The organism is Methylobacterium platani, from assembly GCF_001653715.1.
GTDB classification, from domain to species: Bacteria; Pseudomonadota; Alphaproteobacteria; order Rhizobiales; family Beijerinckiaceae; genus Methylobacterium; species Methylobacterium platani.
This window is the reverse complement of record NZ_LWHQ01000009.1, coordinates 112531-159956: the sequence shown is the minus strand read 5'-3', so window position 1 is coordinate 159956 and position 47426 is coordinate 112531. Positions and strand designations below refer to the sequence as shown.

45 protein-coding genes, 1 pseudogene and 1 riboswitch (1 of these 47 running past the window's edge) are annotated in these 47426 nt (G+C 73.3%); of the genes and pseudogenes, 16 read left to right on the top strand and 30 right to left on the bottom strand.

The window, feature by feature from the left end; translation table 11 throughout:
* Both A5481_RS33260 and A5481_RS04710 read right to left on the bottom strand, forming a co-directional pair.
* Positions 1–1382 (bottom strand): CARDB domain-containing protein (locus tag A5481_RS33260; protein ID WP_197514138.1); only part of this gene is annotated, 1382 nt, incomplete at its 3' end.
* Positions 1383–1786: 404 nt separating this feature from the next.
* Entirely contained in the window at positions 1787–3295 is a 1509-nt protein-coding gene (locus A5481_RS04710) for an exopolysaccharide biosynthesis polyprenyl glycosylphosphotransferase (protein WP_048433143.1), read from the bottom strand.
* Between the two features lie 280 nt (positions 3296–3575).
* On the opposite strand from A5481_RS04710, the gene A5481_RS04705 reads away from it, so the two are divergent.
* On the top strand, positions 3576–4853 hold the full coding sequence (locus tag A5481_RS04705) for an MFS transporter (protein ID WP_082173028.1): 1278 nt from the start codon (positions 3576–3578) through the stop codon (positions 4851–4853).
* 62 nt (positions 4854–4915) lie between these two features.
* Here A5481_RS04705 and hmuQ read toward each other — a convergent pair whose 3' ends face one another.
* A complete protein-coding gene (gene hmuQ, locus A5481_RS04700; protein ID WP_048433144.1) occupies positions 4916–5236 on the bottom strand; it encodes a heme-degrading protein HmuQ in 321 nt (106 codons plus the stop codon).
* Positions 5237–5669: 433 nt separating this feature from the next.
* Here hmuQ and A5481_RS04695 point away from each other — a divergent pair, with 433 nt between their 5' ends.
* Entirely contained in the window at positions 5670–6086 is a 417-nt protein-coding gene (locus A5481_RS04695; protein WP_048433145.1) for a helix-turn-helix domain-containing protein, read from the top strand.
* Positions 6087–6207: 121 nt separating this feature from the next.
* Here A5481_RS04695 and A5481_RS04690 read toward each other — a convergent pair whose 3' ends face one another.
* Complete coding sequence (locus tag A5481_RS04690) at positions 6208–7533, bottom strand: cobyrinic acid a,c-diamide synthase CobB (RefSeq protein WP_048433146.1); 1326 nt, start codon at positions 7531–7533, stop codon at positions 6208–6210.
* A gap of 62 nt (positions 7534–7595) precedes the next feature.
* Here A5481_RS04690 and A5481_RS04685 point away from each other — a divergent pair, with 62 nt between their 5' ends.
* Positions 7596–8699 carry a cobalt-precorrin-5B (C(1))-methyltransferase gene (locus tag A5481_RS04685; RefSeq protein ID WP_048433147.1) on the top strand — a complete coding sequence of 368 codons (1104 nt, stop codon included), beginning with the start codon at positions 7596–7598 and terminating at the stop codon, positions 8697–8699.
* A gap of 61 nt (positions 8700–8760) precedes the next feature.
* On the opposite strand, the gene cobM is transcribed toward A5481_RS04685, so the two are convergent.
* Genes cobM through A5481_RS04670 form a run of 3 tightly spaced genes read right to left on the bottom strand, consistent with a single transcriptional unit; the run spans position 8761 to position 11278 of the window.
* On the bottom strand, positions 8761–9525 hold the full coding sequence (gene cobM / locus A5481_RS04680) for a precorrin-4 C(11)-methyltransferase (RefSeq protein WP_048433148.1): 765 nt from the start codon (positions 9523–9525) through the stop codon (positions 8761–8763).
* Entirely contained in the window at positions 9522–10022 is a 501-nt protein-coding gene (locus A5481_RS04675; protein WP_082173029.1) for a cobalamin biosynthesis protein, read from the bottom strand. Before A5481_RS04675 ends, cobM begins: the two co-directional genes overlap by 4 nt.
* A complete protein-coding gene (locus tag A5481_RS04670) occupies positions 10022–11278 on the bottom strand; it encodes a bifunctional cobalt-precorrin-7 (C(5))-methyltransferase/cobalt-precorrin-6B (C(15))-methyltransferase (RefSeq protein ID WP_048433195.1) in 1257 nt (418 codons plus the stop codon). Before A5481_RS04670 ends, A5481_RS04675 begins: the two co-directional genes overlap by 1 nt.
* Between A5481_RS04670 and A5481_RS04665 the strand changes: the two genes are divergently transcribed.
* Positions 11277–12032 carry a cobalt-precorrin-6A reductase gene (locus tag A5481_RS04665; RefSeq protein ID WP_082173030.1) on the top strand — a complete coding sequence of 252 codons (756 nt, stop codon included), beginning with the start codon at positions 11277–11279 and terminating at the stop codon, positions 12030–12032. The genes A5481_RS04670 and A5481_RS04665 overlap by 2 nt on opposite strands.
* On the opposite strand, the gene cobJ is transcribed toward A5481_RS04665, so the two are convergent.
* The 10 genes from cobJ to A5481_RS04615 all read right to left on the bottom strand — a co-directional run bounded on the left by cobJ (position 12005) and on the right by A5481_RS04615 (position 22025).
* Positions 12005–12760 (bottom strand): precorrin-3B C(17)-methyltransferase, encoded by a 756-nt coding sequence (gene cobJ / locus A5481_RS04660; RefSeq protein ID WP_048433149.1) that lies wholly within the window; start codon positions 12758–12760, stop codon positions 12005–12007. The two genes, A5481_RS04665 and cobJ, sit on opposite strands and share 28 nt — an antisense overlap.
* Positions 12757–13548 (bottom strand): precorrin-2 C(20)-methyltransferase, encoded by a 792-nt coding sequence (locus A5481_RS04655; RefSeq protein WP_048433197.1) that lies wholly within the window; start codon positions 13546–13548, stop codon positions 12757–12759. The genes cobJ and A5481_RS04655 overlap by 4 nt, the downstream gene beginning before the upstream one ends.
* 20 nt (positions 13549–13568) lie before the next feature.
* On the bottom strand, positions 13569–14201 hold the full coding sequence (locus A5481_RS04650) for a precorrin-8X methylmutase (RefSeq protein ID WP_048433150.1): 633 nt from the start codon (positions 14199–14201) through the stop codon (positions 13569–13571).
* Complete coding sequence (locus A5481_RS04645) at positions 14198–15562, bottom strand: hypothetical protein (protein ID WP_048433151.1); 1365 nt, start codon at positions 15560–15562, stop codon at positions 14198–14200. The genes A5481_RS04650 and A5481_RS04645 overlap by 4 nt, the downstream gene beginning before the upstream one ends.
* Positions 15559–18825 carry a cobaltochelatase subunit CobN gene (gene cobN / locus A5481_RS04640; RefSeq protein ID WP_048433152.1) on the bottom strand — a complete coding sequence of 1089 codons (3267 nt, stop codon included), beginning with the start codon at positions 18823–18825 and terminating at the stop codon, positions 15559–15561. Before cobN ends, A5481_RS04645 begins: the two co-directional genes overlap by 4 nt.
* A 6-nt stretch (positions 18826–18831) precedes the next feature.
* Positions 18832–19422, bottom strand: coding sequence for a Uma2 family endonuclease (locus A5481_RS04635; RefSeq protein WP_048433153.1), 591 nt, complete (start codon positions 19420–19422; stop codon positions 18832–18834).
* 185 nt (positions 19423–19607) lie between these two features.
* Positions 19608–20642 (bottom strand): cobalamin biosynthesis protein CobW, encoded by a 1035-nt coding sequence (gene cobW, locus A5481_RS04630; RefSeq protein WP_048433154.1) that lies wholly within the window; start codon positions 20640–20642, stop codon positions 19608–19610.
* Positions 20639–21016, bottom strand: a complete 378-nt coding sequence (locus A5481_RS04625; protein WP_048433155.1) for a DUF1636 family protein — start codon at positions 21014–21016, stop codon at positions 20639–20641. Before A5481_RS04625 ends, cobW begins: the two co-directional genes overlap by 4 nt.
* On the bottom strand, positions 21013–21762 hold the full coding sequence (locus A5481_RS04620) for a CbtA family protein (protein ID WP_048433156.1): 750 nt from the start codon (positions 21760–21762) through the stop codon (positions 21013–21015). The genes A5481_RS04625 and A5481_RS04620 overlap by 4 nt, the downstream gene beginning before the upstream one ends.
* 86 nt (positions 21763–21848) lie before the next feature.
* Positions 21849–22025, bottom strand: coding sequence for a CbtB domain-containing protein (locus tag A5481_RS04615; RefSeq protein WP_048433198.1), 177 nt, complete (start codon positions 22023–22025; stop codon positions 21849–21851).
* Positions 22026–22056: 31 nt separating this feature from the next.
* A riboswitch (cobalamin riboswitch) is annotated at positions 22057–22256 on the bottom strand.
* Between the two features lie 106 nt (positions 22257–22362).
* Between A5481_RS04615 and cobU the strand changes: the two genes are divergently transcribed.
* From cobU to A5481_RS04600, 3 genes are all read left to right on the top strand, one after another.
* On the top strand, positions 22363–22878 hold the full coding sequence (cobU, locus tag A5481_RS04610; RefSeq protein WP_048433199.1) for a bifunctional adenosylcobinamide kinase/adenosylcobinamide-phosphate guanylyltransferase: 516 nt from the start codon (positions 22363–22365) through the stop codon (positions 22876–22878).
* Positions 22875–23480 (top strand): cob(I)yrinic acid a,c-diamide adenosyltransferase, encoded by a 606-nt coding sequence (gene cobO / locus A5481_RS04605; RefSeq protein ID WP_048433157.1) that lies wholly within the window; start codon positions 22875–22877, stop codon positions 23478–23480. Before cobU ends, cobO begins: the two co-directional genes overlap by 4 nt.
* Positions 23481–23668: 188 nt before the next feature.
* Positions 23669–24439: a prephenate dehydrogenase/arogenate dehydrogenase family protein gene (locus A5481_RS04600; RefSeq protein ID WP_245238739.1), complete on the top strand. Its 771-nt coding sequence runs from the start codon at positions 23669–23671 to the stop codon at positions 24437–24439.
* 88 nt (positions 24440–24527) lie between these two features.
* Here A5481_RS04600 and tatC read toward each other — a convergent pair whose 3' ends face one another.
* The 8 genes and pseudogenes from tatC to argS all read right to left on the bottom strand — a co-directional run bounded on the left by tatC (position 24528) and on the right by argS (position 32618).
* Positions 24528–25331 carry a twin-arginine translocase subunit TatC gene (gene tatC, locus A5481_RS04595; protein WP_048433158.1) on the bottom strand — a complete coding sequence of 268 codons (804 nt, stop codon included), beginning with the start codon at positions 25329–25331 and terminating at the stop codon, positions 24528–24530.
* Positions 25328–25900 carry a Sec-independent protein translocase protein TatB gene (gene tatB / locus A5481_RS32130; RefSeq protein ID WP_082173032.1) on the bottom strand — a complete coding sequence of 191 codons (573 nt, stop codon included), beginning with the start codon at positions 25898–25900 and terminating at the stop codon, positions 25328–25330. The genes tatC and tatB overlap by 4 nt, the downstream gene beginning before the upstream one ends.
* Before the next feature lie 285 nt (positions 25901–26185).
* A pseudogene (locus A5481_RS35115) lies at positions 26186–26446 on the bottom strand (twin-arginine translocase TatA/TatE family subunit); the annotation flags it as partial.
* A gap of 197 nt (positions 26447–26643) precedes the next feature.
* A complete protein-coding gene (gene scpB, locus A5481_RS04580) occupies positions 26644–27288 on the bottom strand; it encodes an SMC-Scp complex subunit ScpB (RefSeq protein ID WP_048433160.1) in 645 nt (214 codons plus the stop codon).
* 4 nt (positions 27289–27292) lie between these two features.
* Positions 27293–28066, bottom strand: coding sequence for a segregation and condensation protein A (locus A5481_RS04575; protein WP_048433161.1), 774 nt, complete (start codon positions 28064–28066; stop codon positions 27293–27295).
* 1 nt (position 28067) lies between these two features.
* Complete coding sequence (nagZ, locus tag A5481_RS04570; RefSeq protein ID WP_048433162.1) at positions 28068–29078, bottom strand: beta-N-acetylhexosaminidase; 1011 nt, start codon at positions 29076–29078, stop codon at positions 28068–28070.
* A gap of 213 nt (positions 29079–29291) precedes the next feature.
* Entirely contained in the window at positions 29292–30680 is a 1389-nt protein-coding gene (locus A5481_RS04565; protein WP_048433163.1) for an SPOR domain-containing protein, read from the bottom strand.
* Positions 30681–30860: 180 nt separating this feature from the next.
* Positions 30861–32618, bottom strand: coding sequence for an arginine--tRNA ligase (gene argS / locus A5481_RS04560; RefSeq protein WP_048433164.1), 1758 nt, complete (start codon positions 32616–32618; stop codon positions 30861–30863).
* Between the two features lie 217 nt (positions 32619–32835).
* On the opposite strand from argS, the gene serS reads away from it, so the two are divergent.
* From serS to A5481_RS04540, 4 genes are all read left to right on the top strand, one after another.
* Positions 32836–34152 carry a serine--tRNA ligase gene (gene serS, locus A5481_RS04555; protein ID WP_048433165.1) on the top strand — a complete coding sequence of 439 codons (1317 nt, stop codon included), beginning with the start codon at positions 32836–32838 and terminating at the stop codon, positions 34150–34152.
* Positions 34152–34913, top strand: a complete 762-nt coding sequence (gene surE, locus A5481_RS04550; protein ID WP_048433166.1) for a 5'/3'-nucleotidase SurE — start codon at positions 34152–34154, stop codon at positions 34911–34913. The genes serS and surE overlap by 1 nt, the downstream gene beginning before the upstream one ends.
* Complete coding sequence (locus A5481_RS04545; protein WP_082173033.1) at positions 34910–35611, top strand: protein-L-isoaspartate O-methyltransferase family protein; 702 nt, start codon at positions 34910–34912, stop codon at positions 35609–35611. Before surE ends, A5481_RS04545 begins: the two co-directional genes overlap by 4 nt.
* A 159-nt stretch (positions 35612–35770) precedes the next feature.
* Entirely contained in the window at positions 35771–37357 is a 1587-nt protein-coding gene (locus A5481_RS04540) for a peptidoglycan DD-metalloendopeptidase family protein (RefSeq protein WP_245238740.1), read from the top strand.
* Between the two features lie 227 nt (positions 37358–37584).
* On the opposite strand, the gene A5481_RS04535 is transcribed toward A5481_RS04540, so the two are convergent.
* Positions 37585–38466 (bottom strand): ATP-binding protein, encoded by an 882-nt coding sequence (locus A5481_RS04535; protein WP_048433168.1) that lies wholly within the window; start codon positions 38464–38466, stop codon positions 37585–37587.
* Positions 38467–38678: 212 nt separating this feature from the next.
* On the opposite strand from A5481_RS04535, the gene yajC reads away from it, so the two are divergent.
* The 5 genes from yajC to A5481_RS04510 all read left to right on the top strand — a co-directional run bounded on the left by yajC (position 38679) and on the right by A5481_RS04510 (position 43015).
* A complete protein-coding gene (yajC, locus tag A5481_RS04530) occupies positions 38679–39008 on the top strand; it encodes a preprotein translocase subunit YajC (protein WP_048433169.1) in 330 nt (109 codons plus the stop codon).
* Between the two features lie 86 nt (positions 39009–39094).
* Entirely contained in the window at positions 39095–40702 is a 1608-nt protein-coding gene (gene secD, locus A5481_RS04525; RefSeq protein ID WP_048433170.1) for a protein translocase subunit SecD, read from the top strand.
* Between the two features lie 87 nt (positions 40703–40789).
* Positions 40790–41737, top strand: coding sequence for a protein translocase subunit SecF (secF, locus tag A5481_RS04520; protein ID WP_048433171.1), 948 nt, complete (start codon positions 40790–40792; stop codon positions 41735–41737).
* Entirely contained in the window at positions 41737–42141 is a 405-nt protein-coding gene (locus A5481_RS04515) for an Mth938-like domain-containing protein (protein ID WP_048433172.1), read from the top strand. The genes secF and A5481_RS04515 overlap by 1 nt, the downstream gene beginning before the upstream one ends.
* A 7-nt stretch (positions 42142–42148) precedes the next feature.
* Entirely contained in the window at positions 42149–43015 is an 867-nt protein-coding gene (locus A5481_RS04510; protein WP_048433173.1) for a phytoene/squalene synthase family protein, read from the top strand.
* A 200-nt stretch (positions 43016–43215) separates the two neighbouring features.
* Here A5481_RS04510 and trmFO read toward each other — a convergent pair whose 3' ends face one another.
* The 4 genes from trmFO to A5481_RS04495 all read right to left on the bottom strand — a co-directional run.
* Positions 43216–44661 carry a methylenetetrahydrofolate--tRNA-(uracil(54)-C(5))-methyltransferase (FADH(2)-oxidizing) TrmFO gene (trmFO, locus tag A5481_RS04505; RefSeq protein ID WP_048433174.1) on the bottom strand — a complete coding sequence of 482 codons (1446 nt, stop codon included), beginning with the start codon at positions 44659–44661 and terminating at the stop codon, positions 43216–43218.
* Between the two features lie 204 nt (positions 44662–44865).
* Entirely contained in the window at positions 44866–45015 is a 150-nt protein-coding gene (locus A5481_RS32125; protein WP_082173034.1) for a DUF1127 domain-containing protein, read from the bottom strand.
* A gap of 557 nt (positions 45016–45572) precedes the next feature.
* Positions 45573–46544, bottom strand: coding sequence for a S1C family serine protease (locus A5481_RS04500; RefSeq protein ID WP_048433175.1), 972 nt, complete (start codon positions 46542–46544; stop codon positions 45573–45575).
* A 236-nt stretch (positions 46545–46780) separates the two neighbouring features.
* Positions 46781–47426: the 3' portion of a transporter family protein gene (locus A5481_RS04495; protein ID WP_048433176.1), read on the bottom strand. It continues 359 nt past the right edge of the window; the window shows 646 of its 1005 coding nt (coding positions 360–1005); its start codon lies beyond the right edge, outside the window; the stop codon is at positions 46781–46783.

Below are 47426 nucleotides of genomic sequence, written 5' to 3'. Positions count from 1 at the left end.
TCGCTGGCCCAGCCGCCGGCCTCCGCCCCGGCGCCGAAGTTCTGCAGCTTGAGCTGGGCCTGACCGAAGCCGCCGCTGCCGTCGGCCAGGGCGACGTAGACGCCGGCCTCGCCGAAGCCGACGATGTCGGCACGACCGTCGCGGTTCACGTCCGCCAGTTCGCGCGGGTACCTGTCGTCGCTGGCCCAGCCGCCACCGGCGGCGCCGGCGCCGAAGTTCTGCAGCTTGAGCTGAGCAGGCGAGAAGGACAGGCCGGACGTCCCGGTGTTCGGGGAGGTGCCGGTGTCAGGTGACGTCCCGGTGGTGGGGGAGGTGCCGGTGGTGGGGGAGGTGCCTGAGCCGCCGCCCGTTCCAGGAATGCTCGGAGTCGTGGAACCCGTCCCCGTCGGCTGCCCGGACGTCGATGCCGCGACCACGGTGATCGGGATGCTGTTGGAGGCGTTGTTGTTCTCGTTGGTCTCTGCGACCCTCCGGGAGTCGTCGATGAAAGATCCGACGTAGTATTTGCCCGGCTTCACGTACAGGGGAATCGAGGTCGTTCCGGAAAGGTCCCGGGTGGTGCCGCCCTTGTGATCGAACACGGTGCCGGACGCCTGCAGGAGAATATCCGACGTGTCGATCACCGGATCGGTCGACAGGTAGTATCCCCAGTTGTAGGTGACCGTGCTGGTGCCCGAGTTGCTGCCCTTGGCGTCAATATAGAAATTTCCTCCGACAGGAACCTCGCCGAAGCTGGCTGCGGATCCGAAGGCCGACACCTTGATCGACAGATCGGCCGTCCCCGACGTCGTGTTGCCCGACGAGGTGCCGCCGCCGCCGTTACCGATGACGACGTCCGGCACCGGGGTACCGTTGCCTCCCCCCGTTGTGCCGCCTCCGGTGCTGCCTGTACTCCCGTTCGTGCTGGTGTCGTTCCTCATGGCGATCGAGTACCCTCCGGTGAATCGGTCGAATTCATCGGACGAGATCTTGAACACCAGGACAGGATCAGTCTTTTTCTGATAAGTCCAAGACGTCGACGAGAGGGGTTCCGTGCCGTTGCCTTTGAGAGTGCGCGTTCCTCCGAACAGGAGGGTACCGGGATTGGCCAATTCGGAATACGAGAACACATCATATTGGAAGAACAGCTCGCCAGGGCCGCTCAGGCTGTAAGTAAAATTAAGCTTGCCTGTATTGCCGATCGAGCCTCGGCCGGAATCGTGACTGCCGCCGAGAATATCGACGGCGAAATAATCAACGGTATCAGTTCCGGAATATTGTATATGTCCGGTAATATATCCACCGTCGGCGCTGATGACCGGAATATTAGACTTCGACGTATCGCTAGTCACGTCCGTGTAATTTGAAAAAACGCTTGAAGATATACCCATGATCGTCCCCATTGCAATCCGACGGTCGACTGCGCACGACTGTGCCTACACTGCGCCGGAAACCGAGCAGCAAATTATATGGATTTAACATCGGAGTCCATATCTTACTTGAGTTCGCAAATTCTAACGTTATTGCTTTGTAATCCGAAGATTTGTCGATTCCCACGCACCGCCTCGAGCTGGCGAAATATCGTAGAAATAATCAAGCCCATTGTTAAGTCTGCCGAAGATGGCGTAGACCCTCGCGGATCATCGTCGCACAGACCGCGACGTGCCGATCATCGGCATTCACTCCGCGGCGATCCACGACCCACAGGCACTCGCTTTACGATGCCGCCCCCGGGTCGGCCGCATCGCGCATCCCCGACGCGGCCGCCGATGCGGGACACCGGGCAGCCCCCTTCGGAGGCCGCCCGTCAATACGCATTCCTGAACGCGCTCCTGGCCACCACCGTCATCACCAGGATGCGCAGGTCGAACCACAGCGACCAGTTGTCGATGTAGAACAGGTCGTGCTCGACCCGGCGCTGCATGTCGGCATCGGTCAGGGTCTCGCCCCGCAAGCCGTTCACCTGCGCCCAGCCGGTGATGCCCGGCCGCACGTTGAGGCGGCGGGCGTAGAGGGCGATGCGGCGCTCGAAGCTGCGGTCGTGGGCGACGGCGTGCGGGCGCGGGCCGACGAGGGACATGTCGCCCAGGATCACGTTGAGGAGCTGGGGCAGCTCGTCGAGGTTGGTGCGGCGCAGGATCCGGCCGATGCGGGTGATGCGGTCGTCGTCCCGCGTCGCCTGGCGGAAGGCGGCGCCGGCCTCGGTGCGCATGCTGCGGAACTTGAACACCCAGAACGCCTCCTGGTTGAAGCCGTAGCGCTTCTGGCGAAACAGGCTCGGGCCGCGGCTGTCGAGGCGGATCAGGGCGGCGATCAGGACGAGCAGCGGCGACAGCGCCACCAGCGCGAGCGAGGCCATCACCACGTCGAAGGTGCGCTTGGCGGCGATCTCGAGCGGGCTCAGCGGCGCGCGGCCGACATTGATCCCGGTGAGCAGGCCGACCCGGCCGACCCGCACGTCGCTGAACCGGTCCATCACCCGGCCGGGACGCAGGTGCAGGGCGACCGGCACCCGCAGGAAGGCGTCGACGCAGGCCTCCAGGTCCTCGACCTCGGCCCAGGGCACCAGCACGAACACGTCGTCGGGGCGCAGGAAGCGCACCACCGACACGCTGAGGTCCAGGTCCTCGGCGAGCTGGGCCCGGCGCGCCTCCGGTTCGCCGCCGGGCAGGGGGCTCTGAGGGGCGTCGCGCAGGGTGCTGACGCCGATCACCCGCAGGCCGAGCGCCGCGGTGTCGTGGGTGGCGTAGAAGCTCGCCACGTCGTCCTCGTAGCCGATCAGGTGGATGCGGCGGGCCGAGTCGGAGCGCGGCGTGATCAGCCGGCGCACCAGCGTCACCGTGAGGAGGCGGGTGGCGACGAGGACCGGCAGGCCGGTGAGGAAGGTCGCCAGCGCCGCGGCGCGGGAATGCTCGCCGGTGGTCTTGCTGAGGAAGCCGAGGACCAGCACCACCGCCCAGGCGGCGAGCCACAGGCTCGTCATCCGGCGCAGGTGGGGGGCACGGGCGAGGTAGTTCTCGATGCTGTACTCGCCGCGCGCGACGTTCGGCAGCACCACGAACAGGCCGAGGAACAGCCCGACCGCCAGGGAGGGCCCGAGCTCCGGCTGCCGCTCGTAGGAGACGAGATGATAGGCCATCTCGCAGGCGAGCCCGGTCAGCGCCACGGCGGCCAGCTCGGCGAAGGCCGCCCCGCCGGCGATGGTCACCCGCAGGGCTGCGCGGCCGCGGCGCGGCAGCAGCGCGTTCCAGACCGCGCGCGCCTCGGCCGCGGCGAGGTTGGCGCCGTCGTCCCCCGAGAACCGTTCGTGTCGCATGGCGAGATGACCCGTGACCGCATCTGTGCCGAGGTGGAACGGACCGGACGGGGAACGTGCCGTTTCCGCACGGGCCCCGGGCCGCCACCGGCTGGTTGCCGGTCACGCAGCAAGCCCGGGACCGGCGGCATCCCAGCCTTGCGGCGGGCGAGGGGACGGAACCGGACGGCGGGTGTATGGGACATGTGGATATGAAAGACTCGTCGAACCCCTGGCAGCAGACAGGCGGCGCGGCGGGAGGCGGGCCGGCGAGACGGCCGCCAGGGGGAGCGCCAGAGCGATGGATGCGCGTGCGAGCGAGGGCGGGGTGGCCGTCGAAGCGTCGACCGGGGCGCCGGTGATCCGGCCGTCCCGGACCGGACCGGCGGCGGGCGTGCCGGCGGCGGGTCCGGCGGCGCTGGTGCTCGGCGGCCTGAGCCTGTCGCACCTTCTCAACGACATGATGCAGTCGCTGCTGCCGGCGATCTACCCGCTCCTGAAGCAGGCCTACGCCCTCGATTTTGGCCAGATCGGGTTCCTCACCCTGGCCTTCCAGCTCACCGCCTCGCTGCTCCAGCCGGTGGTCGGCCTGTTCACCGACAAGCGGCCGCTGCCGTTCTCGCTCGCCACCGGCATGCTGCTGTCGCTGTGCGGCCTGCTGCTGTTGTCGCATGCCGGCTCGTACGCCCTGCTGGTCATGGCGGCCTGCCTCGTCGGCCTCGGTTCGGCGATCTTCCACCCGGAGGCCTCGCGGGTCGCCCGTCTCGCCTCCGGCGGGCGCTACGGCCTGGCGCAGTCGGTGTTCCAGGTCGGCGGCAATGCCGGCACGGCGCTCGGGCCGCTGCTGGCCGCCTTCATCGTGGTGCCGCTCGGCCAGGGCAGCGTCGGGCTGTTCGCGCTCGCGGCGCTCGCCGGGTTCGTGGTGCTGAGCCTCGTCGGCCGCTGGTACCGCGACCGCCTGGCGGCGGGAGCCGGGCGGGCGAAGAAAGGGGGCGCGGCCGGCCGTGCCCTGCCGCGGTCCAAGGTGGTCGCCACCATCGCGGTGCTGCTGGTGCTGATCTTCTCCAAGTATTTCTACATGGCGAGCCTGAGCTCGTACTTCACGTTCTACCTGATCCACCGCTTCGGCGTGTCGGTGCAGGAATCGCAGCTCTACCTGTTCGTGTTCCTGGGTGCGGTCGCGGCCGGCACGGTGGCGGGCGGGCCGATCGGCGACCGCTTCGGCCGCAAGGTGGTGATCTGGGGCTCGATCCTCGGGGTGCTGCCCTTCACCCTGGCGCTGCCGCACATGAACCTGTTCTGGACCGTGGTGATGACCGTGCCGATCGGCATGATCCTGGCCTCGGCGATGCCGGCGATCCTGGTCTACGCCCAGGAGCTCCTGCCCGGGCGGGTCGGGCTGGTCGGCGGCCTGTTCTTCGGCTTCGCCTTCGGGATGGGAGGCCTCGGCGCCGCGGTGCTGGGAGAGCTCGCCGACCGCACCAGCATCGAGTTCGTCTACGGCGTTTGCGCCTTCTTGCCGGCGGTGGGCCTGCTGGCGGCGTTCCTGCCGCGGCTCGAATCGCCCCGGGCGGCCTGACGCGCCGCCGAGGCCGCGCGGGGGGGGGACGGCCGCCCCCGCGGCCTCGCGGTCCCTCGTCCTCAGCCCTCCCTGGCCACGGTCTGGATCGTCTCGAATCCCTCGAATTGCGGGTGGCCGAGATAGAGCGGCCTGGTGCCGGGAGCGCGGCTATGCGCCTTGCGGAACTGCTCGGAGCGGGTCCAGGCCTCGAAATCCGCCTTCGACGACCAGATCGTGTGCGAGGCGTAGAGGACGTGGTCGTCGTATTCGGGCCCGCGCAGCAGGTGGAACTCGACGAAGCCCGGCATCTCCCCCAGGTGGCTGTCGCGGCCGAGCCAGACCTGCTCGAAGTCCTGCGTCGCGTCCTTGTAGACCTTGAACCGGTTCATGGCGATGAACATGCCGGACGTCCTTCTCGGCGGGTGGGGGCCTAGGCCGGTGAGATGGGACCTGCCCGGCTCTCGACAAGGTGACCCGGCCGGTCGGCCTAGGCCACCGCCGGGGGCGGCCCGACCGGGCTGTGCAACTCAGTATTTTTTTCACCTTTGTTCCCTTGGGGAATTCGCTCGGAGCGTGTAGACGTGAGTTGGGTTGCATGTCAGACCCGCATCCGCACCGTCAGCCTGGCAGCAGGCGGCGCGGATCGGGACCGCCCGGCGGGAAAGGGCGGGCAGGACGAGCGGGCCGGTGGCGAGGCGTCTTCGCCGTGGGCTCGGCCAACAGAACATCCGCGAGGCCGTGAACCGGCCCGCGCGGGCATGAACGACGCGGGACGGCGGCCCTCCGGGATCGGGGAGGGGCTTCCGACAGCCAGATTCAAGACGTTGAGGACCGATGCCCAAGCAAACCACTGAGGTCGACCGGCTCGTCGGAGTCCGCATCACGGCCCTGCGCAAGGCCAAGGGCCTGAGCCAGACCGCCCTCGGCAACGCCGTCGGCGTGACCTTCCAGCAGGTGCAGAAGTACGAGAAGGGCCAGAATCGCGTCGGCGCCGGCCGCCTGCGCGAGATCGCCCGGCTGCTCGAGGTGCCGGTCTCGGCCTTCTTCGAGGACCAGGCCGGCGGCGAGAGCGGCGACGACAACGTCTTCGGCTTCCTGAGCGCCCAGGGCGCGATCGAGCTCCTGCGCGCCTACGTGCAGATCGAGGACGAGCAGTTGCGCCGCGAGGTGCTGGCGATCGTGCGCTCCGCCGCCCGCCTCGGGCGCCAGGCCGCCGCCGTGAGCGGCGACGACGCCGCCGCCGCGGAATAGGCGCCGTCCGGGCCGGCTCCTGCGCGTCGCCCGGCGACCGGGATGCCGGTTCGCCGCCGGACGATGCGCCGATATCGCGGGCGTGGAGCGCCGCCCGATCGCGGAACGATCGGGCGGCGCCCTAACGCAGCCCGACGAGGTGGAAGAAGCTGCCGCTGACCCGGCCGCGCCGATGGCCCGCGAGCCCGAGCGGACGCCCCTCCGCATCCGTCACCTCGGCCAGGGCCTCGTCGGCACCGGGCGGCGGCGTCAGCTCGCTGGCATAGTGGAACTCGTGGCCGACGAGCGCCTGCCCGGACGGGCCGAGGGCGCCCGCGCCGACGAGCATCGCGATGCGGTAGCCGAGATGCAGCCGGCGCCGGGCGTAGGAGGTCGCGACCGGCAGCAGGCCGGCCATGCGGTGGGTCGTGCCGTCGGCATCCTCCAGGCTCTCGCCCAGCACCATGTAGCCGCCGCACTCGCCGTGGACCGGCCTCGTCCCGGCGAAGGCCCCGAGGCCGCCGAGGAAGCGCGACGAGGCGGCGATCCGCCCGGCATGCAGCTCCGGATAGCCGCCGGGCAGCCAGCAGGCGTCGCACTCCGCCGGCGGCGCCTCGTCGGCGAGCGGCGAGAACGGCACGATCTCGGCCCCCGCCGCCCGCCAGCCGGCCTCCAGGTGCGGGTAGACGAACGAGAACGCCGCGTCGCGCGCCACCGCGAGGCGCCGGCCGGGCGGCGGCGGGAGCTTTCCCGGCGCCGGCTCCGGAACCCGGCCGCCGGCTGCCGCCGCGACGGCGTCGAGGTCGATCGAGGCCTCCGCCAGATCCGCCAGCCGGTCGAGGCGGGATTCGAGGTCGGCGGTCTCGCCGGCCTGGATCAGCCCGAGATGCCGCTCCGGCAGCACCAGCGCGGCCTCCCGCGGCACCGCGCCGAGGACCCGGATGCCGATCCGCGACAGGCCGTCCTCGACGAGCCGGCGGTGGCGCGGGCTCGCGACCTTGTTGAGGATCACGCCGGCCAGCGTCAGGCGCGGGTCGTAGGCCCTGACCCCGAGCGCCGTCGCGGCGGCCGATTGCGCCGCCCCCGAGACGTCGAGCACCAGCACCACCGGCCAGCCGTAGCGGGCGGCGACGTCGGCGTTGGCGCCGCTGCGGCCTTCCTCGGCGACGACGCCGTCGAACAGGCCCATCGAGCCCTCGGCGACGAGCAGCTCGGCCTCCGCCCCGGCCCGGCCCGCCACCGCGTCGAGGAGCGCGCCGTCCATGGCGAAACTGTCGAGGTTGTAGCTCGGCCGCCCGGTCGCGGCGGCGTGGAAGGCCGGATCGATGTAGTCCGGCCCGCATTTCGCCCCGGCGACCGCCAGCCCCCGGCGGCGCAGGGCCCGCAGCAGCGCGAGGGTCACGGTGGTCTTGCCGGAGCCGGAGCGGGCGGCGGCGACGAGGAGGCCGCGGGCGGGAGGGGCGGTCACGGAGGTTCCATCTGTTCGCGCGGGCGCATTCACCGCGCCGGCGCGGGGTGATACCACGCCGCATGGATGCGACACGACCACGGGAGACCCTGCGCCGCGGCTGGACCACCGGCGCCTGCGCGGCGGCCGCCGCCAAGGCAGCCTATGCCGGCCTCGTCACCGGAGCCTTCCCGGATCCGGTCGAGATCCCGTTGCCGAGCGGCGCCCGCCCGGCCTTCGCCCTGGCGCGCAGCGGACGGATCGAGGACGGGGCGGTCGCCGGGGTGGTGAAGGATGCCGGCGACGATCCCGACGTGACCCACGGCGTCCTCGTCCTGGCGACCCTGCGGCGCGGGGCACCGGGCTCCGGCGTGACGTTCCGGGCCGGGCCCGGCGTCGGCACCATCACCCGGGCCGGGCTGCCGCTGCCCGTCGGCGAGCCGGCGATCAACCCGATGCCGCGGCGCATGATCGCGGCGGCGATCGCCGAGGCGGCCGCCGGCCTCGGCGGCCCCCCGGACGTCGTCGTCGAGATCGCGATCCCGGGCGGCGAGGCGCTGGCGCAGAAGACGCTCAACCCGCGGCTCGGCATCCTCGGCGGCCTGTCGGTGCTCGGCACGACCGGGGTGGTGGTGCCGTATTCCTGCGCCGCCTGGATCGACAGCATCCATCGCGGCATCGACGTGGCGCGCGCCGGCGCCCTCGACCACGTCGCGGGCGCCACCGGCTCGATCTCGGAGGAGGCGGTGGCGCGCCTCTACGGCCTGCCGCCCCAGGCCCTGATCGACATGGGCGACTTCGCCGGCGGGATGCTGAAATACCTGCGCCGCCACCCGGTGCCGAGAGTCACCGTGGCGGGCGGCATCGCCAAGATGGCGAAGCTCGGCCACGGCCTCCTCGACCTGCATTCGCGCTCGGGGCCGGTCGACCTCGCCTGGCTGTCGGAGCGCGTCGTGGAGGCCGGCGGCGCCCCCGGCCTCGCCCGGCAGGCCGCGGCGGCCAACACCGCCCTCGAGGTGCTGCGGCTGGCGCAAGCGAGCGACCTGGCGCTTGCCGACCTCGTCGCCCGCTACGCCTGGGCGACGGCGGCGAAGGCCTTGTCGGGCTCGGGGAGCTCGCTCGAGGTGGTGGTGTTCGACCGGGAGGGCGGGCTGGTCGGGCGGGCGCCGTTCCATCCGGTGGGGTGAGGGCTGGGCTGCGCGACGACGGAACATGCCGGGCATTCCTCGACCCGGATCCGCGACCGGCTCAGGCCATGCCGCTCCCCGGCCTGAACCGCCGGTCGTAATCCGCTGCGTACAGCGCGCTCTCGCGGAACTCCGTCGCCCCGAGCGCCGGCCCGACCAGGATCAGCGCCGTGCGCTCCAGCCCAGCCGCCGCGACCTGCGCCGACAGGTCGGCGAGGGTCCCGCGCAGCACCCGCTCGTCCGGCCAGGTGGCGCGGAAGACCACCGCAGCCGGGCAGTCCCGGCCGTAATGCGGGATCAGATCCGCCACCACGGTGTCGATGACGTGGATCGACAGGTGGATGGCGAGCGTCGCCCGGGTCGCCGCGAAGGCGGCGAGGCGCTCGGTCCCGGGCATCGCCGAGGCGCGGCCGGTGGTGCGGGTCAGCACCACCGATTGCGCCACCTCCGGCACCGTCAGCTCGCGGCCGAGCACGGCGGCGGCGGCCGCGAAGGAGGGCACGCCCGGGGTGAGGTCGTAGGGAATGCCGAGGCGGTCGAGGCGGCGGGTCTGCTCGGCCACCGCGCTCCAGATCGACAGATCGCCCGAATGCAGCCGCGCCACCTCGTGGCCGGCGGCGTGCGCCTCCGCCATCAGGGCGACGATCGCGTCGAGGGAGAGCGGCGCGGTGTCGACGATCCGGGCGTCGGCCGGGCACCAGGACAGGATCTCGGGCGCGACGAGCGAGCCGGCGTGCAGGCAGACCGGGCAGCGGGCGACGAGATCGCGGCCGCGCACGGTGATGAGGTCGGCCGCGCCGGGGCCGGCGCCGATGAAGTGGATCATGACGGCAGGGCGTCTCCGCTGGCGGCGAGCGCGCAGGTCGCGCCCGCCGAGGCGATGCGGGGCAGGACGAGGCGGGCATCGGGTCCGGCCGCCGCGAGCGCCGCCGCCTCGGCGAGCGAGCCGACGCCGCGCAGGGCCTCGATCCGGACGGACCGGGTGACGACCCGGCGGCCGGCCTCGCGCAGGGCCTCGACCCCGACGGCGACGAGCGGCACGCCCAGGGTCCCGGCGGCCTCGCGGATCGCCGGGTCGTCCGCGCGGTCCTCGGCGGTGGCGAGCGCGACGAGGCGCGCGCCCGCGAGGCCGGCCTGCCGCAGGCCATCGGCCACCAGGGACACGATCTCCCCGGGCAGGGTCGCGTGGCGGAAGCCGATGCCGGCGACGACGGCGCGGGGCGCCCCGGTGTCGGTCGCGCGGCCGGTCCCGTGCAGGATGGCGGGCGGTGGGGGTGCGCCCGGCGCCCGTGCCTGGATTCCGGCCTGGAGGAGAGGATGCATCACGGCTTCGTCAGCGCCCATTGCGTCACCGGCATCGCGGTGCGCCAGCCGGTGAGGGGACCGACCGGCTCGGCCCGGGCGACCGACAGGCGCCGCAGGGTCCCGCCCCGCTCGGCGCGAAGGCGTAGCAGCAAGGCCTCGCTCTCGAGCGTCACCGCGTTGGCGACGAGGCGGCCGCCGCTGGGCAGCGCGCCCAGCACCGCCGCGACCAGGGCCGGATCGAAGACGCCGCCGCCGATGAAGGCCGCGTCCGGCGCCGGCAGCCCGGCGAGGCTCTCCGGTGCGCGGCCGACCACGACCTGGAGGTCGGGCACGCCGAGATGCGCGGCGTTGCGGCGGATGCGGGCGGCGCGCTCCTCCCGGGCCTCGATCGCGACCGCGCGGTTGGCCGGATGGCGCAAGGACCACTCGATGCCGACCGAGCCCGAGCCGGCGCCGACATCCCACAGGCGCTGGCCGGCGCGGGGGCGCAGGGCCGCCAGGGTGACGGCACGGATCTCGGCCTTGGTGAGCTGGCCGTCATTCTCGAACCAGGCATCGTCGAGGCCCGGCGTCAGCGGGATCACCCGCGCGTCCGCTTCCGCCGCCACCTCGACCGCGATCGTGTTGAGCGGGTCGATCCCGTGCTCCGAAAACTCCGCCGCGAGGCCGGTGCGGCGGCGCTCGCGCGGGCCGCCCATCGCCTCGAGGACGGTCAGGCGCGAGCGCGGGAAGCCGCGCCCGGTCAGGAGCGCGGCGAGCTTGCCGGGCGTCGACCCGTCCCAGGATAGGGCGAGGAGCCGGGCGCCGGGCTGCAGATGCGGGATCACCCGCTCCAGCGCCCGCCCGTGCAGGGTCAGGCACGCGACCTCGGCGAGGGGCCAGCCGAGGCGGGCCGCCGCGAGGCTGAAGGCGGAGGCCTGCGGATAGGCCAGGATCTCGCCCGCCGGCACCAGCCGGGCGAGCTCGGCGCCGACGCCGTAATGGAACGGATCGCCGGTGGCGAGCACGCAGGTCGGCTGCCCGCGCCGGGCGAGGATCGCCGGATAGGCGTCCGAGAGCGGGCTCGGCCAGGCCAGTGTCGCCGCGGCGAGCGGCGCGGCGAGGTCGAGGTGGCGGCGCCCGCCGATCACCAGCCCGGCGCCGTCGAGGGCGGCCGCGGCGGCGGGCGACAGCCCGGCCCGCCCGTCCTCGCCGATGCCGACGATGGACAGCCAAGGGCCCGGGAAGGGGGCGGCGCTCGACACCGCCGGAGCCTCAGGCGAGAAGGCGGTCATGCGCATCCTCATCCTGGGCGGCACCACCGAGGCGGCGGGCCTCGTCCGCCTGCTCGCCGCCCGCCCCGACTACGACGTCACCTTGTCGCTCGCCGGGCGCACCGCGACGCCGCTCGCCCTGCCGGCGCGCACCCGCACCGGCGGCTTCGGCGGCGCCGACGGTCTCGCCGCCTTCCTGCGCGAGCACGGGATCGGGGCCCTGATCGATGCGACCCACCCCTTCGCCCGGGTCATCTCCCGCAACGCCGCGGCGGCGAGCGCCGCGACCGGCGTACCGCTGCTGGCGATCCGGCGCCCGGCCTGGACCCGCGAGCCCGGCGACGACTGGCGCGAGGTCGATTCCGTCGCCGAGGCCGTGGCCGCTCTCGGCGCCGCGCCGCGCCGGGTGTTCCTGACCGTCGGCCGGCTCGAACTCGCCGCCTTCGCGGCGGCACCCCAGCACCGCTACCTCGTGCGCACCATCGAGCCGGTCGGCGACGCGCTGCCGGGCCTCGACGTGACGGCGATCGAGGCGCGCGGGCCGTTCGGCGCCGACGACGAGGAGGCGCTGATGCGCCGCCACGGCGTCGCGATCCTGGCGACCAAGAATTCCGGCGGGCGCGCGACCTACGGCAAGATCGCGGCGGCGCGGCGCCTGCGCCTGCCGGTGGTGATCGTGCGCCAGCCCGTCCTGCCGGAGGTGGCGCGGGTGGCCGATGCGGGCGCCGCCCTGGCCTGGCTCGACGCTCATCGGGCAACCGAGCGCGGGGTGTAGACGAAGGGCATCCCGCCCTCGCGCGGGATCAGCCGGGTGGCGCTCGCCCCGATCATCACCAGGGTCGCCATGTCGGCCTCCGCCTCGCGCGCCTCGGCGAGCGGCAGCACGCGGATCGCCTCGTCCGGCCGGCCGACGGCGCGGGCGAGGATCACCGGCGTTTCCGGCGCCCGGTGCTCGGAGGCGAGGGCGAGCGCGGCTCCGAGCTGCCAGGGGCGGGCCCGCGAGATCGGGTTGTAGAGCGCGACGACGAGGTCGGCGGCCAGCACCGCGCCGAGCCGGGCGGTGATGACATCCCACGGCTTCAGGTTGTCGGACAGGGAGATGGCGCAGAAATCGCCGCCGAGCGGGGCGCCGACGCGCGCCGCCGCCGCCAGCATCGCGGTGATGCCGGGCTCGACCGCGATCTCGAGCGCCCGCCAGGCCGGATCGCCGGCCTCGAGCGCCTCGAAGACCGCCGCCGCCATGGCGAAGACGCCCGGATCGCCCCCCGACACCACCGCGACCCGGCGGCCGGCGGCGGCGAGTTCGAGGGCGTGGCGGGCGCGGTCGACCTCGACCCGGTTGTCCGAGGCGTGCCGCGTCAGGCCCGGCCGCTCCGGCACCCGGGCGACGTAGGGAAAGTAGCCGATCAGGTCCTGCGCCGCGTCGAGGGCGGCGCCGGCGGCCGGCGTGAGGTAGCGCGGATCGCCCGGCCCGAGGCCGATCACCGTGACGGACCCGGTCACGGACGGCGGCCCTCGCCCGGCACCAGCACCATCGAGAAGTACGGCGCGCTGTCGTCCGGCTTCTCCGACAAGGGCGTCACGGTCTCGCCCGCCATGGTGCCGCGTTCGACGTAGACGGCGCGCCCGATCAGCCCGGCCTCGGTCAGCGCCGCGCGCACCTTCGGCAGGTGGCGGCCGAGCTTCATCACCACGGCCGCGTCGGTCCGGGCCAGGCGCTCCACCAGGGTGGCGTGGGGCAGGGTGGCGGGGAGCACGGTGAGCACGTCGTCGCCCCAGGTGATCGGGGTGCCGGCGCGCGTCCAGCAGCCCGACATGCCGGTCACCCCCGGCACCACCTCGACCGGGAAGCGGTCCTTCAGCCGGCGCCACAGATGCATGAACGAGCCGTAGAAGAACGGATCGCCCTCCGACAGGATCGCGACGTCGCGCCCGGCCTCGAGCACCGCCGCCAGGCGCTCCGCCGCCTCGTCGTAGAAGCCGGCGAGCGCCGCGACGTAGGCGGGATCCTCGGGGTGCAGCTCGGTGGTGTAGGGATAGGGCAGCGGCCATTCGCGGGCCGCGTCCTGCACCACCGCGTCGGCGATGGTGCGGGCATTGCCGCGCTTGCCGGCCTTGCAGAAATGCACGAGGTGATGGGCGCGCTCCAGCACCCGCACCGCCCGCACGGTGAGGTAGTCCGGATCGCCCGGCCCCATGCCGACGCCGTAGAGCGTGCCGGTCACCGCCGGCTTCTCGGCGGAAGCCGCAGGCTTGGGGGCGGACGGGATCCCGGCCGGCTCCGGCCTCATGAACTCGGACGTGCCGTCCATCACTCGACCTCGTTGGCGAGCGCGTTGACGGCGGCCGCCGCCATGGCGCTGCCGCCGCGCCGGCCGCGCACCACCAGGAACGGCACCCGCCCGTCCGCGGCGAGCGCATCCTTCGATTCGGCGGCTCCCACGAACCCGACAGGGATGCCGATCACCGCGGCGGGCGGCGGCACGCCCTCGTCCAGCATCTCGAGCAGGCGGAACAGGGCGGTCGGGGCGTTGCCGACGGCGACGACCGACCCGGCGAGCCGGTCGCGCCACAATTCCATCGCGGCGGCGGTGCGGGTGGTGTCGAGGGTCCTTGCCAGGTCCGGCACCCGCGGGTCGGAGAGGGTGCAGATCACCTCGTTGCCGGCCGGCAGCCGGGCCCGGGTGACCCCGTCGGCGACCATGCGGGCGTCGCACAGGATCGGGGCGCCGCGGCGCAGCGCGGCCTCGGCGGCCTCGGCGAAGTCCGGCGACAGGTCGATATCGGCCGGCAGGTCGGTCATGCCGCAGGCGTGGATCATCCGGACCGCCACCCGCTCGGCGGCGCCTTGGAAGCGCGCGAGGTCGGATTCGGCGCGGATCATCGCGAAGGAGCGCGCGTAGATGGCGGCGCCGTCGCGGATGTAGTCGAGGCGCGGGTTCATGCGGGCTCCCGGAATGCGTCTCTCACGTCGGAGGGGACTTGCGTGCTCTCTAGCCGCTCCAGCACGGCACCGAAAGTGAGGACGAGGTCGGTCTCGGTCCCGGCGTGCCCCTGCTGCACCACCCCGTAGCGGCCGTCCGGGCGGCCGACCAGCGTGAGGGCGGCGGGGCCGGGATGGGCGCAGCCCTTCGGGCAGCCCGAGAGATGAGCGGTGGCGCCGGCCCGCGCGAAGGGCGCGAAGGCGGCGGCGAGGCGGGCCGCGTCGGCCTGTGCCGGCGTGCCGCCGGAGGCGCAGGCCGGGGCGCCGGGGCAGGCGGCGACGGCGCGACGCGGGTCGGCGGGGTCGACGATCAGGCCGGCGCGCCGGGCCTCGTCGCGAAGGGCTTGCGCCGTGGATACGTCCCGGCTCGTCAGCGCGATGCCGCGGCTCGGCGTGAGCGAGAGCTGGCCGTCGCCGTGGGTCTCGCTCCAGCCGGCGAGGCGGTCGAGGAGGGCGGGGTCGGAGCGGCCGAACGGGAAATCGGCCAGGAGGGTGCGGCCGTGCAGGCCTGTGGGGAGGGGTGTGGCTGCCGGAGGTGCTTCGCCGGGGGTAAAATCCGCCAGGAGGGCGTCGCGCTGAGCGTCCGTGAGCGCGCGCATGCGGCGGGCGCCGGATGTCGCGAGACCGTCCAGGAGAGTGCGCAGGGCGGCGAGCGCGACGGGGGCGGTCATCGGCGCGAGCCAGAGCGGGCCGGACGGGGTCGCGAGGGCCAGCTGGAGCGGGGGAAACGTGTGCTCTCCCCGAGCTTCCAGGATTTCTGCACCGTTCGGTCCCGGGCTCTCCGGGATCACGGCAGCGCGCCTTCCCCTCCCCAGCCGATTTCGGGCAAGCCCGAGATCGGCTGGGGAGGGGAAGGCGCGTATCGCCCGCACCCACAGATCCGCCTCGACCGGCCCGAGCCCGCCGGCCTCGTCCTCCACCGCCACCAGGGCCTTGGCCGGCAGGCCGATCGCCTCGCGGCCGATCGCCTCGACCGCCGCGACGACGGCCAGGCACTCCGCCCCGGCGAGCGGCCCGCTCAGCGTCAGCCGCTGCGGCCCGCCGTCCTGGCGCACGTCGCCGAGGCCGGAATCGGCCAGGATCGCGACCACCCGGGCGTGGCTCTCCGCCGTCACGCCGCGGATCTGCAGGTTGCCCCGCGCCGTCACGTCGAGGTGTCCGTTGCCCCCCTCGCGCGCCGCCCGTGCCGCGGCCCGCGCCTGATCGGCGGTGAGCCGGCCGGCGACCGGGTGCAGGCGCACCAGCAACCCGTCGCCGGTCGGCATCGGCCGGGCGAGGCCCGGGCACCAGCCGCGGCGGGGAGCCGGGGTGACGGGGCTCATTCCGCGGCCTCGCGGGAGTCGAGGGCGGCGAGCGAGTTGCGCCGGCTGCGCCACAGGCCGCGGTCGCGCAACGCCGCGAAGCGGTCGCGCAACGCCCGCGCGACGCCGGGATTGGCCGCCTCGATCGCCGCGAGCACCGCGGGATCGCCGAGATAGGCGTCGTAGAGCCGGTCGATCTCGGCATCCGCCACCGCGTCGGTGGCGGCGGCCATCACGAACACCGCGTCGAGGCCCTGCGCCAGTTCCTGCGCCCCGCGCCAGCCGTGGCGGAGCTGCGCGGCGATCCAGCGCGGATGGGCGAGGCGGCCGCGCACGAGGCGCGCGACGTCCTCGCGGGCGGTGCGGGCACGCGGCGCCTCGGGGCGGCTGGTATCGAGGCTGTAGAGGAGAGGCGCGGCGCCGAGCGATGCGGCGGCGGCGGAGAAGCCCCCCATCGCGTCGGCGCCGGCATCGCCGTCGAGGAGGTCGCGCTCGGCGACGTCGAAGGCGTGGAGATAGGCGTCGGCCGCCGCGACCCGGGCGGCGAAATCGGCATCCCCGTCGCCGGTCGCCTCGGCGGTGGCGTCGAGATAGGCCCGGGCGAGGTCGCCGCGCCCGCTCCAGGCGCCGTCGAGGGCGAGCGCGGCGGTGCCGGCGCCGTAGCGCCCCGGCGCCGCGCCGAAGACCCGCGCCGGCGCCTCGCCGCGGCGGCGCGCCGCCGCCAGCGGGTTGTCGGCGTCCTCCTCCTCGCGGCCCGCGACCGCCCGGGCGGCCCGGTCGAGGAGGGAGAGCGTCTCCGGGAAGGTGTCGCGGAAGGCGCCGGAGGCCCGGACCGTCACGTCGATCCGCGGCCGGTCGAGGAGGGCCAGAGGCAGCACCTCGAAGCCGGTCACCCGGGTCGAGGCGTGGTCCCAGGTCGGGCGCACGCCCATCAGCGCCAGGGCCTGGGCGACGTCCTCGCCGCCGGTGCGCAGGGTCGGCGAGGCCCACAGGTCCATGACGAGGCGGGCAGGGTACTCGCCCTCGTCCTGCAGGTAGCGGCGCACCACTTCCGCGGCGGCCTTCTCGCCCAGCATCGCGGCGGCCCGGGTCGGCAGGGCGCGCGGATCGAGGGTGGCGAGGTTGCGGCCGGTCGGCAGCACGTCCGCCCGGCCGCGGGCCGGCGAGCCGGCGGGTCCCGGAGGCACGAAGCGGCCGTCGAGGGCGGCGAGCAGCCCGGCGCGCTCCGCCGGGCCGCACTCCGCATGGGCGGCGGGCGCCTCGCCGAAGACGTGCAGCCCGTCGCGCATCGTCACCTCGGCGAGGTCGCACAGATGCGCGTCGAGGGCGGCGAGCGCGTCGGGCATCGCGACGCCGCGGTCGATCCCCGCCGCCGCGAGCAGGCCTGCATCCTCCGCGCGCTCCAGGATCCCGCGGGCGATGAGGTCGGCCCGGCGCGGATCGAGCACGGTGGCGGCCGAATATTCCTCGACCAGCTCGCGCAGGGTCGCGGCGTCGGGGTCGAGGCCCGCTTCCGCGGTCTCGGGCGGCAGGTGCCCGATCGTGACCGCGCCGATGCGGCGCTTGGCCGGCGCGGCCTCGCCGGGATCGTCGACGATGAACGGATAGATCACCGGCAGCGCCCCGACGGCCAGCGCTGGCCAGCAGGCGGGCGAGAGCGCCACCGCCTTGCCGGGCAGCCACTCGGTGGTGCCGTGGGTGCCGAGATGGATCATCGCGTCGCTTGCCTCGCGCAGGGCGAGGTGGAAGGCGAGGGCGGCGTGGCAGGGGACCGCGTCGGGATCGTGGTAGCCGGCCTTGCGGTCGCCCTTGTGGCCGCGGTCGGGCTGGAGCGCGACCAGGACGCACCCCGCCCGCACGGCCCGGAACCGGAAGGCGCCGTCGCGGCAGGCCGGGTCGTCGGCGGGCGCGCCCCACTCGGCGACGAGCGCCGCGCGGGCCGCCGCGGGCAGCCGGGCGCGCCAGGCCTCGTAGGCGGGAAGCGGCACCGCCAGGGTCTCGTCGCCCTCGGTGAGACGGCGCATCAGGGCGTCGGGGGCCGGGATGTCGGCGACCCCGTAGCCCTCGCGGCGCAGGAGATCGAGGATCGCGACCGTGCTCGCCGGGGTGTCGAGCCCGACCGCGAAGCCGGCCCGGCCGCCGCGGGCCGGGTAGTCGGACAGGACGAGGGCGAGGCGGCGCTGCGCGCGCGGCGTCGCGGCGAGGCGGGCCCAGGCGGCGGCCCGGTCGGCGGTCGCGGCGATCCCGGCGAAATCCGGCACCGCGCGACGCTCGCGGAACCCCTCGACCTCCGACGCCTCCTCCTTGTGGGAGATCGGGAAGCCCGAGAGCCGCCCGTCGAATTCCGGCAGGGCCACCTGCATGGCGAGGTCGGCGGCGTTGAGGCCCCGCGCCGAGGCCGCCCAGGCCTCGCGGCCCGACCCGACCGTGAAGGCCTGGATCACCGGGCAATCGGCGGCGTCGAGGACGAAGCCGGCCTCGTCCCGGGCCGAGAAGGCGGTGGCGGCGACGACGACGGCGGGGCGATGCGCGGCGACCGCCTCGCGCAGCACGGCGACCGCCTCCGGATCCTTCAGGCTCGCGACCGCCACGACGGTCGGGCTGAGGCCGCGCTCCCACAGGGAAGCCGCGAGCGCGGTCGCCGGCGCGGTGTCGCCGCCGAGGACCGCCGAGCGGTAGACCAGCACCAGGGCGCGGGGCAGGGGCGAGGCGGCGCCGAGCTCGGCGAGCGGGCCGCAGCCCGGGCACCAGGCGAAGCCGCGGGGCAGGGCGCGGGGCGGCTCCACCGCCACCGGCCGGCCGAGCTCGGCGGCGATCCGGGTCAGGAGCCGGCGCAGGTTGTCGGGCCCGCCGGCACGGAAATAGCCGTCGAGGACGGCGAGCAGCTCCGGCGCCACGGTCGAGACCGCGTCGAGGCGCGGATCGGGCCGGTCGCATCCCGGCAGCACCGCGAGGGGGATCTGTCGAGCCCGGCAGGTCTCGGCCAGCCGCTCGAGCCCGTAGCGCCAGTAATCGAGCCCGCCGAGGCAGCGCACCAGCACGAAGCGGGCGCGGGCGATCACCGCGTCGGCGTAGAGGTCGACCGAGAGCGGATGGCGCAGCTGCGCGAGCTTGGCGAGCCGCAGGCTCGGCCGGTCGCCCGGCAGCGCCCCTTGCGCGCCCGCGAGGCCGGCGAGGTCGGAATCGGTGAAGGACAGGGCGACGACGTCGCCGGGCGCCTGGCCCAGATCGACCGCCGCCTCGCCCTCGTCGAGGGATACCGTCTCGATGCGCAGGAGGTGCATCGGCGTTCAGGCTCCCGAGACGAGGCGCGGCCGGGGCGGGAAGGCGACTCCGTCGTAGACGTCGGCCAGCGCCAGGCTCATGCCGAATTCGGGAAGGTCGATGGCTTTGTCGAGCCCGGTCACCAGGCACCGCTGCCAGGCCCCGTCCGCGGCACGCAGCCAGACTGCGATCTCGGGGGCGTTCGGCTCGACGAGCAGGATCACCGCGAGGCCGGCGACCGCCTTGTATTCCTCGAGCTTGTCGAACGCATCGAAATCGCGGGTCGAGGGCGACAGCACTTCTACCACCAGCCGCGGCTCCGCCGCCTTGAGCCCGTTCGGGTCGCGCGAGCCGCAATCGACTCCAAGATCGGGCCGGCGGATCTGGCCCGGCAGGGTCTCGACGCTGCCGTCGCCGGTGAAGGGCCGGCACGGCGTGCCGCGCAAACGGGTCCGGAACTCGGCCACGAGGTTGACCACGATGTCGTCATGGACGTTGCGGGCTCCGGCCATCAGGCGGACCGGCATCCCGCCGACCAGCTCGTAGCGCTCGTCCTGGCGCTCCTGCCAGGCGAAGAACTCCTGCAGGCTCCAGCGCCGCTGCGCGGGCTCCGACATGCGATAGCCTCCCGGGCTGACGTGTCTCGGACGAAGACCCGCAGATAGGACGTCCAACGCCGGCGTTCAAAGAAAAGCGTGTCTCCCCTCCCTGCAAGAGTGAGGGAGACACGCCATTCGTCATCTCCCGACAGCCCTGCCTTCGGCAGGAAGAGGGGAGGCGCACGAGGCGGAGAGCCGATCCGTCAGCCCTTCAGCGCCGCCGCCACCGCGTCCTTGTCGAACCCGGTCAGCCCGATCACCACCAGCGTCCCGTCGCGGTGCTCGGCCGGGCGCCAGGGGCGGTCGTAATGGTGGGCGACGCGGCGGCCGACGCCCTGGACCACGAGGCGCATCGGCTTGTCGGCGACGGCGCAGAAGCCCTTGATGCGCAGCACGCCTGCGACCTCCGCCGCCTTGGCGACACGGGCGGCGAGGTCCTCGGGCGAGCCCGCGGCCTTCATCGGCACCGCGACGCTCTCGAAGTCGTCGTGGTCGTGGTCCTCTTCCGTCTCGTGATGCGAGGGCCGGGCGGCGAGGTCGCTCTCCGCGGCGGCGTTGAGGCCGAGGAGCACGCGGGGATCGAGGGCGCCGTGGGCGGTCTCGACGAGCTTGACGGCGCGCGGCAGGTGCGCCTCGACCTCGGCGCGGACCCGGGCGCGCTCGCCCTCGTCGAGGAGGTCGGACTTGTTCATCACCACGAGGTCGGCGCAGAGGAGCTGGTCCTCGAACACCTCTTCCAGCGGATTCTCGTGGTCGACGCTGGCATCCGCCGCGCGTTGCGCGGCGAGCGCGTCGGGATCGTCCGCGAAGGCGCCCGAAGCCACCGCCGGGCCGTCGACCACCGCCACCACGCCGTCGACGGTCACCCGCGAGCGGATCGCCGGCCAGTTGAAGGCCTGGACCAGGGGCTTGGGCAGGGCGAGGCCGGAGGTCTCGATCAGGATGTGCTCAGGCGGCTCGGGCCGGTCGAGGAGCTTGTTCAGCGCCGGCACGAAATCGTCGGCGACGGTGCAGCAGATGCAGCCGTTCGGCAGCTCGACCACCGCGTCGGCGTCGCAGCCCGGGATACCGCACTCGGCCAGCAGCGAGCCGTCGAAGCCGACATCGCCGAACTCGTTGACGATGATGGCGAGCCGCCTTCCGTCGTTGTGCTCGACGGCGTGGCGCACCAGCGTCGTCTTGCCGGCGCCGAGGAAGCCGGTGACGATGGTGCAGGGGATCTTGTTGAGGATGGTCATGGCGTCACCGGCGCGGGAGGGATGCGGGCGACGACCCCCTTGCGGAACTCCTGCGGACGCTCGCGCCAGGGCACGATGCCGTCGGGGGTTCCGGCATAGAGGCCGATGCCGTCGAGGATGAGGTCGGCGGACGTCCCCGCGTCGAGGTCGCCGTAGACGTAGGTCCAGCGGCCGGGGCTCGCGACCGCAACGGTGCAGGACCGCTTGCACACCGACAGGCATTCGACCGGCTCAATCCGGACCGGGGCGCCGGGCCGGGCGGCGAGCGCGGCGCTCAGCGCATCGTGCAGGCGGGCGCCGGCGCGGGGACCCTCGGCCGGGTCGGCGGCGTCGCGGCAGGTGGTGCAGACGTAGAGGGTCACGGGCGCGCTCATGCGGCCACCCCGCGCCGCGCGCCGGCCGCGCCCTGCCTGCCGGCGACCGCGCCCCAGGCCCAGCCGAAGGCGAGGCCGAGCACCGCCCAGAACGCGAAGGCGACCGCGAGCGACCGGGCGGCGAACTGCGCCGCGTAGACCGGCGGCATGGCGGAGATCTCCTCCGGCCCGTGCGGGGCGCCCCAGGCCTGCGGCGCGACGATCAGGGCGAGGCCGAGGGCGATCGCCACCGGGCCGCGTCGGATCGCGACGAGGTACAGGCCGCACGCCGTGGCGAGGGCGGTGGCCACCCACCAGAGCTGGCGCGCTTCGAGCGCCGCGGCGGCGGCGCCCGGCAGTTCCGGCGGCAGGCCGATCGCCGGGGCGAGGCTGGCGGCGAGGAAGCCACCGATGCCGAACTTGAGCGCTTCGCCCGGCGTCACCTCCCGGCCGGCCGCGACCAGCACGGCCCCGAGGAGGAGGGCGTAGCCGACACCGCTCACCAGGGTGGCGAGCGCCGTGAAGGCGAGGCGCGGCAGGCCGGGCGCCGGCTGCCATTGCGGGTCGCCGCTATGGTCGTGCCCGGCATGCGCCAGGACGATGAGAGGATTCGCGAAGGCGTGACGAGCGGGCGCGGCGGTCTCGGCCGTCTCGTACTTCTCCGCCGCCAGGATCAGCGGCGAGGTGAGGGCGAATTGCAGAACCGAGGCCACGCATGCGGCCAGGAAGCCGGCGACCAGGGCCGCGGCGAGCAGACGTTTCGTCATGTCGGGATTCCCTGCACGAGCAAAGGACCGCGGGCCCGCGCCCGGTCGGGGCGCAGGCCGCGCGGCCTCAGCGGCTCACGCCGTGCTCAGTGGCAGGGGAAGTTGTGGGCGTGGCGCCAGTCGTGCGCGGCGTTGTGCAGGGCAACCACCGGGGCGAAGCCGGAGACGAACAGCAGCCCGAGGCCGAGGGTGGCGGCCAGGAGGACGGCGCTCAGGCGCTCGCCGACGAGGGCGGGAGAGAGGGACCGGGTGATCGCGACCATGACGAACTCCTGCCGCCCCACCGGCGGCGTCGAGAGAAAGGGGGTGACGGCAGGTCTCCTGGCTCGCGGCTCTTGGCCGGTCCACCGCCTTCCCGGATCGCTCCAGTGGCCGATGGCGGACCGTGTTCGACCGCTCACAGTTGCGGGGGCAGCCGCGGCACGCCGAACGATCCCGGCTCCCGCGTTCCCTTTTCACCTCGTTGCCGAGGCACCGTCGCGGCGACCCTAACGGGTCGCAAGCGGGCTTGCAATCGGCGCCGCCACCCGCGACACGTCCGCTCCCGGGTTTTCGCGAGAGGATGCGAGCGTGCCGGATCCGAATCGCGCATCGGCGCGCCTGACCCTGGTGCTGGGCGGCGCCCGCTCGGGCAAGAGCCGCTACGCGGAAGGGCTGATCGAGGCGCAGCCCGGGCCCTGGCGCTACCTCGCGACGGCGCAAGGGTGGGACGACGAGATGCGCGCGCGCATCGCCCAGCACCGCGCCCGCAGGCCGCCGCCCTGGGAGACGGTGGATGCGCCGCGCGACCTGGCGAGCGCGATCCGGCAGGCGCCGGCCGGCCGGCCGGTCCTGGTCGATTGCCTGACCCTGTGGCTGACCAACGCGATGCTGGACGAGGCGGCCGACCTCGCGGCGGAGGTCGACGGGCTGGTGGAGGCCTGCCGCGCGGCGGCGGGACCGCTGGTCCTGGTCTCGAACGAGGTGGGTTTGAGCATCGTGCCGGAGAACGCGCTCGCCCGGCGCTTCCGCGACGAGGCCGGCCGCCTGCACCAGCGCCTCGCGGCGATCGCCGACCGGGCGGTGCTGGTGGTGGCCGGCCTGCCGATGATCCTGAAGGGAGATCCCGCAGCATGACCGACGACGAGGCGGCGCGCCACCGCGCCAAGATGGAGAAGCGCAAGGCGGTCCAGGACGCCGAGGTCGCGGGCAAGACGATCGAGAAGGGCCTGCTGATCGTCCATACCGGCCCCGGCAAGGGCAAGTCGACGGCGGCCTTCGGGCTGATGCTGCGGGCGCTCGGCCGCGGCTGGCGGGTCGGCGTGGTGCAGTACATCAAGGGCGCCTGGGAGACCGGCGAGCGCCTGGCGATCGACCGCTTCGCCGATCAGGTCGAGTGGCACACGATGGGGGAGGGCTTCACCTGGGAGACCCAGGACCGCGACCGCGACGTGGCCGCAGCACGGGCTGCCTGGACCAAGACCGAGGCGCTGATGGCCGATCCGCGCGTCCGGCTCCTGATCCTCGACGAGCTCAACATCGCGCTGCGCTACGACTACCTGCCGCTCGCCGCGGTGGTCGAGCACTTGAGCCGGCGCCGGCCGGACCTCACGATCGTGGCGACCGGCCGCAACGCCAAGCCGGAGCTGATCGCGGCGGCCGACCTCGTCACCGAGATGACGCTGGTCAAGCACCACTTCGCCGCCGGGGTGAAGGCGCAGGAGGGGATCGAGTTCTGATTGACGCCGACGGCCGCAGCGGCGTAGAGCCCTGGCCATGACCAGCACCCGCCTCGCCGGACTCTATTACGCGCCGCTCCCGTAAGCGGCAGAGTGCTCGTCATCTCTCAACCGCTGCGACGTGTCGGCGGTTGAGGCTCCAGGATCGCAAGGGCCCGCCGACCTCGCCCCACCTTCGAGGTCTGCCCGTGTCCCCGTCCCCCATCGGCCTGATCGGCTTCGGCGCCTTCGGCCGCCTCGTCGCCGAGCACCTCGCCCCGCATGCCGGCTTGCGCATCCACGACCCGTTCGTGACGCCGGCCGCGTTCGCGGCGGCCGGAATCGCGCCCTGCACCCTGGCCGAGGCCGCCGCCTGCCCGGTGGTGATCCTGGCGACCCCGGTCTCGGGCCTCGCCGAGGTGGTGCGCGCGATCGCGCCCCACCTGCAGCCGGGCGCCCTCGTCCTCGATGTCGGCTCGGTCAAGGTGCGGCCGGCCGCGATCATGCGGGCCGGCCTGCCGGCCGGCATCGACATCGTCGCCACCCACCCGCTGTTCGGGCCGCAGAGCGCGCGCGACGGCCTCTCAGGCCTCAAGATCGCGGTCTGCCCGGTGCGCGGGACGCGCGCCCGGCGGGTCGGCGCCTTCCTGCGCCGGGCGCTCGGGCTGACGGTGATCCTGACGACGCCGGAGGACCACGACCGCGAGGCGGCCGCCGTGCAGGGCCTGACCCACCTGATCGCCAAGGTGCTGGTGGCGATGGAGCCGCTGCCGACCCGGATGACCACCCGCAGCTTCGACTTGGTGATGCAGGCGGTCGGCATGGTCCGGCACGACGCGCCGGAGGTCTACCACGCGATCGAGCGCGAGAATCCCTACGCGGCGGAGGTGCGGCGGCGGTTCTTCGACCTGGCGGCGCGGATGGACGGGGAGCTGGGGGAGGGGGTGCAGGTCGAGGAGAAGGTCCTTCTCGACGCCTGATGGGCCGCTCCTCGTCCTCCCGGGCTCCGCTTCGCGGCTCCGGGATGACGAGGAGGATGTCGGGCCCGCCCCGGGTCGAGGCGGGGAGCTACTCCCCCGCCGCCTCTTCCGCCGCCCGCGCCCGCTCGCGGCGCTTCTCCATCGCGCGGACCGAGAACACCGAGGCCTCGTAGAGGAGCAGCATCGGGATCGCCAGCGAGAGCTGGCTGATCACGTCGGGCGGGGTCAGCACCGCGGCGGCGACGAAGACCATGACGATGGCGTAGCGCCGCCGGTCCCTCAGGAACTTCGAGTCGATCACCCCGATCTGGCCCAGCAGGGTCAGGATCACCGGCAGCTGGAACGCGATGCCGAAGGCGAAGATCAGCGTCATGATGAGCGAGAGATACTCGTCCACCTTCGGCAGCAGCTCGATCGTGGCCTCGCCGGGCTGGCCGATCTGCTGCAGGCTGACCGAGAACTTGATCAGCAGCGGCATCGCCAGGAAGTAGACGACGAGGGCGCCGAGGATGAAGAAGACCGGCGTGGCGACGAGGTAGGGCAGGAAGGCCCGGCGCTCGTTGCGGTACAGGCCCGGCGCCACGAAGGCGTAGAGCTGGGTGGCCACCACCGGGAAGGACAGGAAGCCGGCGCCGAACACGCTCAGCTTGATGTTGGTGAAGACCTGCTCGAGGAAGTGGGTCGCGATCAGCCGCGCCTTGTCCGCCCCGACGACGCTGACATAGGGGTGGACGAGGATGTTGTAGATGTGCTGCGAGAAGAAGAAGCAGACGAAGAACATCACCCCGAAGGCGAGCAGCGACTTGATCAGCCGCGAGCGCAGCTCGATCAGGTGCTCGATCAGGGGTGCGCGCGAGGCCTCGATCTCGGCTTCATCGGCCTCGGTGATCATGCGGTCGGGCCCGTGCTGGCGGTGTCGTGAGGAGCGGTATCATGAGGGGCCGCCGCACGGGCCGCGTCGGCCTTGAGCTGCGCGGTCGCGGCGGCCAGCGCCGAGACCGAGGGCTTCTCGGCGGCGGGCTCGGGCAGGGCGTAGGCCGGCGGCGCGGCCGGATCGACGGGCGCGTGCGCCGGCTCCGGCAGCGCGGCGGCGCCGTGATCCGCGGCGGAGGCGAGGGGATCGGATACCGTCTCGGCGCCGGGCATCGCTTGCGTCGCGGGCTTGGGCACCCCGTCGACCGCGCCCTTGATCTCGTTGCGGATGGTCTGGACCGGGTTGAAGCCGGTCGTCGTCGCCGAGGCGACGCTGCGGTTGATGCCCTCGACCTCGCGGCGGACCTCGTCGAGCTCCGCCTCGCGCATCGCCTCGCTGAACTGGCTCTGGAACTCGCCGGCCATACGCTTGAGCCGGGCGGTGACCTGGCCGACGGTGCGCAGGGCCTTGGGCAGGTCCTTGGGGCCGATGACGACGAGCGCAACGCCGCCGATCAGCATCACCTCGCCCCAACTCATATCGAACATGGCGTGACGGCCCTGCTGCTCGCGCGGCGCACCTCGGTCCGGACGCCGCGCGCGGGCTGTCTAGCACGCCCTGGCGCCGACGCCAGTCACCGGCGAGCAGGTTCCCGAGGAGTATCGTGTGGCCTGCGGCCGTGGACCCGCGCCCGACGGCCCGGGCTGAACCCGGCCGCCGCGCGGGGACGCTCAGACGACCTTGCGGTCGGCGCCGGTCAGGGGCTCGCCGTGCTGCGGCACCGGACGCACCGGCTCCGTCGCGGTGACCGGCGGCATCTGGGCGGTCGGCACGTTCTGGGCGGTCGGCACGTGGACCGGCTGCTGGACGGGCTGCACCGGAGCGGCCGGCGGCGGCACCTGGACCGGGGTGACCGGCGCGTGCGGCACCTGCGCCGTCGTGGTCGGCACCTGGTCCTCGTCCGCCATGCCCTTCTTGAAGGCCTTGATGCCCTTGGCGACGTCGCCCATCAGGTCGGACACCTTGCCGCGCCCGAACAGCAGCATGATGATCACGCCGACGACGATCCAGTGCCAGATACTCGCGCCGCCCATGGTTCTCTCCTGCGCGGCGTCACGTTCGCCGCGGCACTCTCGCGGGGCACCGCACGGGCGCCCCAAACCTCTGATCCCGCAGGCTCATCGTCGCCGGACGGCGTCCGCGGCACTGGCGGTCCGGCCGGAACCTAAGGACGGGGAGGGACGAAAACAAGCGTTTCCTCGGGCCTGCGCCGCACGGAACGCCCGGGACTTCACTCCTGTGCGCCGCGATCCTCGGGATCGAGCGGATCCTCGTCGGCCTCCGCGCCGCCGCCCGGCTGCGGCACCCGGAAACCCGCCGGCAGCCGGCCCTCGATCAGGCCGAGGCCCTTGAGCTCGTCGAGCCCCGGCAGGTCGGAGACGGCGTCGAGGCCGAACTGGTCGAGGAAGGCCGGCGTGGTGCCGTAGGTGACCGGGCGCCCGGGCGTGCGGCGGCGCCCGCGCAGCCGCACCCAGCCGGTCTCGAGCAGGAGGTCGAGGGAGCCCTTCGAGGTTGTGACGCCGCGGATCTCCTCGATCTCGGCCCGGGTCACCGGCTGGTGATAGGCGACGATCGCGAGGGTCTCGAGCGCCGCCCGCGACAGCTTGCGCGGTTCCGGCGCGGTCCCGCGCAGGGCCGGGCCGAGGTCGGGCGCGGTGCGGAAGGCGTAGCCCCCGGCCGCCCGCGTCAGCGTGATGCCGCGGGCCGCGTAGGCGTGGGCGATCTCGGCCAGCACCGCCGGCACGTCGGTGCCGGGCCCGAGGCGGGCGGCGAGGTCGGCCTCGGTGACCGGCGCGGCCGCGGTGAAGATCAGCGCCTCGGCGAGGCGCGCGGCCTCGGACGGGACCGGTGCCGCCGGGCGGGGAGCCTTCGCCATGGCGTCAGGTCCCGGCGGCGCGGATCTGGAGCGGCGCGAAGGCCCGTTCCTGTCGCAGCAGGATCTGGCCCTCCCGGGCAAGCTCCAGCACCGCCGAGAGCGAGGAGGCCCGCACGGTGGCGCGGCGCTTCGGGTCGGCGAGGTACTGCCCGAGATAGGAATCGAGATCGGTCCAGTCGTCCCGCGGGCCGATCAGCCGCTCCAGTGCAGCGCGGGCATCGACGAGGGACCACACGCTGCGCGGCGGCAGGGTGACGGAAGCCCGCGCCCGCTCCTGGCGCTGGCGGGCATAGGCCGCGATCAGCTCGTGCAGCGTGACGGCGAAGGCGCCCGGGGCGGCGGCGGCCGGCTCGGGCAGGGCGGCGCCGCGGGAAAAGACGTCGCGCCCGAGCTGCACCCGCCCGGCGAGCCGCGCGGCGGCGGCGCGGATCGCCTCGAGGCGGCGCAGGCGCAGGGCCAGGGCCTCGGCGAGGTCGCCGGCGGCCGGCTCGGGACCGCGGGGCGGGGCCGGGAGCAGCAGGCGCGACTTCAGGTAGGCGAGCCAGGCCGCCATCACGAGGTAGTCCGCCGCCAGTTCGAGGCGCAGGCGGCGCGCCTCGTCGATGAAGCCGAGATACTGCTCGACCAGTGCCAGGATCGAGATCCGGGCGAGGTCGACCTTCTGGCGACGGGCAAGCTCGAGGAGCAGGTCGAGCGGGCCTTCGAACCCGTCGACATCGACCACGAAGGCCGTATCGGCCGAAGGCGCGGCGGGCGCCTCGGCGAAGTCGTCGGCCATCTCAGGCCGCGGCGGCGAGCCCGGCCTCGAGGCGGGCGCGGGCCTCGGCCGGGTCGAAGGACGCGGCGGCCGGGGCGAGCCGCGCCAGGGCGGCTTCGGCGCGGCGCAGGGCCTCCCCGGCGAGGACCGGCGCCGCCGACACCACCTCCTCCATCTCGGCCCGCACGCCGTTGCAATGCAGGCCGACGTCGCAGCCGGCCCGGAAGGCGGCGGCGGTGCGGTCCCGGAAGCTGCCCGAGAGGGCCTTCATCGACAGGTCGTCGGTCATCAGGAGACCGTCGAAGCCGATGCGGCCGCGCACGATCTCGCGGATGACGGTCGCCGAGGTGGTGGCCGGGTTGTCCGGATCGAGGGCGCGGAACACCACGTGGGCCGACATCGCCATAGGCAGGTCGGCGAGCGCCCGGAACGGCCGGAAGTCGTGCCCCGCGAGGTCGGCGAGGCTCGCCTCGACCACCGGGAGGGCGAGGTGGCTGTCGGCGCCGGCCCGGCCGTGGCCGGGCACGTGCTTCATCACCGGCAGGACGCCGCCGGCCATCAGCCCGTCGGCCACCGCCCGGCCGAAGGCCGCGACCACGGCCGGCTCGGTGCCGTAGGCTCGGTCGCCGATCACGTCGTGGGCGCCCGGCACCGGCACGTCGAGGACCGGGGCGCAATCGACGTTGATGCCGACCTGGGCGAGATCGTAGGCCATCAGGCGCGCGCCGAGCCCGGCGAGCGCCGGGCCGCCCTCGGGGCCGCCGGCGCGGAAATAGGCCCGGCCCGACGGGTAGGCCTGCCAGTGCGGCCGCGTCATGCGCTGCACCCGGCCGCCCTCCTGGTCGATCAGGATCGGGGCGTCGGCCCGGCCGACGGCCTCGCGCAGGGACGCCGTCAGGGCGCGCACCTGCCCGGGGCTCTCGACGTTGCGCTTGAACAGGATGAAGCCCCACGGCCGGACGTCGCGGAAGAAGGCGGCCTCCTCGGGGCTCAGGGCGGTGCCGGCGCAGCCGAGGATCAGGGCGAGGGTCATCGACGGCGGCTCTCGTCGTGGGAGGGAGAACGATCGCGCGGGGCCCACCCGGCGCCCGTGCGGGCGCGACAGGCGGGATTCGCGGGTGGATCAGGGGCGGGACCTTTAGGCGATCCGCCGGCCCGCGACTGTCGGCGGGGCGCCACAGCCGGCGGGTTCGCGATGGCGGAATCGTGGCGGGACCCGGTCGGCGGTCGGCTGGTCAGTTCTCGGTCAGTTCTTGGCGACGAAGCAGGCGGCGCCCGAGGCCTTGAGCTTGCCGCACAGGCCGTCGGCGCTCTCCTTCGACATCGGCCCGACGCGGACGCGGTAGATCGACTTGCCGTTGACCTCGGCCTGGCGGATCAGCGGCGACTGGCCGCCGAGCACGGCGCCGTAGCGCTCCTGGGCCTGACGGAAGGCGACCTCGGCCTCCTTCTCGGTGGCGCGCACGGAGAGCTGCACGGAGAATCCGCCGACCGGCGCCTGCGGCGTCGGCACCGCCTGGGTGGTCGGCGGCTCGGCGGAGGCGACGCGCTGGACCGGCTTGGACCGGCCCGTCTCGGGCCGCGCCGTTTCGGCGACCGGCACCTCGACGGCCGGGCTCTGCGCCGGCGCGGCCTGGACGACCCGGGCGCTGCGCGGCGTCACCGGGGCCGGGGTCGAGCCGGTCGCCTCGGTCGGCAGGGTCATGGTCGGGATCGGCGACGCCGGCTGCGCGGCGGATTGCGCCGCGGCCTGGGCGGCGCGCTGCGCCTCGGCGGGCGAGGGCTCGGGCCGGACCGAAACGGTGCGCACCTTGCGCGGCTCGCCGAGCGATTCGGTCAGCGCGTTGCCGGCGGGCGCGCCCGCGGGGGCGGCCTCGGCGGCGAGCGAGCGGGCCGCCTGCTTGACGTCGAGGGGCTGCTCCTCGCGGTTTACGATGCGGATCTGCCCGTCCTTGGCGCCGGTGGCGGTGGTGCCGCGCTCGTAGATCTGCTTGTTCTGGTCCGGGATCTCGACGCCGCCGGCATTCTGGGGCGCGACCTTGAGCGGGGCCTGGTCGGCCATCACCAGGATCGGCGCGCCGGAGCGGTTGTGGTGGAACGCCTTCCAGGTCAGCGCCCCGCCGATCGAGGCCGCCACGATGCCGAGCGCCGTGCCGACGAGGGCGATGCGCCGGCGGCCCCGCGGCCGCGGCTCGGGCGCCGGCGCATCCTCGCCGGGGCCGGGGTTCGGCTCGTCGACGGTCTCGCGCTCGACCGCGGCGAGGTAGTGGTTGAAGGCGGCCTCCGGCGTGTGCGCGTGAACCGGCGAACCCTGGACCGGGGCACCGAGGCTCGGCTCGCCGCGGGAAGCCGGGAGGTCGGCCCCGGGAGCGCCGCCGTAGCTCGGCAGCACGGGCTCGACGCGGCCGCCGCGCGTCTCGGCGGAGCGGCTCGCCTCCTTGGCTTCCTTGGCCTCGAGCAGGGCGCGGAACGGATCGTCCTGGCCGACGATGCGGGCGAGCTCGGCGAGGGGATCGGGCCTGGCGCCGGCACGCCCCGCGTCCTGATGCGCCTGGTCCTGCTGGGCGGAGGTCGGCTGCCGATCCTGCTCGTAGCCGTCGTAGTCGACGGGGATCCGGGAAGCATTCGTCGTCATGGCAGCACCATCCTGTTCGCCCTCGCGTCCCCTCACCGCGCTCGGGCCCGGCTCGGCGACACCGGCCGCCGGCCCCGGATATGGGGAGGCGGCCGTCAGATCCCACGCTCACGTCGCGCCCCGGCGGCGCCCGAGGGCGCCCTGCGGCGTCCGGTCGCGCGCCGATCCCGACGCGGAGCCTCAGCGCATCTCGTCGGGTGCGCCGACGCCGAGGATCCCGAGATTGGCCGCGACCACGCCCTTGAGGGCGGCGACGAGGGCCAGCCTCGCCTCGGTGGACTTTCTGTCGGTTTGATTAACAAACCGTAATTGCGGCAAGTCTTTGCCCTTGTTCCAGAAACTATGGAACGCGCTGGCCAGCTCGTAGAGGTGGAAGGCGAGGCGATGCGGCTCGTGGGCGGCGGCCGCCGCCTCGATCACGCGGGGCACCTGGGCGATCAGGCGCATCATCTCGATCTCGCCCGCATCGGTCAGGCCCGACAGGTCGGCACCCGCGAGGGCGGCCGGCGACAGGTCGAGATCGGGGAACGCCTCGCGGGCTTGGCGGAACACCGACGCCGCCCGGGCATGGGCGTACTGGACGTAGAAGACCGGGTTGTCCTTCGACTGCTCGACCACCTTGGCGAGGTCGAAATCGAGGGTGGCGTCGTTCTTGCGGTACAGCATCATGAACCGCACGGGGTCGCGCCCGACCTCGTCGATCACCTCGCGCAGGGTGACGAACTCGCCCGCCCGCTTCGACATCTTCACCGGCTCGCCGCCGCGCAGGAGCCGCACGAGCTGGCACAGCTTGACGTCGAGCGCCGCCTTCCCGTCGGAGACCGCCTTCACCGCTGCCTGCATGCGCTTGACGTAGCCGCCGTGGTCGGCGCCGAGCACGTCGATCAGCTCGACGGCGCCGCGCTCGACCTTCGCGCGGTGATAGGCGATGTCGGAGGCGAAGTAGGTGTAGCTGCCATCGGATTTCAGCAGCGGCCGGTCGATGTCGTCGCCGAAGGCGGTGGCGCGGAACAGGGTCTGCTCGCGGTCCTCCCAATCCTCCGGCAGCTGGCCCTTCGGCGGCGGCAGGCGGCCCTCGTAGACGAGGCCCTTCGCGCGCAGGTCCGCGATCAGCGCGGCGACCGCGCCGCCGTTGCCGCCGCCCTGCAGGGTGCGCTCGGAGAAGAACACGTCGTGGTGGATGCCGATGGCCGCCAGGTCCTCGCGGATCCGGTCCATCATGCGGTCGATGGCGAAGTCGCGCACCAGCGGCAGCCACTCGGCCTCGGGCTTGTCGCGTAGCGCCGCGCCGTACCTGTCCTTCAGCGCCTGCCCGACGGGCACGAGGTAGTCGCCCGGATAGAGGCCGTCGGGGATCGTGACGGTCTCGCCCAGAGCCTCGCGGTAGCGCAGGAAGGCCGAGCGGGCGAGCACGTCGACCTGGGCGCCGGCATCGTTGATGTAGTACTCGCGCGTCACGTCGCGGCCGGCGGCGACCAGGAGATTGGCCAGCGCGTCGCCGAACACCGCGCCGCGGCCGTGGCCGACATGCATCGGCCCGGTCGGGTTGGCCGAGACGTACTCGACGTTGACGCCGCCCGGCACCGCCGCGCCGCGGCCGTAGGCGGCGCCGTCGCGGAGCGCCGCCCGCACCACCTCGCCGTAGATCGCAGGGTCGAGCCGCAGGTTGATGAAGCCCGGCCCGGCGACGCTCGCCTCGGTCACCCGGGGATCCTGGCGCAGGTCGGCCGCCAGCGCCTCGGCGAGGGCCTTCGGGTTCGTGCGCGCCTCCTTCGCCAGCACCAGGGCGGCGTTGGTGGCGAGGTCGCCGTGGCTCGGGTCGCGCGGCGGCTCGACCACCACGCGGGCGCGGTCCAGCCCCTCCGGCAGGGTGCCGGCGCGGGTGAGCGTCTCGAGCGCCTCGCCGATGCGGGCCTCGAAGGCGGCGAAGATGTTCATGCGTTGACCAGTTCTGCAAAGTTCGGGCCGGAGGCGGACGGGCCGCATCCAGGCGCGCCGGGCTCTTCTCACGCCGGGGCGGGCGGCTGCAAGCGGGGCCGTTCCGTCGGGCGCCCCGCTCCCTCCCTTGTCGGCGCCCGACCGATGCTGCAAAGCGTCCGGGCGTCACCGGCCGGATTTGCCGGCCCATCAGAGACAGAACGATTCGGACCGCGCCATGCACGACATCCGGGCCATCCGCGACAACCCGGCCGCCTTCGACAAGGGCCTGACGAGCCGCGGGCTGGAGCCGCTCTCCGCCGAGCTGATCGGGCTCGACGACGCCCGCAAGGCCGCGATCTCGGCGGCGCAAGGGGCGCAGGAGAAGCGCAACGCCCTGTCGAAGGAGATCGGCGCGGCCAAGAAGGCGAGGGACGAGGCGCGGGCGCAAGGTCTGATGGCCGAGGTCGCCCGGCTCAAGGAGGAGGCGCCCGCGCTCGACGCCGCCGCCGACGCGGCCGGCAAGGCGCTGGCCGAGCGCCTGTCGGCGATCCCCAACATCCCGGGCCCCGACGTGCCGGAGGGCCGCGACGAGCACGACAACGTCGAGAAGAGCCGGTTCGAGGGGCGGGGGCTGACTCAGGAGGGCCGCCAGCACTTCGAGCTCGGCGAGGCCATGGGCCTGATGGACTTCGAGACCGCGGCGAAACTGTCGGGCTCGCGCTTCGTGGTGCTGAAGGGCCGGATCGCCCGGCTGGAGCGGGCGCTCGGCCAGTTCATGCTCGACCTGCACACGGCCGAGCACGGCTATACCGAGGTGGTGCCGCCGCTCCTGGTGCGCGACGAGGCGATGTTCGGCACGGCGCAACTGCCGAAGTTCCGCGACGACCAGTTCGCGGCGGTGCAGGGCTCGCCCGAGTTGGCGCAGGAGACCGGCGCCCCGAACCGCTGGCTGATCCCGACCGCGGAGGTGCCGCTCACCAACCTCGTGCGCGAATCGATCCTCGCCGAGGACGAGCTGCCCTTGCGCTTCACCGCCCTCACCCCGTGCTTCCGGGCCGAGGCGGGGGCCGCGGGGCGCGACACCCGCGGGATGCTGCGCCAGCACCAGTTCAGCAAGGTCGAACTCGTCTCGGTCACCGCACCCGAACGCTCGACCGAGGAGCACGAGCGGATGCTGGCCTGCGCCGAGGCCGTGCTGAAGCGCCTCGACATCCCGTTCCGCGTCGTCACGCTGTGCACCGGCGACATGGGCTTCGCCTCGACCAAGACCTACGACATCGAGGCCTGGCTGCCGGGACAGAAGACCTACCGGGAGATCTCGTCCTGCTCGGTCTGCGGCGACTTCCAGGCCCGCCGGATGGAGGCGCGCTACCGCCCGAAGGAGGGCAAGGGCGTGGCTTACGTCCACACCCTCAACGGCTCGGGCGTCGCGGTCGGCCGCGCGCTCATCGCCGTGATGGAGAACTACCAGAACCCCGACGGCAGCGTCACGGTCCCGTCGGCCCTCGCACCCTACATGGGCGGCCTCACCCGCATCGAAGGACACCGGTGATGCGCATTCTCGTCACCAACGACGACGGCATCCACGCGCCGGGCCTGAAATGCCTGGAGGACATCGCCCGCGCGCTCTCGGACGACGTCTGGGTCGTGGCGCCGGAGACCGACCAGAGCGGTGTCTCGCACTCGCTGTCGCTCAACGATCCCTTGCGCCTGCGCCAGGCCGGCGACAAGCGCTACGCGGTCAAGGGCACGCCCTCCGACTGCATCATCATGGGCATCCGTCATCTGCTGAAGGATCACGGGCCCGACCTCGTGCTCTCCGGCGTCAACCGCGGCCAGAACGTCGCCGAGGACGTGACCTATTCGGGCACCATCGCGGGCGCCATGGAGGCGACGATCCTCGGCGTGAAGGCGATCGCGCTCAGCCAGGCCTACGGCATCGGCGGGCGGGCGAACGTGAAGTGGCACACCGCCGCCCACCACGGCGCGACCGTGGTGCGGAGGGTCCTCGAGGTCGGGATCGAGCCCGGCATCCTGGTCAACGTCAACTTCCCCGATTGCGAGCCCGACGACGTGAAGGGCATCGCGGTGGCGGCGCAGGGCGTGCGCAATCAGGCGCTGCTCTCGATCGACGAGCGCGTCGACGGGCGCGGCAACCCGTATTTCTGGCTCGCCTTCGCCAAGGCGCGGTTCGAGCCCGGCCACGGCACCGACCTGAAGGCGATCGCCGACGGCTGCATCTCGATCACGCCCCTTCGCCTCGACCTCACCGACGAGCCGACGCTGACGCGCTTCGCCCAGGCCTTCGCGTGAGCCGGGACAGCGGGAATCCGGAGGGCGAGCCCTCCGGACCGGACGGCGCCGGGGCGGCCTCCGGCGCGATCGAGACCGCGGCCTTCGTGCTGGGTCTCAGGGCCCGCGGCGTACGCGACGCCGCGGTGCTCGGCGCGATGGAGCGGGTGCCGCGGGAGGCCTTCGCGCCGCTCGCCTTCCGCGACCTCGCCCGCCGCGACATCGCCCTGCCGCTGCCCTGCGGCCAGACCATGACGGCGCCGAGCGTGATCGCCACGATGCTCGCCGCGCTCACCGTCCCGGGCCTGCGGGTGCTCGAGGTCGGCACCGGGTCGGGCTACGCCACGGCCCTGCTGCTGCGTCTGGGCGCCGCCGAGGTGGTCAGCCTGGAGCGCTACGCCACGCTCGCCCGCAACGCCCGCTCGCGCCTCGACGCGCTCGGCTTCGGCGCCGCGACGGTCGGCCTCGCCGACGGCTGCGCCCCCCCGGAGGAGGCCGGCACCTTCGACCGCATCCTGGTCAACGGCACGCTCCGCGACCTGCCCCAGGCGCTGGTCGCCCGGCTGAACCCGGGCGGCCGCCTCGTCGGCGCGCTCGCCACGCCGGCCGGGCCCCGCCTCGTCGCCATCGCGCAGGAGGCCGACGGGCCGTGGCGGCAGGTGCGCGAGACCCCCTTGCGCCTCGCGCCGCTCACCCCCGGCCTCGCGGCGGTGCTCTGACCGGCCGCGATCCTCCCGCCGGCCGATTTCCCGCCGTCAGGGTGAAGCCGGGACGGCGCCGCGCAACGGAAGCTTAACCTGAATCCGCTTTGAATCCGCTTCATAGGGTTGCGTGGATGTACGGGTGCGTCGATGCGGGATCGCGGGGCAGGCAAGGGCATGAGGACGTTGTCGCGCTTCGCCCTCATCGGGCTGATCGGGGGCGCTTCGGCGGCCTGCAGCACCGATGCGGTGCGGCTCGATCCGTTCTCCAACCCGTTCTCATCGAGCGCGAGCGGCGAGCCGGGCGCCACCGGCAGCCTGCCGGAGGGCGAGGCGCTGACGGCGCCGGTGCGCTCGGCGCCGATCCAGTCGCGGCCCCTCTCGGCGCCGATGGCGGCCGCCCCGGTGTCGAGCCGCCCGGTCGCCGCGCCCGTGGCGACGCCGCGGGTCGCCGCGGCGGCCCCGGTGACCGGCGGCCCGGCCGGCTGGTCGCCGGCCGGCGGCACGACCATCACGGTCGGCCCCAATGACAGCCTGAACCAGATGTCGACCCGCTTCGGGGTGCCCTCGGCGGCGATCCTGCAGGCCAACGGCCTGTCGAGCGCCGCGCAGGTCACCGCCGGCCGCCAGATCGTGATCCCGGTCTACCATGCCGGCGGCGCGCCGGCGATGAGCGCCCGGTCGGTGCCGCCGGCGCCGCGGATGGCGATGACCGAGACCCGGTCCCCCGAACCGGTGCGCCGGGTCGCCGAGGTCGCCCCGCGTCCGGAGCCGGTCCGGCCCGAGCCGCGCCGCGAGCCCGAGCCCGAGCCGGCCCGCAAGCCGCATGCCCGCCCCGGCCAGGCCGAGGCGAAGCCGGTGGCCCCCGCCGCCGCCGAGCGCGCCGCCAAGCTGACCGCGCGCAAGCCCGAGCCCCGCGAGGAGGAGCGCGTCGCCGCCAGGTCGCCGCGGCCCGAGCCGAAGGCGGTCGCCAAGGTGGCCGCGCGCCAGCAGGACGACGAGGACGAGACGGTCGCCGCGAAGGCCCACAAGCCCGAGCCGAAGGCCGTCGCCAAGCTTGAGCCGAAGAAGCCGGAGCCGAAGGTCGCCGAGAAGGCGAAGCCCGAGCCCAAGCATTCGGAGACCAAGCATTCCGAGCCTAAGCATCCTGAGGTCAAGAAGGTCGCCGAGGCGGCCAAGCCCGAGGTCAAGAAGCTCGAGGCCAAGAAGCCGGAGCCGAAGCAGGCCGAGGCGCCGAAGCCCGAGGTCAAGAAGGTCGCGGAGCTGAAGCCCGCGCCGAAGCCGGAGCCGGCCAAGCCCGTGAAGGTCGCGGCCCTGCCCGAGAAGGCGGCCGAGCCGGCCCCGGCCCCCGCGCCGGCCCCTGCCGTCGCCCCGGCGGCGCCGGCGCCGGAGCCGCAGGCGAGCTTCCGCTGGCCGGCCCGCGGCCGGGTGATCAACGGCTACGGCTCGAGCGGCAATGAGGGCATCAACATCGCGGTGCCGGAGGGCACCCCGGTCAAGGCCGCCGAGGAGGGCACCGTGGCCTATGCCGGCAGCGACGTGAAGGGCTACGGCAAGCTGGTCCTGGTGCGCCACGCCAACGGCTACGTCTCGGCCTACGCCCATAACGGCGAGATCGACGTGCGGCCGGGCGAGAAGGTGAAGCGCGGCCAGACCATCGCCAAGTCCGGCGCGTCGGGCAACGTCACCTCGCCGCAGCTGCACTTCGAGATCCGCAAGGGCGCGACCCCGGTCGATCCGATGCCGCACCTCGCGAGCAACTGACGCTCGATCCACCGAGAGGGGAGGCGGGGCGCGCGAGCGCCCCGCCTTTTCTGCTGTCGGCAGCGAGCGGCCGTCCGAAGACTCTTCCCACCCACGACCTCATCCTGAAGTGCCGCGTAGCGGCCTCGAAGGAGGACTCCGGATATCACGGAGACATCGAGGGATGAGGTCGCGAACGGGACCGGACGGGTCTGCCCGCGCTGGGCGTTCGTGACGGCCGGCGGTCTTCAGTCCAGCCGCTGCCCCAGCCGCCCGGCGAGATCCTGGATGTACTGGAACGCCGTGCGGCCCGAGCGCGCGCCGCGGGTGGTCGACCATTCGAGCGCCTCGGCCCGCAGCCGCTCCGGCTCGACGGTGAGGCCGTGATGGGCGACGTAGGCGTCGATCATCGCCAGGTACTCGTCCTGGCTGCACTTGTGGAAGCCGAGCCAGAGGCCGAACCGGTCGGAGAGCGACACCTTCTCCTCCACCGCCTCGCCCGGGTTGATCGCCGTCGAGCGCTCGTTCTCCATCATGTCGCGGGCGAGCAGGTGGCGGCGGTTCGAGGTGGCGTAGAACAGCACGTTGTCGGGCCGGCCCTCGATGCCGCCGTCGAGCGCCGCCTTCAGCGACTTGTACGAGGTGTCCTCGGCGTCGAAGGACAGGTCGTCGCAGAACACCACGAAGCGGTGCGGATCGGGCCGCAGCCAGCCCATCAGGGCGGGGAGGCCCTCGATGTCCTCGCGGTGGATCTCGACCAGCTTCAGGGGCCGCTCCGGGCCGCGGGCGTTGATCTCGGCGTGCACCGCCTTGACCAGCGACGACTTGCCCATGCCGCGGGCGCCCCACAGGAGCGCGTTGTTCGCCGGCAGGCCGCGGGCGAAGCGCGCGGTGTTGTCGAACAGGATGTCGCGCATCCGGTCGATGCCGCGAAGCAGCCCCATCTCGACCCGGTTGACCCGCGGCACCGGCTGCAGGCGTCCGTCCGGCTGCCACACGAAGGCGTCGGCGGCCGCGAAATCGGGGGCCGGGATCGCCGGCGGGGCGCTGCGCTCCAGGGCCGCGGCGATGCGCAGCAGCACGGGCAGGAGGTCGGTCGCGGCGGCGGGATCGCGGGTCTGGTCGGTCATCGCGGGAAAACGGGCTCCTTGCGCAGGGGCGGACGAGCGGGTGGCGCCTCTTAATCCCGAGGCGGCGTGAACGAAAACCCGCCGGGATCGCGTGGGGACGCGGCCCTCCCCGACATTGCTTTCGGGTCGTCCCTGGCTATAGTCCGCGCGCTTTTGCAAGGCCGCCGGAGACCCGCGCGGCCCGATTTCGCCTTGCTCGGGAGACCTTGAGAGTGATCACGCCCGCCTTCGCGCAGGGAGCCGGGATGTCCGGCGGCACGGACATCCTCGTGCAGGTCGTCCCCTTCATCCTGATCTTCGTGATCATGTACTTCCTGATCCTGCGGCCGCAGCAGCGCCGCGCCAAGGACCACCAGGACATGATCAAGAACGTGCGCCGCGGCGACACGGTGGTGACCACCGGCGGCATCGTCGGCCGGGTCACCAAGGTCACCGAGGCCCCGGAGATCGAGGTCGAGATCGCCCCGAACGTCCAGGTCAAGGTCGTCCGCGCGATGATCTCCGAGGTCCGGGCCAAGGGCGAGCCGGTCAAGGCCGCCTGAGCTGTCGAACTGACGCAAGGGAGGCCCGGACGACTGCGCCGGGCCGCCCTATCTGACGCACATCGAGACCGGTTGGGACGCCGCGGATGCTCCGTATTTCCACCACGAAAGCCGTCGCGACGCTCGCCGTGATCCTCGTCGGCCTGATGCTCGCCGTGCCGAGCTTCTTCACGGCCGAGCAGCGCAACGGGTTCATCAAGTCGCTGCCGTCCTGGTTCCCGACCTGGATCGTGCCGACCCGCGCCATCGTGCTCGGCCTCGACCTCCAGGGCGGGTCGCAGATCGTGCTCGAGGTCGACCGCAACGATCTCGCGCGCAGCATGGCCGAGGGCCTGCGCGACGACGTGCGCCAGGCCCTGCGCGAGGCCGGCGTCCAGGCCGCCGGCGGCATCCAGCTGCAGCCCCGCGGCGTGCAGCTGCGCATCACCGACGAGGCCGCCCGCGCCAAGGCGATGCCGAAGCTCCAGGCCCTGTCGCAGCCCGTCACCGACGCGACCCTGGGCCAGACCGGCGCCCGCACCCTCGACGTGCGCGAGGAGCAAAACGGCCTGATCCAGCTCACCTTCACGGATGCCGGCTTCAACGCCCGGGTCCGCCGCGCGGTCGCCCAGGCGATCGAGGTGATCCGCCGCCGCGTCGACCTCGGCGGCACCACCGAGCCGTCGATCCAGCAGCAGGGCGCCGACCGCATCCTGGTCCAGGTCCCCGGCCTGCAGGACCCGGCGCGCCTCGAGGAGCAGCTCGGCAAGACCGCCAAGCTCACCTTCCGCCTGCTCGCCGACAGCCCGGCCGGCGACGTCGACATGCTGCCCTCCAAGGACGCCAACGGCCAGAAGGTGCCGGTCGATCGCCGCGTGCTCGCCGACGGCGCCGACCTGACCGACGCCCAGCCGGGCTTCGACCAGAAGTCGAACGAGCCGATCGTCAACTTCAAGTTCAACCTGCGCGGCGCCCAGAAATTCGGCCAGGCGACGAGCGAGAATGTCGGCCGGGCGCTGGCGATCGTCCTCGACAACGAGGTCGTGTCGGCCCCGCGCATCCTGCAGCCGATCACCGGCGGCCAGGGCCAGATCTCGGGCCGGTTCACGGTGCAGCAGGCCAACGACCTCTCGGTGCTGCTGCGCGCCGGCGCGCTGCCGGCGAAGCTCACCGTGATCGAGCGCCGCACCGTCGGCCCGGGCCTCGGCCGCGACTCGATCGAGGCCGGCAAGCACGCCACCATCGTGGCGACGATCCTCGTCGTCGTGCTGATGTTCGCGGCCTACGGCGTGTTCGGCCTCTTCGCCAACATCGCGCTCCTCGTCCATGTCGGGCTCATCCTCGGCCTGATGTCGGTGCTGGAAGCCACCATGACGCTGCCGGGCATCGCCGGCATCGTGCTCACCATCGGCACCGCGGTCGATTCCAACGTGCTGATCTACGAGCGGGTGCGCGAGGAGGTGCGGGCCGGCCGCTCGATCCCCTCGGCGCTGCAGGCCGGCTTCGACCGCGCCTTCGCGACCATCGTCGATTCCAATTCCACCATGGCGATCGCCGCGGTGATCCTGTTCTTCCTCGGCTCCGGGCCGGTGCGCGGCTTCGCGGTGGTGTTCATCCTCGGCATCCTGACCACGGTCATCACCGCCGTGACCCTGACCCGGATGATGATCGCCCTGTGGTACCAGCGCCTGCGGCCCAAGACCCTGCCGATCTGAGCGTCTTATCCGGCGGGCGGCTCGTGCCGTCCGCCCTACGCGCAGCGTCCGCTCCGGGCGCGCCGACACACCCTTCCGAGACCGACGATGCGCCTCCTCCGCCTCTGGCCCGACGAATCCCACTTCGACTTCATGCGCCTGCGGCGCTTCAGCTTCCCGCTCTCGGCCTTCATCTCGGTCGCCACGGTGGTGCTGTTCCTGCAGATCGGGCTGAACTTCGGCATCGACTTCAAGGGCGGAACCCTGGTCGAGCTGCGGCCGAAGCCCGGCGTGACCTCCGACGTCGGCGCGGTGCGCCACACCGCCAACGATTTCGGCTTCGGCGAGACCGAGGTGCAGGAGCTCGGCCAGGGCTCGATCTCGGTGCGCTTCCCGCTCCAGGCCGGCGGCGAGACCGGGCAGACCCTGGTGATGCAGAAGGCGCACGCCGCCTTCGACAAGGATTACGCCTTCGACCGCGTCGAGACCGTCGGTCCCCGCGTTTCGGGCGAGCTGGTGCAGTCGGGCACGATCGGCGTCGTGCTCTCGGTCGTGGCGGTGCTGCTCTACCTGTGGTTCCGGTTCGAGCGTGAACTCGCGCTCGGCGCCATTGTCGGCACGCTCCACGACATCGTCATCACGGTCGGGCTGTTCGTGATCACCCGGATCGAGTTCAACATGACCTCGATCGCCGCGATCCTCACCATCGTCGGGTACTCGCTCAACGAGACCGTGGTGGTGTTCGACCGGACCCGCGAGCTGATGCGGCGCTACAAGACCATGCCGACCGAGGAGCTGCTGAACCTCTCGATCAACTCCACCATGTCGCGCACGGTGATGACCGCGATGTCGACAGCCCTGTCGCTGCTCGCCCTGGTGCTGTTCGGCGGCGAGGCGATCAAGGGCTTCTCGGTGGTGATGCTGGCCGGCGTGGTGATCTGCACCTACTCGGCGATCTTCGTCTCGACCCCGTTCCTGATCTATATCGGGCTGCAGGCCGGCGGCGGCCGCGTGCAGCCGCGGGACACCTCCAGCCTGAAGCAGGCGGCCGAGTAGTGGCGGACGAGAGGGACGGCACCCCGGGGCGGCTCCACGACGGCTTCGTCCCGGGCCGCTACCCGATCGACGCTTATGGCGGCGGCGGCTTCCGCTTCGCCGAGATGTCGCATCGCGGCTCGATCCTGGCGCTGCCCTCCGGCGTCAGGGCCTGGGAGGTGACCGAGCCCGCCGGCATCACGCCGGCGAGCCTGGGCCCGTTGCTGGCCGAGGCCGGCGGGGTCGACCTGCTGCTGCTCGGCACCGGGGCCGAGATCGTGTTCGCGCCCGATTCCCTGCGCCGCCATCTGAAGGAGGCCGGGATCGGCCTCGACGTGATGCAGACCGGCGCGGCAGCGCGGACCTACAACATCCTGATGGCCGAGAACCGCAAGGTCGCGGCCGCCCTGATCGCGGTGCCCTGAGATCGTCATGAGCGAGGCCGAGACGCGAGACCCGGCCTGGGCCTACGCCCATTGCGAGACCCTGGTGCGCGCGGGCGACCCGGACCGCTGGTATGCCAGCCTCTACGCCCCCGCCGACAAGCGCCCCCATCTCCACGCGCTCGCCGCCTTCAGCCTGGAGGTGTCACGGGTGCGGGAAGCCGTGTCGAGCCCGATGCCGGGGGAGCTCCGCCTGCAATGGTGGCGCGACGCGCTCCAGGGCGAGGCGCGGGGCGACGTGCGCGCCCATCCGGTCGCGGCCGCCCTCGACGACACCCTGGTCAAGGCGCGGCTGCCGCGCCAGCCCCTCGTCGACCTGATCGACGCCCGGGTGTTCGACCTCTACGACGACCCGATGCCCGGGACCGGCGACCTCGAGGGCTATTGCGGCGAGACCGCCTCGTGCCTGATCCGCCTCGGCAGCCTGATCCTGGCGGACGGGTCCGAGCCCGGGGGAGCCGCGGCCGCGGGCCATGCCGGCGTCGCCTACGCGGTGACCGGCTTGTTGCGGGCGCTGCCGTGGCACGCGCGCAGCGGCCAGGTCTACCTGCCGGCGGACGTGCTCAAGGCCCACGGCGTCACCCGCGAGGACATCGTGGCGGGCCGGGGCGGACCGGGGCTGCTCGGCGCCTGCGCCGACATGCGGGCGCTGGTGCGCCGCCACCTCGCCGCCTACGCGGCCGAGCGGGCGGGTATCGCCAGCGTCGCCGCTCCCGCCTTCCTGCCGGTCGCCCTCGTCGAGGCCTATCTCGCGCAGATGGAGCGGCCGGGCTACGACCCGCTGGCGAGCGTGATCGACGTGCCGAACTGGCGCCGGATCTGGCGGCTGTGGCGGGCGGCGCGGTCGGTGCGGTAACGCCCGCAGCCGTTTCACCCCACCGCGTCCTCCCGGGGCCGCACAGCGGAACCCGGGATCCGCAACCCCCGAGGCTGCAGGACGAGGCGGGACGAGACCCGCCCTTTTCTTCGACGGTCGGCGGTTCTGGACCCGGGTTCTCGACTTCGTCGAGCCCCGGGATGACGTGGTGGGTGTGAGAGCCGTCGAGCCGCCCGCTGCTACTCCGCCGCCTCGGCCGGCAGCGGGGCCGGCGCCTCGCCGAGCCACGCCCCCAGATCGGCCCGGGCGCGGTCGGTCAGCGCACGCTTCTTCGCCTGCGCCTTCTCGGTCCCGCGCAGGCGCTTGCCGTCGAGGGCCTTCGGCGCCCGGTCGAGGGGCGGGAAGAGGCCGAAATTGACGTTCATCGGCTGGAACGAGCGCGGCTTGCCGGCCTCCTCGGACGAGGCGGCCTCGTCGGAGATGTGCCCGCCGGTGATGTGGCCGATCAGGGCGCCGAGCGCCGTGGTGACGGGCAGGGGCTCGAGCGACCGGCCCTGGCGCTCGGCCGCGGCGAAGCGGCCGGCCATCAGGCCGATCGCGGCGCTCTCGACGTAGCCCTCGCAGCCGGTGATCTGGCCGGCGAAGCGCAGGCGCGGCTCGGCCTTGAGCCGCAGGGTGGCGTCGAGGAGGCGGGGGCTGTCGAGGTAGGTGTTGCGGTGCAGGCCGCCGAGGCGCGCGAACTCGGCGTTCTCCAGGCCGGGAATGGTGCGGAACACCCGCACCTGCTCGGCGTGGCGCAGCTTCGTCTGGAAGCCGACCATGTTGTAGAGCGTGCCGAGCGCGTTGTCCTGGCGCAGCTGCACGATGGCGTAGGCCTTCACCGTCGGGTTGTGCGGGTTGGTCAGGCCGAACGGCTTCATCGGCCCGTGGCGCAGGGTCTCGGGGCCGCGCTCGGCCATCACCTCGATCGGCAGGCAGCCGTCGAAATAGGGGGTCGAGGCCTCCCACTCCTTGAACGTGGTCTTCTCGCCCTCGATCAGCGCCGCGATGAAGGCGGCGTATTGCTCGCGGTCGAGCGGGCAGTTGATGTAGTCGGCCCCGGTGCCGCCGGGCCCGACCTTGTCGTAGCGCGACTGGAACCAGGCCTTGCCCATGTCGATCGAGTCGCGGTGCACGATCGGCGCGATCGCGTCGAAGAAGGCGAGCGACTCGGCGCCGGTGAGGCCGCGGATGCCCTCGGCGAGGCCCGGCGCGGTGAGGGGACCGGTCGCCACGACCACGCTGTCCCAGGACGCGGGCGGCAGGCCGTCGATCTCCTCGCGAACGATCGTCACGTTCGGATGCGCCTCGAGCGCGGCCGTGACGGCCCGGCTGAAGCCGTCGCGGTCGACGGCGAGCGCCCCGCCGGCCGGCACTTGGTTGCCGTCGCCGCACGCCATGATCAGCGAGCCGAGGCGGCGCATCTCCTGGTGCAGCAGCCCGACGGCATTCTGCGTCGCGTCGTCGGAGCGGAATGAGTTCGAGCAGACGAGCTCGGCGAGATCCTGCGTCTGGTGCGCCTCGGTGCCGCGCACGGGCCGCATCTCGTGCAGCACCACGGGCAGGCCGGCCTCGGCGATCTGCCAGGCGGCTTCGGAACCGGCGAGGCCGCCGCCGACGACGTGAATGGGGTCTGATCCGGACATGACGCGGCATATCGGATCGACGGCCGCCGATGCAACACCGGCGATGGGACGCGGATGCCCGGGCGGGAACAGGGGCCCGGCCTGCGAGGGTCCGGACATGCGAACGCCCGCCGAGAGGGCGGGCGCGCGAGACGATGGCCGGCCGCGAGGGCCTTCGATCGACTGGGGTACGCGGTACGCGGGTACTCGGTACTCTGTGGGTGCTTACGCGACCGAGCGGGCGATGCCCTGGATCTCGAAGCGGCTGATGCCGAGATCGTCGAGCTCGCGGTCGGACAGACGCGACAGCTCGTGCACCGTCTCGCGGTAGCGCAGGTAGGAGCGGATCTTGCTGAGGATGAGGGAGACGAACATCGGATTTGACCTCTGGAAGAGCAGGCGGTGCCAACCGTTTCGGCAGCGGCTGCCTGTCTCTGTTGCAACGCACCATATGGGAAACGGCTGCGGTGGTGGGAGAGGGAGTCGCGTAAGCCAGCCATGCGCGATTCACATGCAGCGCGCAGGGAATCGTCAACCAAGCCCCGTGCCCGCCGATTTGGCAGCACTCTGGCGCATGAATCGCAAGGTTTTCGGGTGTTTAGGCATTATGCTGCACACGCGAAGGGCAGCGCTGCCAGAGGGACGCGGCAGGGTACCAGGGTGAGCCTGAGCGCAAGCGTGCGGCAGCCGGTGATGACGCTGTGTGCAATGCGGTGAGAAGCGGGTTCGAGCCGGGTCGGCGAGTTCGCGCGAGGCATGCCGGCCGTGCCGCGCGTCGCGCAGGGCGCACCAGTCCGAAAGGACCGGTGAGACGAGCGACGTGAGTTGTCCCCGCCCGGGACCGCGCCGGTCGCGGCGAGACGACGGTCTGCGCTCTCCCGGCCGGCCCCGCCGCCGGTACGGACGCGGAGGGAGGAACGCCGGCCGGATCCTCAGTGCAGCCGCGGCGCGACCAGGAAGGTCGCGCGATCGGCCGAGACGACCGGGATGTTCAGCGTGCGGCCGTCGCGGTGGACGGTCAGCGGCACGGTGATGCCGGCGGGCCCGAGCGCCCAGACGGCGCGCAGGAAGCCCGCGAGGTCGCCGATCTCGGTCTGGCCCACCGCCATCAGGATGTCGCCGGCACGCAGGTCGGCGGTCTCGGCCGGGGCGCGGGGCGAGAGGCCCATCACCACGACCTGGTCGTCCATCTCGGTGGCGTAGAGACCGAGCCAGGGCCGGGGCGGCCCGGAGACCCGGCCGAGCGTGGTCAGGTCGTGGAGGATCGGCTTCAGCAGGTCGATCGGCACCGCCATGTTGATGGCGCGGTTGTCGCGGCCGCCCTGCTGCAGCTGGAGCGAGCCGATGCCGGTGAGCTCGCCCGCCGGGCCGATCAGCGCCGCACCGCCCCAATGCGGGTGCGAAGGCGCGGTGAAGATCGCGTCGTCGAGAAGGTATTCCCAGTAGCCGGCGAATTCCTGCCGGGCCACGACCTCGGCGGCGACCGCGCGGGAGCGGCCGCCGGCCCCGGCCATCACCAGCCGGTCGCCGACGCGCACCGTGTCGGCGCTCCCGAGGGCCAGGTGCGGCAGGTCGAGCCGGCCGAGCGCCTGGACCAGGCCGAAGCCGGTGGCGGCGTCGTAGCCGACCACGTGGCCCGGCGCCGTGCGCCCGTCATGGGCGGTGAGCCAGACGCTCTCGGCCTCGGTGATCAGGTAGCCGATGGTGAGGACCAGCCCGTCCTCGCCGATCACCACCCCGTTGCCGGCCCGCTCGGTACCGAGGATCTCGGCGGTGTAGGCGCCGTCGGGCACCCGCGAGGACAGGGCGACCACCGCGGTCAGGGTCTGGTCGAGGTCGTAGGAATAGCCGGCCGGGCGGGGCTGCACCGCGGGGGGGATCTTCCAGTCGCCGGGCGCCGCCATGATGGTCTCCTGGCGGGGCGTGCCGCCCCGCGCGTCGTGTCGTCCGGCGGGGTTCGTCGGCCCCGCCCGCTCGCTCCGTTATAGGTCGCGGAGCCGGGCCCGACAGGCGCGGCGCGCCCGACCGTGACGATCGCACGACACGGCGAGCCCTCCCTGCAACGAAGAACGCCCGGCTCTGGGAGCCGGGCGCGGGAGCGGTCGCGAGGACGGGTGCGTCGTGCGCCCGGTCGGCTCGCTCAGTACTTGCGCACGAGCGGAACCGGCTCCGGGGCGGGCGCCGCCGCGACGGTGTAGAGCGGGGCGATGACGCGGAACCAGCCCTCGGTCGAGTAGGCCTCGCGGTTGGTGGCCAGGCCGGTGACCGGCGAGATCTGGCGGGCCGAGGTGGCGACGTCGCGGGCGACCCAGGCCTGGACCGAGAACTTGCCGAAATCGTAGCCGACGAGGCCGCCGAGGGCGAAGCGCCCGCCGCCGCCGCCCACCACGGTGCCGCAGCTGGCGAAGTTGCCGTTGCAGGGCGCGCCGAGAGGCAGCGGGCCGCGGTTCGGCAGGTTGGCGGTGCCGTAGCCGATGGCGCCGATCTCGAACTTGCCGAACTTCTTGGTCGCGGTCAGGTCGAGGTTGAGGGCGTCGGTCGGGAACTGGCTGCCGTAGAAGCCCGGGATGCCGTTGCGGCCGCCGAAGCGGGCCGGCGTGTCGTAGAAGTTGTAGGTCAGGTTGGCGGTGATGTTCCAGCCGTCGCCGGTGTAGCTGATGCCGAAGCCCTGGCGGTAGGTGTTGGAGGCCAGGATCGGCAGGCCGCCGCCGCGGCCGGCATTCAGCTCGTTGAGGTAGACACCCGCCAGGTAGCTGACGCCGATATTGTTGCCGAGATCCCAGGCG

Bases quoted from the DNA above. Each gene is read 5' to 3' on its own strand.
- A5481_RS04710 (WP_048433143.1), bottom strand. From the start codon at position 3,295: ATGCGACACGAACGGTTCTCGGGGGACGACGGCGCCAACCTCGCCGCG.
- A5481_RS04705 (WP_082173028.1), top strand. From the start codon at position 3,576: ATGGATGCGCGTGCGAGCGAGGGCGGGGTGGCCGTCGAAGCGTCGACC.
- hmuQ (WP_048433144.1), bottom strand. From the start codon at position 5,236: ATGTTCATCGCCATGAACCGGTTCAAGGTCTACAAGGACGCGACGCAG.
- A5481_RS04695 (WP_048433145.1), top strand. From the start codon at position 5,670: ATGCCCAAGCAAACCACTGAGGTCGACCGGCTCGTCGGAGTCCGCATC.
- A5481_RS04685 (WP_048433147.1), top strand. From the start codon at position 7,596: ATGGATGCGACACGACCACGGGAGACCCTGCGCCGCGGCTGGACCACC.
- cobM (WP_048433148.1), bottom strand. From the start codon at position 9,525: ATGATCCACTTCATCGGCGCCGGCCCCGGCGCGGCCGACCTCATCACC.
- A5481_RS04675 (WP_082173029.1), bottom strand. From the start codon at position 10,022: ATGCATCCTCTCCTCCAGGCCGGAATCCAGGCACGGGCGCCGGGCGCA.
- A5481_RS04665 (WP_082173030.1), top strand. From the start codon at position 11,277: ATGCGCATCCTCATCCTGGGCGGCACCACCGAGGCGGCGGGCCTCGTC.
- A5481_RS04670 (WP_048433195.1), bottom strand. From the start codon at position 11,278: ATGACCGCCTTCTCGCCTGAGGCTCCGGCGGTGTCGAGCGCCGCCCCC.
- A5481_RS04655 (WP_048433197.1), bottom strand. From the start codon at position 13,548: ATGAGGCCGGAGCCGGCCGGGATCCCGTCCGCCCCCAAGCCTGCGGCT.
- A5481_RS04650 (WP_048433150.1), bottom strand. From the start codon at position 14,201: ATGAACCCGCGCCTCGACTACATCCGCGACGGCGCCGCCATCTACGCG.
- A5481_RS04645 (WP_048433151.1), bottom strand. From the start codon at position 15,562: ATGAGCCCCGTCACCCCGGCTCCCCGCCGCGGCTGGTGCCCGGGCCTC.
- cobN (WP_048433152.1), bottom strand. From the start codon at position 18,825: ATGCACCTCCTGCGCATCGAGACGGTATCCCTCGACGAGGGCGAGGCG.
- A5481_RS04635 (WP_048433153.1), bottom strand. From the start codon at position 19,422: ATGTCGGAGCCCGCGCAGCGGCGCTGGAGCCTGCAGGAGTTCTTCGCC.
- cobW (WP_048433154.1), bottom strand. From the start codon at position 20,642: ATGACCATCCTCAACAAGATCCCCTGCACCATCGTCACCGGCTTCCTC.
- A5481_RS04625 (WP_048433155.1), bottom strand. From the start codon at position 21,016: ATGAGCGCGCCCGTGACCCTCTACGTCTGCACCACCTGCCGCGACGCC.
- A5481_RS04620 (WP_048433156.1), bottom strand. From the start codon at position 21,762: ATGACGAAACGTCTGCTCGCCGCGGCCCTGGTCGCCGGCTTCCTGGCC.
- A5481_RS04615 (WP_048433198.1), bottom strand. From the start codon at position 22,025: ATGGTCGCGATCACCCGGTCCCTCTCTCCCGCCCTCGTCGGCGAGCGC.
- cobO (WP_048433157.1), top strand. From the start codon at position 22,875: ATGACCGACGACGAGGCGGCGCGCCACCGCGCCAAGATGGAGAAGCGC.
- tatC (WP_048433158.1), bottom strand. From the start codon at position 25,331: ATGATCACCGAGGCCGATGAAGCCGAGATCGAGGCCTCGCGCGCACCC.
- tatB (WP_082173032.1), bottom strand. From the start codon at position 25,900: ATGTTCGATATGAGTTGGGGCGAGGTGATGCTGATCGGCGGCGTTGCG.
- scpB (WP_048433160.1), bottom strand. From the start codon at position 27,288: ATGGCGAAGGCTCCCCGCCCGGCGGCACCGGTCCCGTCCGAGGCCGCG.
- A5481_RS04575 (WP_048433161.1), bottom strand. From the start codon at position 28,066: ATGGCCGACGACTTCGCCGAGGCGCCCGCCGCGCCTTCGGCCGATACG.
- nagZ (WP_048433162.1), bottom strand. From the start codon at position 29,078: ATGACCCTCGCCCTGATCCTCGGCTGCGCCGGCACCGCCCTGAGCCCC.
- A5481_RS04565 (WP_048433163.1), bottom strand. From the start codon at position 30,680: ATGACGACGAATGCTTCCCGGATCCCCGTCGACTACGACGGCTACGAG.
- argS (WP_048433164.1), bottom strand. From the start codon at position 32,618: ATGAACATCTTCGCCGCCTTCGAGGCCCGCATCGGCGAGGCGCTCGAG.
- serS (WP_048433165.1), top strand. From the start codon at position 32,836: ATGCACGACATCCGGGCCATCCGCGACAACCCGGCCGCCTTCGACAAG.
- surE (WP_048433166.1), top strand. From the start codon at position 34,152: ATGCGCATTCTCGTCACCAACGACGACGGCATCCACGCGCCGGGCCTG.
- A5481_RS04540 (WP_245238740.1), top strand. From the start codon at position 35,771: ATGAGGACGTTGTCGCGCTTCGCCCTCATCGGGCTGATCGGGGGCGCT.
- A5481_RS04535 (WP_048433168.1), bottom strand. From the start codon at position 38,466: ATGACCGACCAGACCCGCGATCCCGCCGCCGCGACCGACCTCCTGCCC.
- secD (WP_048433170.1), top strand. From the start codon at position 39,095: ATGCTCCGTATTTCCACCACGAAAGCCGTCGCGACGCTCGCCGTGATC.
- secF (WP_048433171.1), top strand. From the start codon at position 40,790: ATGCGCCTCCTCCGCCTCTGGCCCGACGAATCCCACTTCGACTTCATG.
- A5481_RS04510 (WP_048433173.1), top strand. From the start codon at position 42,149: ATGAGCGAGGCCGAGACGCGAGACCCGGCCTGGGCCTACGCCCATTGC.
- trmFO (WP_048433174.1), bottom strand. From the start codon at position 44,661: ATGTCCGGATCAGACCCCATTCACGTCGTCGGCGGCGGCCTCGCCGGT.
- A5481_RS32125 (WP_082173034.1), bottom strand. From the start codon at position 45,015: ATGTTCGTCTCCCTCATCCTCAGCAAGATCCGCTCCTACCTGCGCTAC.
- A5481_RS04500 (WP_048433175.1), bottom strand. From the start codon at position 46,544: ATGGCGGCGCCCGGCGACTGGAAGATCCCCCCCGCGGTGCAGCCCCGC.